Raw genomic sequence first — 57431 nt, forward strand, 5'->3', positions numbered from 1 at the left:
CGACAAGCGCGCCCGGTCGGGCAGCCCCGCCTTGCTGGCCGCGGTCCGCGAGGTCATCTGGACGGTGTCCGGCCGCCGTTCGCCCTGACGTGGCTCGGCGCCGTCGTCGTGTGGCGCACGACCAGCCGCGGCGCGCTGACCGTCCGGACGGGCTCGGCACGCCCTTCGATGCGCTCGACCAGCAGCCGCGCCGCCGACACTCCCATCGCATGCCCGGACTGGTCGACGCTGGTCAGGCGCACGGGCGTCAGCCCGGCGATCGCGGTGTTGTCGTAGCCGACGAGCGAGAGGTCTTCCGGGATGCGGATCCCCAGCTCGAAGGCCGCCTGGAACACGCCGAGCGCGGCGACGTCGGCGCCGGCGAAGATCGCGGTCGGCCGGTCGGACCGGGTCAGCAGGTCCCGGCCGGCCTGGTAGCCGCCTTCCAGTGAGAAGCCCGTGACCGCGATCATCGGATCTTCCCCCAGCCCGTGCCCGCTCATCGCCTGCCGGAACCCGCGCGCCCGGACCTTGTCCGGAGTCGCCCGCCACTTGGTCCCCCGGGTACCGCGGGTGGTGGTGTGGGCGATGCTGCGGTGCCCCTGCCCGACGAGGTGGTCGACCACCAGCGCGGCTCCGGCAAGGTCGTCGTCGACGACCGAGTCGTACTCGGGGGCCGGGTCGTGGTGGCCGACCACGACGGTAGGTACGCTGGCGGCGGTGCGGACGACGTCGTCTTTGGACATCCCGGGTGCGATCATGATCAGGCCGTCCATCTGCCGGTCGACCAGCGCGTCAGCAAGTTTGGCCTGCCCGTCGGCGCCGAACCCGCCGGCGCCGATCAACACCTGGTAGTCGGTGCCCGCGAGCTCGGCGTCGACGCCGTCGAGGATGTCGGCGAAGAACGGGTTGCGGATGCTGTCGAGCACGATCCCGATCGTGTACGTCCGGCCGCGCATCCCCCGCGCCGCCGCGTGCGGCCGGTAGTTGAGCTCCTCCATGGCCGCCCGCACCTTGGTGCGCATCGCGTCGCTGACTCCGGTGGCGTTGCGGAGCACCTTCGACACCGCCGCGACCGACACCTGGGCCGACCTCGCGACGTCGGCGATCGTCACCCGCCTGTCCTTGGGCTGCACGCGCTCCACCTTCCCGTTCCGGCGTCGTCACTCTAACCGGGCGGCGAACGAGAACGCCGCAACGGCTTGACAAATCGTGTCCCGGAGCGCCTACACTCTCGCCACCGCGTAGAACGTTCTACGCGGCCGCTCCCCACTCGGAGGCTCGCCATGAGCGATGGCGCTCGGGCACCACGAGGTGGTGTTCCGGCATGGCCGTGACCAGCAGACCACCCGTGACGCCCCACCGAACCGCCCGCGACCGCGCGACGCGAAGCAAGTCCCGCGGCCGCTCGGTGCCGTGGTACTTCCTCCTGCCCGCGGCGGTGTTCTACCTGTTCGTCGTCGCCTGGCCGAGCCTGCAGGGCGCGCGCTACGCGTTCACCGACTGGGACGGGCTCTCGCAGCGACAGGACTTCGTCGGGCTGGACCAGTTCGGGCGGCTGCTCGACGACCCGGCGGCCACCGGCGCGATCACGCACACGCTGCTGCTCGCCGTCGGCATCACCGTCATCCAGAACCTGGTAGGGCTGCTGCTGGCCCTCGGCGTGCACACGCACATCAAGAGCCGCAACATTCTCCGTGTCCTGCTGTTCGCCCCCGCGATCATCACCCCGGTCGCCACCGGTTACCTCTGGCAGTACCTGCTCGCCCCGGACGGCGCGGTCAACCGGCTGCTGGACGGCGTCGGCCTGGATTCCTGGCGGCAGAACTGGCTCGGCGAACCGGACCTGGCACTGTGGACGGTCGTCGGCGTGGTCGTCTGGCAGTTCTCCGGCTACTCCATGGTGATCTTCCTGGCCGGGCTGCAAGGCGTGCCACAGGACGTGATCGAAGCGTCCAAGATAGACGGTGCGGGCGCCTTCCGCCGGTTCTGGTACATCGTCCGCCCCGCGCTCGCCCCGGCCATCACGATCAACCTGATGCTGTCGATCATCGGCGGCCTGAAGCTCTTCGACCAGGTCTGGGTCATGACCCAGGGCGGCCCCGGCAACGCCACCGACACGATGTCGACCCTGATCTACAAGAACGCCTTCCAGTTCAACGACTTCGGCTACGGCATCGCGATGGCCCTGGTGCTGACGGTGTTCGTCGCCCTCCTGTCCGGCGCCCAGTACCGCTTGCTGGGGCGGCAGAAGGGAGCGTCGTGAACCGCTACCGCGGCCGCACCCTGGCCCTAGAGCTGGTGATGATCCTGGCCGGGCTGCTGTTCTTCTTCCCGGTCTACGTGCTGGTCAACCTCTCGCTGAAGAGCCCAGGCGACTCATCCTCGCCGCTGGAACCGGCCCGGGACATCACCTTCGCGAACTACTCCGACGCCTGGATCCAGGGCGGCCTCGGCGGCGCGCTCGCCAACAGCGCCCTCATCACCATCGGTAGTGTCACGCTCATCGTGGTGATCTCCGCGCTCGCGGCCTATCCCCTGGCGCGCGTGACGCAGCGCTGGTCCAAACTCGCCTTCGCCGGGTTCATGCTCGGCCTCCTGGTGCCGATGCAGCTGGCCATGATCCCGCTCTACACGACCATGCGCGACCTCGGCCTGCTCGGCAGCCTGTGGGCGCTCGTGATCTATTACGCCGGTTTGCAGGTCCCGTTCTCGGTGTTCCTCTACGTCGGGTTCCTCCGCACTGTTCCGCAGGAATACGAAGAGGCCGCCGCGATCGACGGGTGCTCGACGTTCGCCACGTTCCGCCGCGTCGTGTTCCCGCTGCTGCGGCCGGTCACCGGCACCGTGGTGATCCTGAACGTCCTCAACGTGTGGAACGACTTCCTCACGCCCCTGCTGTACCTGTCCGGCAGCGACCGGCAAACCGTTCCGGTGTCGCTGTTCGGTTTCGTCGGGCAGTACGTCTCGCAGTGGAATCTCGTCTTCGCCGGGCTCGTGATCAGCATCGCGCCGATCCTGCTCGCCTACTTCCTCATGCAACGCACGATCATTAAGGGCTTCGCCAGCGGCCTCAAGGGATAACCCACCAAGGAGAGAACGATGAAGTTCGCCAGAACGGCCGCGTGCCTGCTCGCGGCCACCGCAGTGACGGCCGGGTGCTCCAGCGGGCCGGGGTCCGCCGACGGCGGCGACAACGCGCTGACCATCGCCGCGACCACGAACGAGAAGCCGGCCATGGACGCGGTCGTCGAGGAGTACAAGAAGGCCAATCCCGGGCTCGACGTCCACGTCACCTACGCCGCGCTCGACCAGTACCAGACGACCGTGCGCACCCAGTTGTCCTCCGGGACGGCCCCGGACGTGCTGTTCGTCTGGCCCGGCAACGGAAACCCGGTGACCGTCACCGTCGCCGCCGGTGCCGGGTACCTCGAGGATCTCTCCGCCCACTCGTGGGCCAACCAGATCCCGGAGGGGCTCAAGTCGGTCTCCCAGCTGAAGGGCAAGACCTACATCGCTCCGGTCGCGTTCTCCGGTATCGGCGCCGTCTACAACACCACCGCGCTGACCCAAGCCGGACTCACCGCACCGAAGACGTGGAGTGACGTCCTCGCCTTCTGCGCGGCGGCCAAGCAGAAAGGCAAGACCGCGTACGCTCTGGGAGCGCAGACCAACTGGGTCACCCAGCTGATCGACTACGCACTGACCCCCACACTGGTCTACGGGCCGCAACCGCAGTTCTCCCAGCAGATGACCGACGGTAAAGCGACCTTCGCCGGCTCCGGCTGGCAGACCGCGCTGGACAAGTACCTGCAGATGCAGAAGCAGGGCTGCTTCAACAGCGGTGAGCTCGGCACCAGCTACGAGGCCAGCCTGTCGATGGTGGCCAAGGGCGACGCGCTCGGCGTGGTCCAGGTCAACTCCGCCGTCGCGGCGATGAAGAAGGAAGCCGCCCAGGGCACGACCTTCGACCTCCAGCCGCTGCCGGCCACCGACGACGCGACGCAGACGCGCATGGCCGGCGCCGCCGGGTCGTCCTACGGGATGAACGCCAAGGCCCCGCACAAGCAGGCCGCGCTGAAGTTCATCGACTGGCTGATGTCGCCGACGGCGATGAACCGCTACGCCGAGACCAACTCCGCGCTGCCGTCGATCCCCAACGACCAGTTCAGCGTCGACCCGGCGTTGAAGACGCTGCAGCAGTACCAGAAGGACGGCAAGACGTTCCCGTTCATGGACCAGCAGTGGCCCAACGCCCGCGTCCAGCAGGTCCACTTCGCCGCGGTGCAGGACCTGCTCGGCGGCCGCACCACGCCGGCCGAAGCGGTGCAGAAGATGGACGAGGCCTACCGCCAGGGCGCTTGACCCCACCCGGGCCGGAGAACCCTCCTCCGGCCCGGCTTCGGCGTGCAGAAAGGAAAACCCTCCGTGGACCACAGTGGCCCGGCCCCGCTCCAGGTGAGCACTCCCCGCGCGGAACACCACGACGAGCCACTCGGCATCGGCGAACCCGAGCCACGCCTGTCCTGGCAGGTGACCGGCGCCGTGCCCGGCTGGCGGCAGGCCGCCTACGAGATCGAATGCGCCGACCCCGCCGGCCCGGCACTGCGGTCGGGTCGCATCACCTCCGGCGAGAACGTCCTCGTCGACTGGCCGTTCCCCCCGCTGGATTCCCGCTCTCGACGCACGATCCGCGTGCGGCTGTGGGACACCGAAGGCGCCGCGACCGGCTGGAGCCCGGCCCTGACGCTGGAGACCGGCCTGCTGACGGCGGCGGACTGGTCGGCCCGGTTCGTCACACCGGAAGACCACACGCAGAACGCGCCCCTGCTGCGCACCGAGTTCGTCCTGCGTCCCGATATCGCGCACGCACGGCTGTACGTCACCGCGCTGGGGCTTTACGAGATCGAGCTCAACGGGGAACGCGTCGGCGACCACACCTTCGCCCCCGGGTGGACGAGCTACCACCACCGCCTGCGCTACCAGACCTTCGACGTCACCACCGCGCTGCGGACCGGCGAGAACGCGCTCGGCGCCTGGCTCGCCGAGGGCTGGTACCGCGGCCGGCTCGGCTTCCACGGCGGCACGAGCGCCATCTACGGCGACCGGCTCGCGTTGCTGGCGCAGCTGGAAGTCACCTACACCGACGGCACCACCGACTCCGTCGGCACCGGCCCCGGGTGGCGGTCGGCGACCGGGCCGATCCGATCGTCGGGCCTCTACGACGGCGAACACCACGACGCCCGCGACGAGCGACCGGGCTGGTCACGACCGGGCTTCGACGATTCGACCTGGACGCCGGTCCGGCTGCTGGAGCACGATTTGGCGACGCTGGTCGCGCCGGACGGGCCGCCCGTGCGCTGCACCCAGGAGCTCGCGGCGTCGGTCACGTCCAGGTTCGCTTCGGGACGCCGGCTCATCGACTTCGGGCAGAACCTGGTCGGGCGGCTGCGCATCCGCGTCCGCGGCCGGGCCGGCCAGGTCGTGCGGCTGCGGCACGCGGAAGTCCTGCAGGACGGCGAGCTGTGCACCCGGCCCCTGCGCGGCGCCGCCGCCACGGACTCCTACACCCTCCGCGGCGGTACCGACGAGGAAGTGTGGGAGCCGCGGTTCACCTTCCACGGCTTCCGCTACGCCGAGATCAGCGGGGACGCCGAAGTCACCGACGTCGTCGCCAGGGTGCACCACACCGACATGCGCCGCACCGGCACGTTCACCTGCTCCAACGCCCTGCTCCAGCGGCTGCACGACAACGTCGTGTGGAGCATGCGCGGCAACTTCCTCGACGTGCCCACCGACTGCCCGCAGCGGGACGAGCGGCTCGGCTGGACCGGCGACATCCAGGTCTTCACCCCGACCGCCGCCTTCCTCTACGACTGCGCGGGCATGCTCGGCTCGTGGCTGCGCGACGTGGCCGCCGAGCAGAAACCCGACGGAACCGTCCCGTTCTTCGTGCCGGAGATCCCCGCGCCACATTGGACGCCGGCCTTCCCGGCCGCAGTCTGGGGCGACGTCGCCGTGCTCACGCCGTGGGACCTCTACCAGCGGTTCGGCGACGCCGGCGTACTCCGCAGCCAGTACGCCAGCGCGAAGGCGTGGATCGACCGCGTCACCGCCGACGCCGGGCCGGACCGGTTGTGGGACAACGGAAAGCAGCTCGGCGACTGGCTCGACCCGACCGCCCCGCCGCACGACCCGTCCGACGCCAAGGCCGACCCGCACCTGATCGCCACCGCTTACTACGCGCGCTCCACGCGAGTGCTCGCCGAGACGGCGCGCGTGCTGGGGCACGTCGAGGAACACCGGCACTACGCGACGCTCGCCGACGAAATCGCCGCGGCGTTCGCGCGACGCTGGGTCCAGCCGTCCGGGCTCCTGGACGACGACGCCCAAGCCTCCTATGCGCTAACGATCCACTTCGGACTGTTTCCCGGCCCGGCGCAGCGGGCCGCGGCCGGCGACCGGCTCGCCGAGCTGGTCGCCGACGCGGGTCACCGCATCGCGACCGGTTTCGCGGGCACGCCCGTCATCTGCGACGCGCTGACCGAGACCGGGCACCTGGACACCGCCTACGAGCTGCTGCTGCAGACGGAATGCCCGTCGTGGCTCTACCCGGTCACCCAGGGCGCGACGACCATCTGGGAACGCTGGGACAGCCTGCTGCCCGACGGCACCGTCAACCCCGGGGAGATGACCTCGTTCAACCACTACGCCCTCGGCGCGGTCGCGGACTGGCTGCACCGCACGGTCGCCGGCCTGGCCCCGGCCGAGCCCGGCTACCGCCGCCTGCTGCTGCGTCCCCGCCCCGGCGGCGACCTGACCCACGCCGCCGCCGAGCACGACACGCCCCACGGGCCGGCCGCGCTCAGCTGGCGGATCGACGAAGAACAGCTGGAGGTGGAAGCGGTCGTGCCGATTGGGGTCACCGCTACAGTCCAGCTGCCTGGCCGGGATCCGTTCGAGGTCGCCTCCGGCCGACACCACTGGTCGATACCCTGGTCGTAGCGGAGTACCCCGCTCCAGGACGGCGCCGCACCCGCCCTGGACGGAGGCAGCCACCGGTCACCGCGCCGAGGGCGAAGACGTCACCCACCCAGTCGGCAATGTCGGTGCTGACGTGGCTCAGGTGGTCCAGCCCGATATCCTCGCTGGCCCCGTCCTCGACGCTGAAGATCCGCAGGGCCGTTGCGAGCTGCGGACCGCCTGCTCATAGGAGCGGTGCCCGTAGTCCCCGGGGCTGCCGGTCGCTTTCGTTGTGGCAGATGGCCCCAGACCCACAGCACGCGCTCTCAGTAGCGCGGCACCGGCCGCTCGCCCTCGCGCTCCACAGGCCGTCGAACGCGGCGGCGCGCGGCGTGGTAGCCGCCGGGCGACCGGGAGACCGGCGCTCGGATTACAGCGCTGCTACGCAAAGGCGCTGGGCGCCGCGTGACTGCCCGACCCGGATAGGCCACAAGCCGGCGGTGCTCGCCGGCGCCGTGCTGCCCTTGGCGCAGACCCTATTGATGTTCCCGATCGCGGCGGCGAGCGCGGTCACTTGTCCGGTGTGGCGGAACGATCGTGTTCGGCATCGACGCGTGAGGTGGCGCCGGTGGCGACGATCGTCCGGGTGGCTTCGACCGAAGCGTACGTCCACAGGATACGCATCGGCTCGGTGGCCGATGCGTTGCGGAACCGGTGCGGAACGCCGGCGTCCACGTACGTCGTGTCCCAAGTGGACAAGTGGTGCTCTTCGCCGTCGATCTCCACCACCGCGTTGCCCTGCAGGATGACGACGCTCTCGGGGCAGTTGTGCGTGTGCAGCGGGATGCCGGCGCCCGGCTCGAACCGGGTCATGCCGTTGAGGAAGACCTCGGCGCCGCGGTGCTTGGTCACCAGGGGGATGGTGCTGGCGCCGCCGCCGCGGGAGAACGCGGTGAGCTCGGCGGGGCGCAGCACGGAGGCCAGGAAGTGGTCGGTCAAGGTCAGGCTCCGATCCAGAGGGTCTTGGTGTTGCAGAACTCGCGGATGCCTTCGGCACCGAGCTCCCGGCCGTAGCCGGACTTCTTGATGCCACCGAACGGCACGCGCGGATCGGACGCGACCACGCCGTTGACGAACACCGCACCGGCCTCGACCTCACGAGCCAGCTTTCGAGCGCGGTCCACATCGGACGTCCAGATCGCCGCGCCGAGGCCGAATTCGGTGCGGTTGGCGAGGTCCACCGCCTCGTCGGCGTCGGGCACGCGGATGATCGCGGCCAGCGGACCGAACGTCTCCTCGTCGAAGGCGGCCATGCCGGGACGCACGTGGTCGAGGATCGTCGGCGGGTAGAAGAACCCCGGCCCGTCGACCGGTTCGCCACCGGCCAGCACCGTCGCCCCGGCCGCCACGCTGCGCTCGACCTGGTCATGCAGTGCGGCACGCAGGTTGGCACGTGCCATCGGGCCGATGGCGGTCGCCGGGTCGGCGGGGTCGCCGATCTTCAGCTCGGCGGCGTGGCGCAGGAACGCCGCGACGAACTCGTCGGCGACCGCGTCCTCGACGATGAACCGCTTGGCGTTCACGCAGCTCTGGCCGACGTTGACGAAGCGTGCCTTGACCGCGGCGCGGGCGGCGGCCTCGATGTCGGCGTCGGCGAGGACCAGGAACGGGTCGGAGCCGCCGAGCTCCAGCACCTGCTTCTTCAGCGCGGCGCCGGCCTGGGCGGCGACGATCGCGCCGACCTCGGTCGAGCCGGTGAGGGTGACCGCGGCGATCCGGTCGTCCGCGATCAGCGGCGCGATCTGCTCGACGTCCACCAGCAAGGTCCGGAACAAGTCCGCCGGGAACCCCGCATCACGCACGACCTCCTCCACCGCCAGGGCGCACTGCGGGACGTTGTTGGCGTGCTTGAGCAGCGCCCCGTTGCCGGCGGCGAAGGCGGGCGCGGCGAAGCGGAAGAACTGCCAGAACGGATAGTTCCACGGCATGACGGCCAGGATCACGCCGAGCGGGTCGTAGACGACGCCGGCCTCGGCCGTCACGCTGCGCTCGGCGAGGTACCCGGCTGCGTGGTCGGTGTAGTGCTCGGACGTGACGGCGCACTTCTCGATCTCGGCTTCGGCCTCGACGAGCGGCTTGCCCATCTCGCTGACGATGAGCCGGGCGTAGCGGTCCTTGCGGTCCCGCAGCACCGCGGCGATGTCCCGCAGCATCGCCGCGCGCTCGGCGAGCGGGCGCTGGCGCCATTGCCGCTGGGCGCTGACGGCGGCGTCGACGGCGGTTTCGACCTCGTCGCCGGTGAGCGGCGCGAAGCGGGTCAGTTCGGCGCCGGTGGCGGGGTTGACGGAGACGATCACGCGGCGTTCTCCCTGATCTTGGTGAGGTGGCTGATGACGGCGTCGGCGAAGGCGTCGGTGCCGAGAGCGCCGCCGATGTCGCGAGTGCGGGTGGCCGGGTCGTCCAGGGCGGCGTCGACGGCTTCGGTGATCAGCGCGCCGGCTTTGACCAGCACCGGGTTGCCGTCGCGCTGCCCGCGCCAGTCGAGCAGCATCGCCGCGGACAGGATCAGCGACGTCGGGTTGGCGACACCCTGGCCGGCGATGTCGGGGGCGGATCCGTGCTGGGCCTGGGCGACGCAGATGCCGTCGCCGGCGTTGATGGAGCCACCGAGGCCGAGGCTGCCGGACAGTTCGGACGCTTCGTCGGAGAGGATGTCGCCGAACATGTTGGTGGTGACGATGACGTCGAACCGCTCGGGGTCGCGGATCAGCAGCGCGGCGGTGGCGTCGACGATCAGCTCTTCCAGCTCCACGTCGGGGAATTCCGCGGCGACCTTGCGGACCTCGCGCAGGAACAGCCCGTCCGACAGCTTGACGACGTTGGCCTTGTGCACCGCGGTGACCTTCCGGCGGCGGCCTCGGGCCAGGTCGAACGCCGTGCGTGAGACTCGCTCGCAGGCCTTGGCGCTGACCTTGCGGATCGACAGCGCGAGATCCGGGTCCGGCATGAACTCGCCGGTGCCGGCGTACATGTTGCGATCGGCGTAGAAGCCCTCGGTGTTCTCGCGCACGAGGACGAGGTCCATCGGCTTGCGCAGGATGCTCAGGTCGGGCCGCGACCGGCAGGGCCGGATGTTGGCGTAGAGGCTGAACACCGTGCGCAGCTCGGCGGAGGGGTTGATGCCCCCTTCGGACCGCGGCGGATAGTCGTAGTGGCTGACCGGGCCCAGCAGGACGCCGTCGACCTCGGGAATGCGGTCGAGCACGTCGGCCGGCAGCGTCGTCCCCGACGTCGCCAGGCTGGCGTGCCCGATGTCGCGCGTCTCGAATTCCATGCCGACGGCGAGCGCGGCCTCAGCGGCGTGCAGCACCTTGAGGGTCGCGTCGGTGATCTCGGGGCCGATGCCGTCACCTGGCAGAACGAGGATCTTCACTGAACTTCCTTCCGACTCGGACTCCCTGAAGCGTACGGACACCGTTGGTCTTTTACAAGAGCATAATGCCAACTTTCTGGTACAACAGCCTTGAGAAAAACCATCTCTCGACTTATGGTTCTCCGCAGCCACCCACCCGGCTTCGCACTCCCGGCCCTTCCAGAGCAGCAAGGGAACTCCATGTCGCACCAGACTCCCGCGGCGCTGACCGCCGACCCGATCTCCGAGCCCCCCGCGCCGAGCGAGGCGCCTCGCCCCCGCCTGTGGTCGCGGCTGATGGACCGCGACGTCGGGATCGTCCCGATCCCGGTCTACGTCGTCCTCGTCGCCCTGCTGATCACGTTCGTCTTCACGCACAACGTCACCGGCGAGCTGGCGACGGTGATCGGCCTGATGGTCGCGTTCGCCTTCACCCTCGCCGAGATCGGCAAGCGGGTGCCGGTACTGCGCAGCATCGGCGGCGCGGCCATCCTCGTCACTTTCGTCCCCTCGTACCTGGCCTTCCGCGGCTGGATCCCGGCCCCGGCAGCGAAGGCCCTCGGCGACTTCTTCACGACGTCGAAGGTGCTGAACCTGTTCATCGCCTTCGTGATCGTGGGCAGCATCCTCAGCATGGATCGCCGAATCCTGGTCCGCGGTTTCGCCAAGATCTTCGTGCCGCTGCTGGCCGGCAGCGTCGTCGCGTTCACCGTCGGCACCGGCGTGGGGACCGCGCTCGGCCTGGGCTGGAAGGAGACGATCTTCTTCGTCGTCGTCCCGATCATGGCCGGTGGCGTCGGCGAAGGTGCCATCCCGCTCACCATCGGCTACGCCGCGATCCTCGGCACCGCGCAAGGCCCGTTGCTGGCCAAGGTGCTGCCGGCCGTGCTCGTCGGCAACCTCGTCGCCATCCTGCTGTCCGGACTCCTCAACCTGCTGGGCAAGCGCCGTCCGCACCTCACCGGGAACGGCCGGCTCGAACCGGGCGGGGGAACCGACCTCCTCGACGGCCTGGACCGCAAGAAGCCGGACCTCACGCCCCAGTCGATCGCCGCCGCCGGGGTCACCGCGGTCGTGCTCTACCTCTGCGGTGTGCTGGCCCTCGACCTGCTCGGCTTCCCCGCCCCCGTCGTGATGCTCGCCCTGGCCGTGCTGCTCAAGCTCGCCCACGGCGTCACCCCGCGGCTGCAGGACGGCGCCACCTTCGTCTACAGCTTCTGCCTCACCGCGCTCGCCTTCCCGGTGCTGTTCACCTTCGGCCTCGTCCAGGTCCCGTGGAAGACGCTGATCGCCGGCTTCACGCCGTCGCACCTCCTGACGATCGTCGCGACGGTGCTCGCCATGGTCGCCACCGGGTTCGTGGTCTCCCGCTGGGTCCGGATCCACCCCGTGGAGGGCGCGATCGTCGCCGCCACCCACAGCGGCATGGGCGGCGCCGGCGACATCGCGATCCTGTCCGCGAGCAATCGCATGCGGCTGATGCCCTTCGCCCAGATCGCCACCCGCATCGGCGGGGGCATCACCATCACGCTGGCCCTGCTGGCCGCGCACACCTTCGGCCTCTGACGACAAGGAGCACCACCATGGTCTGGGAAATCGCGCGGATCGACGTCCGGCCGGGCGACGAAGCCGCGTTCGAGAAAGCCGTCGGCGAGGCCGTCCCGCTGTTCGAAAGCGCCGGGGGATGCCACGGCGTCCGGTTGCGCCGCGGTGTCGAACAGCCCCAGCGGTACTGGCTCGTCGTCGAGTGGGAGACCGTCGAGGACCACACCGTCCGGTTCCGCGGCTCCCCCGGGTTCGCCCGCTGGCGCGAGCTGGTTGGCGGCTACTTCGCCGCTGCACCCCAGGTGGAGCACGTCAACGCCGTGGAGCTGCCGTGACCACGGCCGTCCCCCTCCGGTCGGTAAGCTGCGCTTGCCCGCAGGTCGCCGACGGAGGGAGGGACATGGCACCGACCCCGCTCACCCGGCAGGTCGCCGCGCGCATCCTCGACTACATCCGCGACGAGCGGGCCGACGCGGGTACGCGGCTGGTCGAGCGCACCCTCGCCGAGCACCTGCGCGTGTCCCGCTCCCCCGTGCGCAACGCGCTGCGGCTGCTCGAGGACACCGGCGTGGTCGCCCCGGCCGAGCGCGGCGGCTACACGGTCGTGCGCACCGGCGAGCAACTCGATGACGTCGCCCTCGAAGAGACGAGCGACGACGAGACCCTCTACCTGCTGATCGCCGCCGACCGCCTCGACGGCAAGCTGCCCGACCGCGTCACCGAAAGCGCACTCGCCCGCCAGTACAACCTGTCGCCCGCGGACCTCAACCGCACGCTGCGGCGTATCTCGGCCGAGGGCTGGATCGAGCGACTTCCCGGCTACGGCTGGGAGTTCCAGCCCGCCCTGACCTCCGAACGCGCCTACGCGGACAGTTACCGCTACCGGCTGATCATCGAACCCGCCGCGATCCTCGAACCGACGTTCGTCCTCGACCGCCGCGCCATCGAGGAAGTCCGTGCCCAGCAGCAGAAGCTGGCCGACGGCGCCATCTACGAGGTGGGCAACGCGGAGCTGTTCGCGCTCAACCGCGCCTTCCACGAGGCGATCATGGAGTGCAGCGCCAACACCTTCCTCATCGAGGGTCTCCGGCGCATCGACAACCTCCGGCGGCTCATCGAGTACCGCCGCTCCCTCGAACGCGACCGCGCGCTCATCCGCTGCCGCGAGCACGTCGAAATCGCCGACCTGCTCCTCGCCGGCCGCCGCGGCGACGCCGCCGAGCGAATGCGCGAACACCTCAGCACCGTGGGCGAAGAGAAGGTGGCAGACAGCGCGCTGCGCTGACCCCTTCCCCGCCACGACCTCCAGGAGTACGACCATGCCTTCTTCGTTCAGCCGCCGGACTTTCGTGTGCGCGACCGGCGCCGCGGCCGTGCTCGGTGCAGCGCCGGTCACCGCGTCCGCCGCGGTGCCCCGGCGCGAGCCGCCCTTCGGCGCGACGGACTGCCACATCCACATCCTCGACCCGGACCGCTTCCCCTACCCGAACCCGGGTGACCAGCCGCCTCCCGCGTCCACTGTGGACGACTATCGTCGCCTTCGTTCGAGGCTCGGCCTGACCAGGACCGTCGTGGTCACTCCGTCCAACTACGGCACGGACAACCGCTGCACCCTCGACGCCCTCGATCAGCTGGGCCACCAGGCGCGTGGCGTAGCCGTGATCGACGAGTCCTTCACCGACGCGCAACTGCGCGCCATGCACGCACAGGGCGTTCGCGGCATCCGCTTCAACCTCACCCGTCCCGGCGGGGTCGGCGCCGACCTCATCCCGAAACTGGCCGCGCGGATCGCGCCGCTTGGCTGGCACGTGCAGATCCACATGACCCCCGACGGGATCGTCGCGAACCTCGAGCGGCTGCGCGACCTGCCGACCGACCTGGTCATCGACCACATGGGCCGCATCCGTGACCGCACCGACCCCGCGTTCGCCACGATCCTCCGCCTCATCGACGCGGGCCACACCTGGGTCAAGCTCTCCGGGGTCTACCTCGAATCCACCGGCGGACCACCCGCCTACGCCGACCGCGCCGCGGTGGCACGCGCCTTCGTGCGGGCCTCTCCCGAGCGGCTGGTGTGGGGCACCGACTGGCCCCACACCACGGCTTTGCGCGGCGAAGTTCCCATGCCCGATGATGTCGCGATGCTCGACATGCTCCACGACTGGGCCGGCGACAACCGGACGTGGCACCGGATCCTGGTGCGCAACCCGGCTCGCCTCTACCACTGGAGCAACTGAACCTTGGAGCGTCCGAGGATCGGGGCAACAGCTCAACGGCGGTGGCCGCGACTTCGCCGGCCACGCCGTCGGGCACGACGCTGACCACCCTCCTCAACGCGTTCGTCGGCGATTGCCTCGCCGGCCTCGGGCGCCGGGCGGCGGCGGCGGCGGCGGCGGCGGCGGCGGCGGCCCGAAGCTACCGCGAAGCGCGGTCGTTGACCGGCCCGGACCGGGAGGGCCGGCGCACCTTCGGGGAACCGGCCGGCAGATGCGGCGCGGTCCAGGAAGCCGCACGCGTCGACCTCCGCGCCGGTGAGGCCGAGCGATGCGATGACGTGGAGCGCCTCGGAGGGGAGGCCGTCGTGCAGGATTGCGGTGTAGCTCCCGAGCTTTACCCCAGCTCCTTTGTGATGCGTTCGAGCATGAACGTCGACGACTCCACGGCGCGTTCCTCCCAGGCGAAGACGCACACCGTCGCGACCCCGTCGAACTCGATGTCCCGCAGCGTGCCGAAGAAGGCGTCCCAGTCGACCTCGCCCTGGCCGATGTCGAGGTGCTGGTGGATGCGGGCCGGCGTGCCGGGTGGGTTCATGATGTAGCGCAGGCCCGAGGAACCCTTGTGGTTGAACGTGTCGGCCAGGTGCAGGTGGGTCAGTTTCGACCCGGCGTACCGCAGCATCTCACCGACGTCGGCGCCGGGGTCGTCGCCGGAGAGGTGGAACGTGTGCGGCGCGCAGTACAGGTAGTTGACCCACGGCTTGTTGATCGCCCGCACCAGGTCGACACCCGCGTCGTTGACCTCGCAGAAGTCGTCCGGGTGCGGTTCGAGGGTCAGCGCGATGCCCTCGCGCTCGAACACCGGCAGCAGCTCCTCCAACGACCGCCAGAACGCGGCCTCGCTTTCCGCCGCCCGCTCCGGGCGGCCGTTGAACTCCGAGTTCATCAGCTCGCAGCCCAGTTCGGCGGTGACCTCGATCATCCGCTTCCAGTACCGCACCGCGGCCTGGCGCTCGGTCTCGTCCGGGCTGGACCACTTGTACAGCGGCAGCACGCTCGACAGCGAAACGCCGGTTTCGCGCAGCACCGCCTTGAGTTCGGCGACCTTCTCGTCGTCGGCCCGCGGGTGCAGGAAGAACGGCATGAAGTCGTCGCGGGGCGACAGCTCGATGTACTCGTAGCCGATGTCCGCCACCGTCCGGACCATCTCCGTCATCGGCAGCTTCCGCAGCATGTACGGGTCGAGGGCGATCTTCACCGCGCACCTCCGGCGTAGAAGGCGGGCCGGTCCTTCATGTCGACGCCGACGGTCCGGCCCGATCGCAGCGCTTCGACGGTGGCGTCGGTGATGACCGTCGCGGCGTAGCCGTCCCAGGCCGACGGCCCGGTCGGCTCCCCCGCCGCGACCGCGTCGATCCACTCCTGGAACTCGACGTCGAACGCGGTGACGAACCGCTCGCGCCAGTCCTGCGGCACGGCGGTGCGGGTCGTGCCCGCGGAGCGGACCGTCGCGCGGGCGGGCTCGGGCAGGCGGGCCAGCCCGGTCTCCCCCACCGTCTCGCACTGGATGTCGTAGCCCCACTGGCAGTTGACGAACACCTCGAGGTCGATCCGGATCCCGGACGCGGTCTCGAACAGCATGATCTGCGGGTCCTGCAGCTCGGCGTGGGCGTGCCGGGTCCGGCGCGGCGCCAGCACCTGGACGGCGACGATCTCGTCGTCGAGCAGCCACCGCAGGACGTCGATCTCGTGCACGGCCGTGTCCTGCGCGGCCATCGCCGAGTGGTAGGACTCCGGCACCGACGGGTTGCGGTGCGCGCAGTGCACCATCAGCGGCGCACCGATCCCCCCGGCGTCCAAAATGGACTTGAGCTCCCGGTAGCCGCTGTCGTAGCGCCGCATGAAGCCGACCTGGACCAGCCGCCGCCCGGCGGCCTGCTCGGCCTCGACGATCCGCAGGCAGTCGGCCGCTTCGGTGGCCAGGGGCTTCTCGCAGAACACCGGCTTGCCCGCGGCGATCGCGGCCAGCACGTGCTCGGCGTGGGTCGGTCCCCAGGACGTCACCAGCACCGCGTCGACGTCCGGCTGCCCGATCAGGTCCGCGCCGGTCGCGACGGCCCGGGCACCGACCCTTGCCGCCACTTCGGCGGCCCGGTCGGCGTCGATGTCGGTGACGGCGACGACCTCGGCACCGGTGATCACCTCGGTCAGGCGCCGGATGTGGTCCTGGCCGATCATGCCGGCGCCGATCACTCCCACCCGTACGGTCACGGCGGGTTCTCCTTTCTCAGTCGGCCGTCTTGACGGCCAGGACGGGCACGTTCGCGGCGAGCAGCAGCCGCTGGGCGAGGCTGCCCAGCAGCGCCTTGCCCACCGGCGAACGGCGTTTCATGCCGATGACCAGCAGCTCGACCTCGCCGGCGTGCTCGTCGAGCAACGCCAGGACGTGGTCGGCTACGTCGACGTTCGGCGGGCGTTCGAGCACCTTCGCGTCGGCGGGCTCTTCAAGCGGGCTCAGCCGCAGGTTCGCCACCAGCAGCGGGGTGCCGCGCAACTCGGCCTCCTCGACCGCTCGGGCCAGCGCGAGGTCGCCTTCCCCGGAATCGGTGACGGCCACGAGGATCGCCATGGTCAGGCCCCCTTTCCGGCCAGTGCGGGCTCCCGGGTGAACCGGGTGTGCAGCTCGGTCTCCAGCCGTTCCAGCGAACGGCCCCGCGTCTCGGGGACGGCCTTCGCGACGAAGGTGATCGCGCCGATGCCGAGGACGACGAAGATGAAGAACGTGTTCGAGATGTGCAGGGCGTCGACCAGCACCGGGAAGCTCAGGCCGATCGCGAAGTTGGTCAGCCACAGCACCAGCCCGGCGATGCCCATGCCGAGGCCGCGCAGCTTGAGCGGGAAGATCTCCGACAGCATCAGCCAGGTGACCGGCGAGATCGCGCCCTGCTGGAAGGCCAGGAACGTGACCGTCAGCGCGAGCACCACGAACGCCCGGCCCTGCCCGGCGGGCAGCAGCAGGGAGAACACGCCGATCAGCAGCAGCGCCGTGGTCGTGCCGATCTGCCCGACGATCAGCATCGGCCGCCGGTTCACCTTGCCCAGCAGGTAGATGCCGACGAAGGTGGCCACGACCGAGATGACGCCGTTGGCGATGTTCGCCGTGAGCGCTCCATCGGCCGAGAAGCCGGCGTCCTTCAGGATCTGCGTGCCGTAGTACATGATCGAGTTGACGCCGGTGATCTGCTGGATGATCGCGATGCCGACGCCGACGAGGACCAGCCGCCGGATCCACGGCGTGCCCAGGTCGCGCAGGCCGCCGGTCTGGGACTTCTTGTCCTCCAGCGCCAGCTGCTCGACCTCCGCCAGCTCGGCCTGAGCCCGCTGCGCCGAGCGAACCTGCTTCAACACGGCGAGCGCGTCGGCGAAGCGGTCCTTCGACGCCAGCCAGCGCGGGCTTTCCGGCATGGCCAGCATGCCGAACCACAGCACGACCGCCGGGAGCGTCGCGATGACGAGCATCCAGCGCCAGACGCCGCCGGACTCGCCGAAGGCGTTGCCGATGATCGCGTTGAACGTGAACGCCAGCAGCTGGCCGGTGACGATCATCAGCTCGTTCTGCGTGACCAGCCGGCCGCGCCGCTCGGTCGGCGAGACCTCGGCGAGGTAGGTCGGCACGGTGACCGACGCGCCGCCGACCGCGAGCCCGAGGACGAACCGGCCGAGCACCATCACCGCGGTGGTCGGGGCGAGGGTGCAGGTCAGCGTGCCGAGCAGGAAGATGACGGCCAGCATGAGGATGTTCTTGCGCCGGCCGCGCCGGTCGGACAGCCGCCCGCCGGCCACCGCGCCGAGCGCGGCGCCGAGCAGCAGCGAGCTGGTGACCAGGCCCTCGGTGAACGGGGTGAGCCCGAGGTCGGTGGCCATGTAGGGCAGGGCGCCGTTGATGACGCCGGTGTCGTAGCCGAAGAGCAGGCCGCCGAACGTGGCGATGATGGTGACGAGCCGGAGCCGGCGCCCGTGCGGGCCCTTGGTGTCGAGTGGAACCGTCGGCGGCGTCGTTGCGTGGACGTGTGCCATGGTGTTTCTCCCGGTGCACGAGTGGTACTTCGGGTTCAGCGGGAAGTGGGCCGCTTGCTGCCGGAGAGGCCGCGGCCGGCCAGGTACTCGCGGGTGCGCACGGCGATCGGCAGTGGCACCTCGGCGGCACAGGGGTAGAGGTCCTGCTCGACGATGACGAACAGTTCCGCGTCCAGTGTGGACAGTGCGTCGACGATCGCCCCGGGGTCGGGCACGCCGGCGGGCGGCTCGACGCAGACGCCGCGCTTGACGGCCTCGCCGAAGGAGAGCTTTTCGGCGGCGACCTGGGCGAGGACGTCGGCGTCCATCTGCTTGATGTGGACGTACCCGACGCGCTCGCCGAACCGGCGGATGAGGTCGAGGTTGTCGCCCCCGCCGTAGGCGACGTGCCCGGTGTCGAGGCAGAGGTTGGCGTAGCGGGAGTCGGTCTCGTTGAGGAACCGCTCGATCTCGGGCTGGGTCTGGATGTGGCTGTCGGCGTGCGGGTGCAGGCACAGCCGCACGTCGTACTCCTCCAGCAGGATCCGGCCCAGCTCGTTCGCGCGGCCGCCGAGGGAGCCCCACTGCTCGGCGGACAGCTGCGGGCTTTCCGTGTAGTCGCCGGTCTTCTCGTCGCGGAACATCGGCGGGATGTACACGAGGTGGTGCGCGCCGGCCGCGGCGGTCAGCTCGGCGACCCGGCGGGTCTCGGCGAGCATGGTGTCCCAGGCCTCCGGGCGGTGCAGCGCGCCGAAGGTGGTGCCGCCGGAGACCTGCAGGCCGCGGACGGTGAGCGCGTCGGCCAGCTCGCGCGGGTCGGTCGGCAGGTAGCCGTAGGGGCCGAGCTCCAGCCAGGTGTAGCCGGCGGTGACCAGCTCGTCGAGGAAGCGGGTGTAAGGCACCTGCTGCTCGTCCTCGGGGAACCAGATCCCCCACGAGTCGGGGGCGGAGCCGAGGCAGAGGTTGCCGGCGACGGTGCGCGCGGACGTCGTTGTCACGGAAGGGGTCCCTTCTAGGACGAGGTCGGGAAGTGGAAAGCGGCGTCGACGGACTGGGTGACGTGCGGCCAGCGGGTCGTCACGACCTTCGGGCGGGTGTAGAACCGGACGCCTTCGGGACCGTGGATCGGGCTGTCGCCGATCAGGGAGTCCTTCCAGCCGCCGAAGGAGTAGTAGGACATCGGGACCGGGATCGGCACGTTGACGCCGACCATCCCGACGCGGACCTCGCGCTGGAACCGGCGGGCGGCCTCGCCGCTGGAGGTGAACAGCGCGGTGCCGTTGCCGTACGGGTTGGCGTTGATCAGCGCGATCGCTTCGTCGAGCGTCGCGGCGCGTACGACCGCGAGAAGGGGGCCGAAGACTTCTTCGCGGTAGACGTCCATCGAGGGGCGGACGTGGTCGACCAGGGACGGGCCGGTGAAGAAGCCGTCCCCGTCGAAGCGTCGCTCGCGGCCGTCGACGACCACGGTGGCGCCCTGCTCGGCGGCGGTGGCGACGGCGTTCTCGACGCGCTCCTTGGCCGCCGCGGTGATGACCGGGCCCATTTCACTGGCCGGGTCGTCGCCGGGACCGACCTTGACCTCACGGGCCTTGCGGGCGAGCGTCGCGACGAGCGCGTCGGCGGCCTCGCCCACGGCGACGGCGACCGAGATCGCCATGCAGCGCTGGCCGGCCGAGCCGAACGCGGCCGCGGTGAGGTGGTTGGCGGCGAACTCCAGGTCCGCGTCCGGCAGCACCACGGCGTGGTTCTTCGCGCCGCCGAGGGCCTGGACGCGCTTGCCGGTCGCGGTGGCGCGCTCGTGGACGTACTTCGCGATCGGGGTCGAGCCGACGAAGGACACCGCGGCGATGTCCGGGTGCTCCAGGATCGCGTCGACGGCGGTCTTGTCGCCGTGCACGACGTTGAAGACGCCGTCGGGCAGGCCGGCTTCGGCGTACAGCTCGGCGACCAGGTTCGAGGCGGAAGGGACGCGCTCGCTCGGCTTGAGGACGAAGGTGTTGCCGGTGGCGATGGCCATCGGGTGCATCCAGAACGGGACCATCACCGGGAAGTTGAACGGCGTGATCCCGGCGCACACGCCGAGGGGCTGGCGGAAGCTGAGCACGTCGACGTCGCGGGAGACCTGATCGGAGAAGCCGCCCTTGAGCGCGTCGGCGATCCCGCACGCGTACTCGACGACCTCGCGGCCGCGGACGATCTCGCCGCGGGCGTCGTCGAGGACCTTGCCGTGCTCGGCGGAGATGATCTTCGCCAAGTCGGTCTCGTGCCGGACGAGCAGCTCGCGGAAGGCGAACAGGACCCGGGAACGCTGGGAGAGCGACGAGTTGCCCCAGGTTTCGAAGGCCTTGCCCGCGGCGGCGACGGCGGTGTCCACTTCGGGCTTTCCGGCCAGCAGGACTGCCGCCCGCTGCTGTCCGGTCGCCGGGTCGTACACCGGAGCGGCGCGGCCGGCCCCGGCGGGAGCGCCGCCGATCCGGTGGTCGATGGTCTGCACGCTGGTTCTCCTAGAGGTAGTGGCGTTGGCCGCGCTTGGCGGCGGCGTAGTCTTCGCGGGCCTTGCGGGTACTGTCCAGTTCGGACACTTCGCTCACCGGGACGTCCCACCAGCCGGATCCCGGCGGGTTCGGTCCGCAGAGGTCGGTTTCGACGTGCACGACGGTCGTCTCATTCGCCGCCTTCGCATGGGCCATGGCGGCGCGGAATTCGTCCACGGTGGTCGCTCGGAGCACGTGGGCGCCGAGGCTCGCGGCGTTGGCGGCCAGGTCGACCGGGAGCACGCCGCCGTCGAGCTGACCGGTGTCGCCCCGGTAGCGGTACTGCGTGCCGAACCGTTGCGAGCCAAGCGATTCCGAGAGCGAGCCGATCGAGGCGAACCCGTGGTTCTGCACGAGCACGACGATCACCTTGAGGCCCTCGGACACCATGGTGACCAGTTCCTGGGCCATCATCAGGTAGGAGCCGTCCCCGACGAGGACGACGACTTCCCGCTCCGGTGCCGCGAGCTTCACGCCGAGCCCGGCGGCGACCTCGTAGCCCATGCACGAGTACGCGTATTCGACGTTATACGCCTTGGGGTCGCGGGCGCGCCAGAGCATCTGGAGGTCGCCGGGGAGCGAGCCGGCCGCGTTGATCACGACATCTTGGTCGTCGAGGACGTCCTGCAGTGCGCCGAGGATCTCGGTCTGCGCGGGCAGGGGCCCGTGTGCGGCGGCGAAGCAGGCGTCGGTGGTGCGGCGCCAGTCGTCGGCCAGCAGCCGGGTGCGGGCGCGGTAGGCGTCGTCGACCTGCCAGCCGTCGAGGGCCTGGTGCAGGGCTTCGATGCCGAGGCGGGCGTCGGCCTGCAGCGGGATCGCCGCGTGCTTGACCGCGTCCAGGCGCGTGACGTTGAGGTTGACGAACACCGGGTCGCCGAAGGCGGTGTGGCTCGCGGTGGTGAAGTCGCTGTAGCGGGTGCCGATGCCCAGGACGACGTCGGCTTCGGTGGCGAGGGTGTTGGCGGCCGCGGTGCCGGTCGAGCCGATCCCGCCGACCGCGCACGGATGGTCCCACGGCACCGCGCCCTTGCCGGCGTGGGTGTCGGCGACCGGGATGCCGGTGGCCGCGGCGAACGCGCGCAGCTGCTCGGTGGCCTGGGCGTAGACAACGCCTCCCCCGGCGACGATGAGCGGCTTCCGGGCACTCCGCAGCGCCTCGACGGCCCGCCGCACTGCGTCGGGCTCGGGGACGGGGCGGCCGACGTGCCAGACGCGGCGGCGGAAGAACTGTTCCGGCCAGTCGAACGCCTCTGCTTGGACGTCCTGCGGAAGGCACAGCGTCACCGCGCCGGTTTCGGCCGGATCGGTGAGCACGCGCATCGCGGCCAGCGCCGCCGGGATGAGCTGCTCGGGCCGGGTGATCCGGTCGAAGTACTTCGACACCGGGCGGAAGGCGTCGTTGACCGTGACGTCGCCGCCGCGGGTGTCCTCCAGCTGCTGGAGCACCGGGTCGGGCGAGCGGGTGGCGAACATGTCGCTGGGCAGCAGGAGGACCGGCAGGCGGTTGGTGGTGGCCAGCGCGGCGCCGGTGATCATGTTGGTCGAGCCGGGACCGGTGGACGCGGTGCAGGCGAACGTCGCCAGCCGGTCGCGGGTCTTGGCGTACGCCGCGGCCGCGTGGACCATGCCCTGTTCGTTGCGCGCCAGGTAGTACGGCAGGTCGGCCTCGCCGGTCTCGGCGGCCTGCAGCAGCGCCTGGCCGAGCCCGGCGACGTTGCCGTGGCCGAAGATGCCGAAGCAGCCGGGGATGAGCCGCTGCTCGACGCCGTCGCGTTCGCTGTACTGGGCGGCCAGGAACCGGACGAGCGCCTGGGCGGTGGTCAGCCTCATCGGGTGCTCCCCCAGGTCTCGCGGACCCAGGCGTGCGCCGGGTCGTCGGTGATCAGCCACGCGCGGTCGGGACCGGGGCCGGCCATGACGTTGAGGTAGTAGAGGTCGTAGCCCGGCGCGGCCATCGACGGGCCGTGCCAGCCGTGCGGCACGAGCACGACGTCGCCGGAGCGGACTTCGGCGAGGACGTCGATCGGCCGCTCGTCGGTGCCGTAGACGCGTTGGTAGCCCAGGCCGTCGCGGGCGATCTCGAAGTAGTAGATCTCTTCCAGCTCGCGTTCGTGCTCGCCGTGTTCGTCGTGCTTGTGCGGCGGGTAGGACGACCAGTGCCCGCCCGGGGTCAGGACCTCGCACACGAGCAGCCGGTCGGCGTCGAACGTGCCGGGCAGGCAGTAGTTGTGCACCTCGCGGGCGCACGTCCCGGCGCCGCGGGCCTCGCTGGGCACGTCCGCCGCCGGACCGTAGCGAGCGGGCAGCCGCTGCTCGCACCGCGCCGACGGCAGGGCGAAGCGGCCACCGGCGTCGGTGGTGACGGTGAACTCCGTGTCGCGCGGCAGGTAGGCGAAGTCGGTGACGCCGTCGAAGACGTCCTTCCTGCCGGCGAGTTCGAAGACCTCGCCGACGTTCGTGACGCGGCAGGAGCCGGACAGCGGGAGGACGAGGTGCTCGGCGTCACCGGTCGCGATCTTCGCGGAACCGCCCGCGGGCAGGTCGAGGACCTTCAGGCCGGAGTAGCCCCAGCCGGCGGATTCGGGCGTGACGACCGTCGGGAAAGGACCGTCGCTCGTGGACAGTGCGGGCAGGTGGTGCTTGCTCACAGCAGGCTCACCGCCCGGTCGACCGCGCCGGCGACGTCACCGGAAGCCGGGTAGAGCAGCGAGCGGCCGACGACCAGTCCCTGCACGGTCGGCTGCGCAAGCGCTTTCCGCCAGGCGGTGAAGGCGGCTTCGGCGTCGGCCACCTCGCCTCCGAGCAGCAGCACCGGCAACGTCGAGGAGGCCAGCACGCGCGGCATGTCGTCCACCACGGGCAGCTTGAGCCAGGTGTAGGCGCTGCTGCGGCCGAGGCCCGAGGCGATGGTGATCGACTTGATCACCGCGTCCGGGGTGAGGTCGTTGCGGATGCGGCCGTCCGCCCACCGGGAGAGGAACGGCTCGACCATCGCGATCAGTGCGCGGTCGTTCAGCGCGTCGATCGCGTGAGCCGAGTTTTCAAGTGCTTCGGCGGTGGCTGGGTCCTCCAGCGCGATGCGCGTGAGCATCTTGCCGCCGTCGAACCCCATCGCCGCGATGGCGGCGGCGTCGTAGCCGGTGAAGCGATCGTCGATCTCGAACGCGGAACCGGCGAGCCCGCCGCGGTTCATCGACCCGAAGACACTCTTGCCGTCGAGGACACCGAGCAGCAGCAGGTCTTCGAGGATGTCCGCGGTGCCGAGCACCCCGGTCACGCCAGGTCGCTCCAGCGCGGTGCACAACCGGTCGAGCAGCTCACCGCGATCGGCCATCGCGGCGGGGTCGGCGCCGACGGCGTTGGCGCCTCGGGCAGGGTGGTCGGCGGCGATGATCATCGCGCGGCCGTTGTCGCCCAGCACGGACTTCGCCCTGACGCGCTGGGCCGCGGCCTCGGCGATCGCGGTGGGGTGCTGGACGCGGGTGGTGACGATCCGTTCTACGCGCTCAGACACGAGCGGCCTCCTCGAGCTTCGCGAGCACCTGGGCCTCGTCCGGCATGGCGTCGGCGCAGGACAGCTCCCCCGCGACGTGCGCACCGGCGGCGTTGGCGAAGGTGATGGTGCGGCGGGTGTCCCAGCCGGACAGCAGGCCGTGGCACAGCGCGCCACCGAACGCGTCGCCGGCGCCGAGGCCGTTGACCACCTCGACGGGCACGGGTGGCACCTCGACGGCGCCGTCGTCGTCGACGGCCAGGACACCGCGCGGGCCCTGCTTGACCACGGCGAGCGAAATACCTCGGGCGCGCAGCGCTTCCGCCGCTTCGTACGGGTCGCGGGCGCCGACCGCGGTTTCGCACTCGTCGAGGTTCCCGGCGGTGACGGTGACCAGCTCGAGAGCCTGCTGCACCCAGCGGCGGGCCGTCTCGCGCGACTCCCAGAACATCGGCCGGTAGTCCAGGTCGAGCACCGTGATGCCGCGGCGGCCGCGGGCTTCGAGCGCGGCGAGCGTGGCCGAGCGGCTCGGCTCCTGGCAGAGCCCGGTGACCGTCACCCAGAAGACGTCCGCGGCGCGGATCGCGTCGTAGTCCAGCTCCTGCGGCACGAGGTCCAGGTCCGGGGCCTTCGGCGCGCGGTAGAAGTAGAGCGGGAAGTGGTCCGGCGGGAAGATCTCGCAGAACGTCACCGGGGTCGGCAGGTCCGCCGACTCGCCGAGGAAGCGGTCCGACACGCCGTAGCCGGTCAGTGCCGTGCGGACGAACCGGCCGAACGGGTCGGCTCCCACCTTCGTCACCACGGCCGACCGCCGCCCGTACCGGGCCGCGGCCACGGCCACGTTGGTCGCGCTGCCGCCGAGGAACTTGCCGAACGAGGTGACGTCCTCCAGCCCGACGCCGATCTGCCGGGGGTAGACGTCCACCCCCACCCGGCCCATGGTCAGCACCTCGAACTCCGGATCCACTTCCCGCACCTCCGCTGCTCCACGGCTACTGTCGCGCTCTACTAGCGCGCTCTAGTGGCAGCGACTATCCTGGGTCGGGTCCGGAGATGTCAAGGGCCTGGAACAATCGGCCCCGACCGGAGCAGAGGCAGGAGCGGGCGTGCACGACGGCGAACTCACGAGTAGGTCGAAGCCGACGATGGCGGACGTGGCCGCGAAGGTCGGCGTGTCCCGCGCCCTGGTGTCCCTGGTGTTCCGCGGCCAACCCGGAGCGAGCCAGGAGACGCGCGACCGCGTGTTCGCCGCTGCCGAGGAACTGGGTTACCGCCCGGACAACGCTGCCCGGCTGCTGGCGCGCGGACGGAGCCGGACGCTGGGCGTGATGGTGACGGTGCACCAGTCGTTCCAGGCCGACCTTGTCGAGGGCATCTACCCGGAGGCCGAGCGGCTCGGCTACGACGTACTGCTGTCGGCGACCGCCCCGAGCCGTGACGAGGCCAAGGCCGTCGAAGCTCTGCTGAGCCACCGTTGCGAAGCGCTGATCCTGCTCGGCCCGAACGCCGAGCGCTCAGCCCTCGACGCCTTGGGCCGGCGCGCCGTGGTGGCCGTGGTGGGCCGCCGCGTGTCCGGCATCCAGGTCGACAGCGTCCACACCGCGGACACCAAGGGCATCCGCCAGGCGGTCGACCACCTCGTCGACCTGGGCCACCGCCGCATCGTGCACGTCGACGGCGGCAAGGAACCGGGTTCGGCGGACCGGCGCCGGGCCTACCGAGCGGCCATGCGACGGCACGACCTGCCCGAGCGAGTACTGCCCGGCGCCCACGACGAAGAGGCAGGCATGACTGCGGCCCGCCAGATGCTGGCCGAGAACTCCCTGCCGACCGCCGTCGTCGCCGGCAACGACCGGTGCGCGATCGGGCTACTGCACACCTTCGGCCGGGCCGGGCTGGAGTTCCCCCGCGACATCTCGATCGTCGGGTTCGACGACAACCACCTGTCGCACCTGTCGCACATCGACCTCACGACGGTCCACCAGGACGCCGCCGGCTTGGCTCAAGCGGCAGTCCACGCCGCCACCGACCGCCTCGAGGACGAGACCCGGGCGCCGACGGAGATCGTCCTCGACCCCAAGCTGGTCGTCCGGGGCACCACGGGACCACCTAGATCCTGAGATGCTGCTGAGCATCGGGCTGCCACAGCGCGCTTGCTGCCGTCCGCGCTTCATCCGGCGCTGGGGCCGGAACTGCCGGGTCGCTGCGAGGTGTGGCCGGATTCGGTGGGGTCGTCGCGCACCGGGAGCTCGATCTCCAGGTGGGCTCCCCGGCCGGCCGGTGGGTCGGAGAAACGCGCGGTACCACCGTGTGCGCTGACGGTGTTGGCAACCATGGCGAGCCCGAGGCCCGAGCCGGGCAGGGCGCGTGCGGCGGGTGCCCGCCAGAACCGTTCGAACGCTTGTCCCCGCTCGTGCGGTGGCAGTCCCGGGCCCTGATCGCTCACCGTGAGCCAGCCGGGACCCGACCGCACCTGGACGCTCGCCCCGGGCGGCGAGAACTTGATCGCGTTGTCCAGCACGTTGAGCACCGCTCGTTCCAGTGCGGTGGGGTCGCCGGTGGTGGCCCAGGGAGTCGTGTCGGTGGTGATGGTGTGCTCCGCCGCGCGGTGGGCCGCACGCCGCACGGCCCGCTCGATGACGGCCGCCACGGAGACGGTTTCGCGCGCGAGCTGGTGGGACTCCCTGGCCAGTTCGACGAGCTCCCCGACGAGGGTGCTGAATTCGCGGGCTTGCGCCTGGAGCCGGTCGAGGACGGCGGCACGCCGGCCGGGTGGAATGGCCCGGCGGGTTTGCTCGCTGCGGACCAGCAGGTCGATGTTGGCGCGCAGGCTGGTGAGCGGAGTGCGGAGCTCGTGGGCCGCGTCGGTGACGAGTTGCCGCTGCCGCAGCCGGGCCTCGTGCAGTGCGGTGGTCATGGCCGAGAAGGCCCTGCCGAGGCGGCTGACCTCGTCGCGGCCCGTGACGGCCACCGGTGTCAGCAGGTCCTCCGTGCGGGCGATGTGCTCGGCGGTTTCGGTCAGCCGCCGCATCGGGTTGAGGGTGCGCCGGGCCAGCAGCAGCCCGGCGGCCCCCGCGGTGAGCACCCCGGATAGGCCCGCCACGACCAGCACCGCACCCAAGCTGGCCAGTGTGTCGTCGACGGCAGCCAAGCCACGGCTGATGACCAGCACGTCGCCGTTGCCGACCGGGCGCAGCACCAGTCGCACGGGCACCCCGGACGCTGTCCGACCGTCCCGCAGGGTCACGTCCGTGACGGCGTGGTCGGCCGACGTGGTGACCACCTCGTCCACCCCGTCCGGCGCGCAACCGCTGCCGTCGGCGTGCAGCAGCTGGATTCCCTCCAGGAATCGTTGCAGCTGCCGGCGACCTTGCTCAGGAGGCGTGCAGACGACGGACGGGTCGAGCCAGGCGGGTTGACCCGCCGGGGACTCCACGACCTTGACTGTCGGAATCCCCTTGGCGAGCAGGTTCTGGTCCAGCTGGGTTCGCAGGGTGTACCGGGTCGTGAGCCACGAGATGAGGCAGATGCCGGCGATCGCGACGGCCACGACCCCGGCGGTGACCAACGCGACCCGGGTGCGCAGCAGCCACCGCGCGCTCATGTGCCCGACCGGAGCACGAAACCGATGCCGCGGACCGTGTGCAGCAGCCGGCCGGCCCCCGCGGCCTCGGTCTTGCGCCGCAGGTAGCCGATGTAGACGTCGAGTGCGTTGGTGCCCAGCACGTGTCCCCAGACGCGCTGCTGCAGGTGGGTCCTGGTCAGCACGCGCTCCGGCGCGGCGAGGAACTGGCGGAGCAGATCGAACTCCGTAGGGGTCAAGCTGATCGGATCACCCGCCCGGGCGACCTCGCGGCTGGCGAGGTTCAGCTCCAGATCCGCGTACCGCACCGTGTCCGACCGCCGCTCGCGGTTCGTTTTGAGCAGGGCACGCAACCGGGCGAGCAGCTCTTCGAGGGCAAAGGGTTTGACCAGGTAATCGTCCGCGCCGGCGTCGAGCCCGGTGACCCGGTCGCCGAGGCCGTCGCGCGCGGTGAGCATGAGAACCGGAACGCGTTCCCCGTACGCGCGCAGGCGCCTGCACACCTCCAGACCGTCCACGACCGGCATCATCACGTCCACAATGGCCAGGTCCGGGCGGGTCCCGTCAGCCAAAAGCCGGCGCAGCGCCTGTTCACCATCGCCGGCCGTGGCCACGGTGTAGCCCTCGAACTCCAGGCAGTGGCGCAGGCTGGTTCGCACATCCGGATCGTCGTCCACCACGAGCAGTCGCATCGAGCACACGGTAATCCGGAGAAACCGGAACACCGGCTGCTCTCACGATCTTCTCAGGCTTCACCCAGGCTTTCCTCATCGATTTTCCGGCACGGTGCCTGCATGAGAGACAACGACATGGACCGCCGTACGCTCCTGCGCCGAACCGGCCTCGCCGCCGCAGCCGGCGCGGCTGTACCGCTGCTGGGCGTCCCGGGAGGCAGCGCACTGGCCGCGTCCTCCGATCCCGACGCGTTGTTCAAGACCGGCCGGTTCGCCGAGGCCGACCGGGATTACGCGGCCCTGCTGCGCACGGACCCGGACGACGCGCACGCGGTGGCGCGGCGCGGTTACATCGCATTGCTGTCCAACGAATTCACGACCGCAGAACGGTTTCTCACCCGGGCCGTCGAACTGACACCCGACGACACGTTCTCGCGGCGTCAGCTGGTGGACTGCTACGTGCGGCAGGACCAGCTCGCCCGCGCGGTGCCGCTGCTGGGCGACTCCCCCGACGCCGCGGTGTACGCCGCGATCACCGGCAGGCCGTTCGAGACGCACGGGGCACAGGCCACGAGTGTTCCCTTCATCGACGTCGACCCCCTGCCGCACATCGACGCGTCCCTGAACGGGGCGGCGCCCTCGCGGTTCTACCTGGACACCGGTGGCACCCTGAACCTGTCGACGGACACGGCGCAGCAGCTGGGGCTGCGGGCGCTCGCGACCAGCCAGGCGTTCCTCGGCGGCCAACTGGTCACCACCTACCTGGGCGTGCTGAACTCCCTGCGGCTCGGCGACATCGAGCTGCGCAACCTGCCGGTCCACTGGCACGACAGCGACCGCAACGTCATGGGCACGTCGATCTTCTACCACTTCGTGACCACGATGGACTACGCGAACAAGTCGCTGGTGCTGCGGAGGAAGACCAGGGAACAGGTGCGGCAGGTGCGGAGCGCGGCAGCCCGCCACGGCGCTCGCCCCCAGCCCCTGTGGCTGGCCGACGGTCACTTCCCGTTCACGCTGGGCACCCTCAACGGGTACGGCCCCGCGGTGGTGGAGCTCGACACCGGTGTGCCCAGCCTCGGCGTCACCACCACGGCCGAGATGGCCACCCGAGCGGGCGTCGCGATCGACTACAGCAAGCCGATCCCGTTCATCGGCACCACCGGCTACGCCATCACCCCACCCACCGTCAGCATCGACGGCGTCGTCGGCCGGCAGGTCCCCGGCGTGGCGGCGCCGGTGACGCTCTACGACCGCGTCCAATTCGACACCCTCGCCAACTTCAGCCACCAGTACCTCAGGACCTCCACCCTCACGTTCGACTACGCCGACATGAACCTCTACCTCTGGTAAGCACCACGACGCAGACGGCACCGATTTCAGGCAGGGGGTGTGCCATGACATCCGCGGTTTCGCGCGCCAGCGCAGAATTTCCGCCGATGCGGTCGGACGGCGAACTTCGCCCGTGATGGTCGGCACGGCCAAGGACGGAAAGCAGGTCCCGGCGAGCACATCGATCCGCCGCAGGTAGCGGAGACCCGGAGCGAAACCCGGCGCGAACGGCGTTTTCCTCTAGTGGATGTGCGAGCCGCCGTTGACGTCGTACGTCGCTCCGGTGTTGTAGCCGGACTCCTCGCGGCACAGGTACGTGATCAGGTCGGCGACGTCGGACGTGCGGCCGTTGCGCCCCACCGGGATTCACGGTCGAGAATCGGCGGATGCTATTGAGCGCCCAACACACAGCTCACCCCTCGACGGAGAAGGAGAACGCTGTGCCTCCCGGCAATGTCCGCGCCACCACCGTCAAGTACGGCGTGGACACACCGATCACGCCGCCGACCGCGGTGTAGGCCGGCTCGAAGCGCCCGACATCCATTCAACTCGCTCTGCCAGTGCCGGCCCGACCAGGGTCGGCCGGGACCAGCCCGGTCCTGCGCCCTTCCCGGTCAGGAGCCGGGCCTGCAGGTCGCCGACTTCGGCCAGCCGGTGAAGCTGCACCACAACGAGAAATTCGGCCACGCCCACCACCGAGAGCCAGATACGGGTCCGTCGCCGGGCACCGACAGCATTTCCGGAAGCGAACGACGATCGGCCTAGCCGCCACCCCCGTGTTCGGGGAGATCATGTCGGGAACACGCCTGAGCGAGAGCAGCCTGGAGGGCGCCGTGGTGCTTGACGTTCACTCGTCTCCGCAATCGACCAGCCCAGCTTGGTGAACGCGGCGATGTCGTCATGCAACCGGGGCAACGGCGGCTCCATGTCGATGAGCTCGAAGATCGTCACCCCGGCGTACCCGATGGAGCGCAACGCTTCGGCGTAGCGCTCGAAGTCGACCTCACCACGGCCCGGAGACGTGTGGGCCCACCGGTCTCGCCACGTGTCGCTCATGTGCGCGATCCGGATCCGGTGCCCGGCGGTGCGAACACCCTCCCACGGATCCTCCCGGTTGATGGTGTTGGCGACGTCGTAGGCGATCCCGAGGTGTGGAGAACCGACGTGGTCCACGAGGTCCGACAGTCGGGTGGCGTCACCGAGATAACCGTGGGGGCTCGTCTCGAGCGCGATCGTGACGTCCAGCTTCGCGGCTCGCTCCAGCAGGACGTCCAGTGCCTGCTCGAGCCACCAGCGGCAGGCCTCCTCCGGGGCCGGCGACAGCGCGTGCCGCCGGCCGGCCATGGCGATCACGAGCGGCGCTTCCAGGTCGTGGGCGAGTTCCAGCTCCGCGAGGAGCGCGTCGACACTGGCTCGGCGGAAGTCGTTGCCGGGACTGATCAGGTTGATGTCGAGGAAGCCGGGGTTGGTCGACGTGACGGTCAGGCCTCGAGCCGCCAGGGCACGGCGCAGCTCGTGTCGCTCGTACTTGCCGAACGCGCCCGCCTGCAGGTGCGGTGCGGCCGTCGTGATCTCGATCTGCCGGAAGCCGAGCTCGGCGAGGGCGTCGATCGCTTCGCGCAGGGGCGCCTGGTGGAGCCAGCTGTAGGTGGTGCCGCCGAGGGCGAGCGGGGTCTGCGTCATGGGGTACTCCCTGCGGTTTCGAGAGCGGCCAGGGTGCGTGCGAGCCCGTCGGCCAGGGACACGCGCGGGGCATAACCGAGCGCACGAGCCCGCGTGATGTCGAGCGCGCCCTTGCGCGCGGCCGTGACGCCCGGCGCCATTTCCAGCGGGCCGCCACCGAGGTCCACGTGCCAGTCCGGGCACAGCTTCGTGATCTCCGCCGCGAGTTCTCGCAGACCGGTGGCCTCACCCGTGGCCAGGTTGTAGGCGCGGTGAGCGAGGTCGTCGGCGTGCAGCAGCAGGAGCACGCCGTCCACGACGTCGTCCACGTAGGTGAAGTCGATGCGCTGGTCACCACCCTGGCCGAGGATGCTCGGCCGGCCATCGGCCGCGTCCTCGAGCCACGGGTGTGGGAGCCGCCGCCGGGGGAAGCCCGGCCCGTAGACCCAGCACAGGCGCGCCGCGACATAGGGCAGCCCGGCGTAGTACTCGCCGAGCCGCTCGACGGCGTACTTCGTGATGCCGTACGGAGAGATCGGCCGCGCCGGGTCGTCCTCGGTGATGGGATCCGCGGTGAAGTGCCCGTACGTCTCCTCCGAGGACAGGTCGACGAGCCGCCGCACTCCCCCGACGGCGAGCACGGCCTCGAACAGCGCCACCGAGCCGTCGATGTTGACCCGCACGGCGTCGGCGAGCCCGGCGACGCTCGCGGTGACGCCGACGATCGCCGCGCCGTGGACCACTTCGGACACCGCGTGCTCACGCAGCACGCGTTCCAGCAACGCGCGATCGGTGATGTCGCCCCTGACCTCGGGTACCCCGGCGCCGGTGGTGATCCGGTCGAAGCTCACGACCCGCTCGCCCGCCGCGACCAGCCGGCGCACCAGCTCGCGGCCGAGGAACCCGGCGCCGCCGGTCACCAGCACCGTCACTGCGTCCGTCCTTTCAGGACTTCGCGGGAGGACTGCGGCTGCGGCGTCCGGCCGGTGTAGTCCTGGGACAGATCGCGTTGTGAGGTTTCGGCCATCGCCGTGATCGCCACCAGGCTGACCAGCCCCGCCACGATGATGTACAACGACACCGTCCACGACGCACCGCCGGCGCCGATCACGAGCGCCGACGCGATCAACGGCGCCGGGCCGCCACCCACGATGTTCGACACGTTGAGCCCGAGCGCCGCGCCCGTCGTCCGGTAGCGGGTCGGGAACAGCTCCGAGTTGATCGCCGCGCCGAGTCCCCACGTCGAGCTGTGCCCGATGGCCAGGGCCAGCACGACACCGACGCCGGTCAGGAACACCGAGCCGCTGGAGATCAGGGCGAACAGCGGGAACGCGAGCAAGAGCCAGAACACGACGCCGGCGATGTAGACCTTCTTGCGTCCCAGGCGATCGGACAACCTGCCGAAGAGCGGGATCGTGAAGATCTCGATCCCGGCCGCGATCGACACGCAGGCCAGGATGTCGCCGGCGCGGTAGTGATGGGTGTTCACGGCGTAGCTGACCAGGAAGGTCGCGGCGATGTAGAACCCGATGTCGGGCACGAACCGGATCCCGATCGCGATCAGCACCTGCCGCCAGGAGTACTTGAACACCTCGACGATCGGCGCGCGGACCGCCATCTCACCGGCCGCGGTGGCCCGCCGGAACTCCGGCGACTCCATGATGCGCAGCCGGATCCACAGGCCGATCGCGACGAGGAAGGCGCTGCCCCAGAACGGGATCCGCCAGCCCCAGGTCTGCACGAACTCATCCGATCCCAGGCCGACGAGGACGAACGCGCCGGACGACATCAGCAGCCCGATCGGCGAGCCGGTCTGCACGAAGGACGCCAGGAACCCGCGGTTGCCGCGCGAGGCGTACTCCGAGGCGAGCACCGTGGCACCACCCCACTCGCCACCGAGCGCGATGCCCTGGACCAGTCTCAGGGACACCAGCAGGATCGGCGCGGCGATCCCGGCGCTGGAATAGGTCGGGAGAAAGCCGATGGCGAACGTCGCCACGCCCATCAGCAGCAGCGAGAAGACCAGGGCTTTCTTGCGGCCGACGCGGTCGCCGACGTGGCCGAGGACGATCGCGCCGATCGGCCGGACGACGAACCCGACGGCGAACGTCGCGAACGCGGCGAGCGTGCCCAGCACGGGTGAGAAGTTCGGGAAGAACAGCTTGTTGAGCACCAGCGCGGCCGCGGTGCCGTAGACGAAGAAGTCGTAGTACTCCACCGCGGTGCCGACGACCCCGGAGGAGACGGCGATGCGAACGGATTTCCGGTCCGGCGCGAGACCCGCCGGGGTGCCGTCGAGAGTCATGATCACCTTCCACTGCGTTGGGGAGCAGGTGTGCGGGTGTGGTCAGGCCACCGAGCCGGCGCGCCGGCCGAAGACCATGCCGGCGGCGAGACCTGAGCCACCCGCGTAGTTGCCGCTGAACAGCCCGCCGAGTGCTTCGCCCGCGGCGAACAGGCCCGTGACGACGCTGCCGTCTTCGCGGAGCACGCGGCCGTCGTCGTCACCTTTGAGGCCGCCGAAGGTGAAGGTGACGCCGCAGGTAACCGGGTAGGCGTAGAACGGCGCCCGGTCGATGGCCGCGGACCAGTTGCTCTTCGGCGGGGTGACGGCGGCGCGCTTGCCGTCCTTGACGGTCGGGTCGAACGGCCCGTCCTCGATCGATTCGTTGAATTCCTTGACGGTCGCGACCAGCTTCGCCGGGTCGACGTCGATGCCCCGCGCGAGCTCGTCGAGGCTGTCGGCGCGCACGACGCTGACGCCGGGCATGTCGTACTCCTCGGCACGCAGCAGCGGGCGGGTCGTCGCGTCGAAGATCTGGAAGGCGATCGACCCGGGCTGGCGCAGGATGTCGCGCCCGTACTTGGCGTAGGTGTAGTTCCGGAAGTCCGCGCCCTCGTCGACGAACCGGCCGCCGTCGGCGTTCACCACGATTCCCAGCGGATAACCGCCCCGCGTGAGCCGGTTGGTCAGCTCGCGGTTGCTTTCGTTGTGTGCGGCGAAGGCGTCCCACGCCACGCTGTGACACGTGCTCCAGTCGCCGCCCCGCGCGGCGCCGAGATCGAGCGCGGCGAGGAGGAGTTCGCCGGTGTTGTACGGGGTTCCGCGGACCTTCGCGTTCGCCCAGCCCGTGCCGAGGTACTCCTCGCGCATGGTGGCGTTGGCTTCGAAGCCGCCCGCCGTCACGATCACCGACTCCGCGCGCAGTTCGCCGCTCGTCCCGTCCTCGGTCTCGTAGCGGACTCCCGAAACCGGGCCGTCGCCGAGGAAGCCCGTCACGCGGTGTCCGTACCGGATGTCGACGCCTTCGGCTTCGGCGATGCGGGTGTGGTCGGTTATGAGGCCGATGCCGCCGTCCACGTTGCCGACGTGCAGGCCGCCCCAGAACAGGAAGCCACCGTCCTCGCGCTCGTAGGCCTGGCGCTCGTACATGAGCCGGTACCGGACGCCCTTGCCGGCCAGCCAGCGGATCGTGGCGCTGCTGTCGCGGGCCAATAGCTCGGTCATCCGCGGGTCGTTGCGGTCGCCGGTGACCTTGGCCAGGTCGGCCCGGTACTCCGCCGCCGAATACGGAGGCACGGTGGTCCGGGCGTGCCGCTCGTCGGGCTCGACGAAGTCCAGCAGGTCGTCAAGTCCTTCGTGGACGATCCGGGTGGCTCCCGCGGTGTAGTAGCTGTTGCCGCCGGCCAGCTCCTGGGGCGCCCGTTCCAGCAAGACCACCCGGCGGCCGCGGTCGGCGGCGGCGTGGGCCGCGGAAAATCCGGCGTTGCCGCCGCCCACCACGACGACGTCGGTGTCGTGGGGCAGTTCTCCAGTCAACGTCTTCACCTTTCGGGGCTCGGTTGCAGCAGGACTTTGGTCGCCTGCCGGGTCTCGACGAGCTCGACCGCGTGCTCGTGGTCGGCCAGTGCCAGGGTGTGGGTCACGATGGACTCCAGCTCCGGTGCGGCCGCGAGCCGTGTGGGCACCGTGTCCCAAGTGGACAGGTCGTAGGCGCGGGAGCCGAGGATCGTCTGCTCGTTCCAGGCGAGCTGGGCGGAGTCGAACCGGGCCGGCTCCGCGGGCAGGCCCACACAGATCAGCCGCCCGCCGCGGCCGAGCAGGCGGGTGCCGGTGGTGACCGCCGCTGCCGTGCCCGCGGTCTCGAAGACCACGTCGAACCGGCCGTACAGCGCTTCCGTGCCGGCCCGAGTGGTGACGACCTCGGCGGCGCCGAGGACCTTCGCCCGCTCGGCCAGCGCGCCGTCCTCGGTCCGGCCGACCACGGTGACCGCCCGGCCGGCCAGGGCACCGACGGTCAGCAGGCCGACGGCCCCCGGCCCGAGGACGCAGAGGTCGTCGCCGTCCGCGAGCCGGGCGACGTCGACCGCGTGCGCCGCGACGGCGAAGGGCTCGGCGAGCACCGCCAGCCGGTCCGGCACGTCCGGCGGCAGGGCCACGAGGTTGCGGGCCGGCACCACGAACCGTTCGGCGAACACGCCGTCGGCGTCGAGCCCGAGCACCTGACGCCGCTCGCACAGCATCGACCGGCCGCGGGCGCACCAGGCACAACCTCCGCAGGTCAGGTGGGCGCTGCCGACGACGCGGGTGCCCACCGCCAGGTCCACGCCCGGTCCGGGCTCGCGCACCCGGCCGACGTATTCGTGCCCGAGCACGAGCGGGAAGCGCGGGGCGTACCCGCTGCCGGGCCCGTACGCGCCGCGGATCATGCCGAGGTCGGTGTGGCACAGGCCCGCGCCGACCAGTTCGAGCTGCACCTCACCGGGGCCCGGCGCCGGGTCCGGGCGGTCGGTCCAGCTGAGGTTGCCGTCGCCGGCCGCGGTTTTCGTCAGCGCTTTCATCCTCGATCCCCTCAGGCGTCCGGCCAGCCGAACGACGGTTCGGGGTGGGACAGCGGCGGCAGGTCCCAGGTCGCCGCCGAGGGCAGGCCCACCGCGTCGTCGACGTGCACGTCGACCACCACGGGGCGGCGCAGGTCGAGTGCGGTCTTGAGCGCGGACCCGAGGTCGGCCGGATCGGTGACGGTCAAGCCTTCGCCACCCATGGACCGCGACAGTGCGGCGAAGTCCGCCGAGTAGGGCTGCCCGCTTCCCGCGTGCTCGAAGGTCGTCGCCAGCTGCCGATCCGCGCCGAAGTACAGCTTCTGCTGGTCGCGAATGGAGACGAAACCGCCGTTGTTCCACACGAGCCAGACGGCCGGGATGGCGTACTGGACGGCGGTCGCCACGGCGGCGGGGAACATCAGGAACCCGCCGTCGCCGACGACCGCGACGGACGGCCGGTCGGGTGCGGCGAGGTGGGCGCCGAGAACCCCGCCGACCCCGAAGCCCATCGAGGCGAAACCCCAGCTCTGCAACAAGGTCCGCGGAGAGTCGGTGCGCCAGTTCTGCACGATCCAGTTGTGGTGCACGCCGACGTCGCTGAGCAGGATGCCGTCCGAAGGCAGGACATCGCGCAGCTCCGCGAGCACACGCTCCGGCCGGATCGGCGTCGTGTCCGAATAGTCGTGCGGTTTGGTGTGCTCGTCCCACTTCGCTTTCGCCGCAGCCAGTTCGTCGAGCCAGGCTCGCCGTTGGCCGGCCCGTTCGGAGGCGAATTCAGGCAGTCGTTCGCGCAGTTGCCGCAGGACTTCCCGGGGTGAAGCGTGGATTCCCACGGTGGGCGGGAAGTTGCGACCGAGCTCGGCTTCGTCGATGTGGACGTGCACCAGCCGGGTCTGCGGGAACGAGTAGGTGTAGCCCGGCAGCCACGAGCTGGTCGCGCGGTCGTCGAACCGGGTGCCGAACGCCAGCACCAGATCGGCGTTGCGGGTGGCGTGGTTGGCTTGGAAGGTGCCGTTGCGGCCAGTCGCGCCGAGGGACAGCGGGTCGCTCGCGGGGAACCCGGACTTGCCCAGCGGGGAGGTGGCGACGGGGAACCCGTGCTCCCTGGCGAAACCGAGCAGTTCGGCTTCCGCTTCACTGCCTTCGACGCCGGAGCCCGCGACGATCACGACGCGCGCGCAGTCGCGGATGAGCTCACAGGCCGCGTCCAGCTCGGCCCGGCCCGCCGCCGGCGCGGACGGCCGTCCGGTCCCCCACTCCCCCGGGTCGGCAACCGGCTCGTCGGTGCGGTCGACGAACACGTCCAGGGGCACGTCCAAGTGCACCGGACCGGGGCGTCCGCCACGCAGCTGCGCGAACGCCTGCCGCAGCATCAGCGGCAGCTGTTCGGCGCGGGTCGCCTGGTAGCTGCGTTTGACGTACGGGCGCACCACGCTGGGGAAGTCGGCCTGGAAGTGCCGGCCGGACTCCTGGAAGGGGCCGCGGTTGAACTGGCTGGTCGCGACGTTGCCGGTGATCGCCAGGAAGGCCGAGTCGTCCATCAGCGCCGAGCCGAGCGCGATCGGCAGGTTCGCCGACCCCGGCCCGCAGGAGGTGAAGGTGGCCAGCGGCTGGTGGGCCACCCGGTAGTAGGCGTCCGCGATGAACCCCGCGAGCGACTCGTGGTGCACGGAGATCGTCTTGATCTCGTCCTGGCGCTCCACGAGCGCGTCGAGCAGTCCGAGATCACCGTGCCCGCACAAGCCGACCGCGTACGGGACCTGCTCCCGCACGAGGTGCTCGGTGATGATCTGCGCGCCCGTGAGGCTCATGGATGTCCTCCACCTTCGAGATCAGCATTGCGGAGAACGCAATGCTTTGCATGATGCGAGATGGTAGGTAGGCTTCGAGGCGCGCGTCAAGGGGCAGGCGGGACGTGCCCAGCGGAACCGAAGGAGACCGGAGTGAGCACAGCGACACGGCCGAGCGGCCTGTTCGTCGACGGCGACTGGCGGGCGGCGGCCGGCCGGATCCCCGTTCTGGACAAGTACTCCGGGGACGTGGTCGCCGAGGTCGCCGAGGCCACGGCGGACGACATCAAGGACGCGATCGGCAGCGCGCACGCCGCCTCCGGACACCCGCTCGACGCGGGCGAACGCGCCCGCGTCCTGACCGGCGTCGCGGACCTGATGGAGGCCGGGGCCGACCGGTTCGTCGACGACTACGTCGCCGAGACGGGGTTCACCACCGCCGACGCGCGCAACGAACTGCGGCGCGCGGTCTCGATCTACCGGCTCAGCGCGCAGGAGGCGGTGCGGATCGCCGGCGAGCAGGTGCCGCTGGACGCGACGCCGGGCAGCGGCAACCGGCTGGCCTTCACCGTACGCGTGCCGGTCGGTGTCGTCGTCGCGATCGCCCCGTTCAACGCGCCGCTCTCCACGGTCGCGCACAAGGTCGGCCCGGCGATCGCGGCGGGCAACGCCGTCGTGCTGAAGCCCGCCGAGAAGACCCCCTTGAGTGCCCTCAACGTCGTCGGCGCGTTCGCCGAGGCCGGCCTTCCGCCGGGATTCCTGCAGCTGGTCTGCGCTCCCGGGTCGACCGCCGGGCCCGCGCTGCTGGACGACGACCGGGTGCGGTTCTACACCTTCACCGGCTCGACCGCGGTCGGCCGCCTGGTCTCGGCGGGCGCCGGTCTCGCGCGGACCCACCTCGAACTGGGCTCCAACAGCGTCTCCATCGTCGCCGACGACGCCCGCCTCGACGACGTCGTGCGGCTCGTGGCGACCGCCGGTTTCCGCAAGGCCGGGCAAGTCTGCACGAGTGTGCAGCGGATTCTGGTGGTCCGGAGCCGGTTCGACGAATTGACCACGGCCCTCGCCGAGCGGGTGGGCAGTCTCACCGCGGGTGACCCGCGCGCGGACGGCACCGATCTGGGTCCGCTCATCGCCGAACCCGAGGCCGAGCGCGCTTTCTCGTGGATCGAACGAGCGTCGGCGCGCGTGCGAGTGGGCGGCGAACGGCACGGCAGCGTGCTCACCCCGGCCCTGCTGGGCGATCCGGCGCCCGACAGCGAGGTGCTGACCAAGGAGATCTTCGCGCCGGTGGTCTCGGTGGTCCCGGTCCACGACTTCGACGAGGCCATCACCCGGGTGAACGCCGGCCCGTACGGGTTGCAGACCGGTGTGTTCACCCAGGACCTCGACCGGGCGTTCCACGCCGTGCGCTCGCTGCGGGTCGGTGGTGTCATGGTCAACGACACCTCGAGCTACCACGCCGACGCGATGCCCTACGGCGGCGTCAAGGACAGCGGACACGGCGTCGAAGGCCCGCCGTACGCCGTGCGGGACATGACCGACCCGCGCATCGTCGTGCTCAACCTGCGCCGTCCGGAGCGAGAGGATTTCCATGCGTGACAAGGACTTCGACGTCGTCATCGCCGGCAGCGGCGCCGCCGGGCTCACCGCGGCGCTCGCCGCGGCCACCCATGGCCGACGCACCCTCGTGATCGAGTCGGCGAGCGAACTCGGGGGAACGACGGCGCTGTCGGGCGGCCGGGTGTGGATCCCCGTCAACGGCAGGCCCGAAAACGCCGGCGACTCCGCGGACGCCGCGAACCAGTACCTCGACCAGATCTTCGACACGCGGTACCAGCCGATGATCCGGACGTTCGTGCGCGAAGCCGCCGCGATGGCGGAGTTCGTCGAGAAGCAGTCGCCCCACCGGTTCGTCGTCTGCCCGAACTACCCGGACTACCACCAGGACCGGGCCGGGGCGACACGCGGCGGACGCTGCTTCGACGTCGCCCCGATCGATCTCGGCGAACTGGTCCCCCAGGCCAGGTCGGTCCGGCAGCCGCCGGGCTACACACCGATCACGCACGCGGAGTGGGAGAAGTGGCGGTACCCGGCCAACATCGACACCGAGGCGCTCACGGCGAGGATGGCCGCCGGGATCCGCACCGGAGGTGTCGGCCTGACCGCCGCACTGCTCGACGGAGCCGTGCGAGCCGGTGCGACCGTGCGGACGAACACCGAGCTGACCGCGGTGCTCACCGGTGACGCCGGTGTGACGGGCGTGCGGGTGCGCACGGCCGAAGGGGAACAGACGATCCGGACGACTTCCGTGGTGCTGGCCACCGGGGCGTTCGACGCCTCCGATGAACTCCGGAAGCGCCTGCTCCCGGCCGGGCTCGGCGTGTCGGCCTCGGCCCCCGGGAACACCGGGATCGCCCTCACCGTCGCCGAGAACCTGGGGTTGGCGGTCGACAACCTGACCGAGGGCTGGTGGATGCCGATGGCCCAGCTCGACGACGACACCGTCGACGGAACGCCGTACCCGCGCGGCCTGGTCCGCGAACGCGGTGTTCCGCGCCAGATCGTCGTGAACCGGCACGGTCACCGGTTCCTGGACGAAGCGTTGCCCTACAACGAGTTCGGCAAGGCCATGCACCGGACCGGCCCCGACGGAACACCGGCGGGCAACGGCGCACACCTGATCTTCGACCAGGGGTTCCGCGACCGCTACCCGCTGCCCGGTCTGCCCGCCACCGGTGATGTGCCGAGTCACGTCGTGACCGCCCCGGACCTCGCCACGCTTGCCGGGCGCATCGGCGTCGAGCAGCACTGCCTCGCCGAGACGGTCGAGCGCTGGAACGGCTTCTGCGCCGACGGTGTCGACCACGACTTCGGCCGCGGCGAGAACGCCTACGACCGCTACTACGGCGATCCCTGGCAGAAGGGCAATCCGTGCCTCGGCCCGATCGACCGGCCGCCGTACTACGCGATGCGCGTGCAGTCGGGTGTGATCGGCTCGAAGGGCGGCCCGGTGACCGACACCGCCGGTCGCGTGCTCACCCGGGACGGTGCGGTCCTGCCGGGTTTGTACGCCGTGGGCAACGCCGCAGCCTTCTGGACCGGCGACGGTTACCCGGGGCCGGGCGCGACTCTGGCCGTCGGGATGACCTTCGGTTACCTCGCGGGCCTCGATATCACCGAGCACTGATCAGGACCCGTTGTGCTGCTTCTCCACCCAGTTCGGGGCCGGCGGCTCCTCTGCGGGCGGGGCGGGCCAGTCCGGGGGCACCGTCAGCACCCCACGGGCCACGCTCGCCCGCCAGGCGTACCACCGGACCAGCCCGGCCACGGCGGTCATCCGGTCCCGGGTGAGCCGCTGGGTGGGGCCGGAGATGCTGATACTGGCGTCTACGACTCCCTCCGGCGAGAACACCGGCGCCGCCACGCAGCGCAGGCCCGGCTCGAGCTCCTCGTCGTCGACGCAGAAGCCGCCGCGCCGGATCCGTCGGGACTCCTGCTTGAGCTTGCCGACGGTGGCGATCGTGTGCGGGGTGCGCACCGGGAGGTCCGGGTCCGGGTAGAGCTCGTCGAGCGCGGCGTCGGGCAGCCCGGCCAGCAGCGCCTTGCCCATCGAGCTGCAGTGCGCCGGGGAGAGCTTGCCGACCCACGAGTGCATGCGCACGGTATGCCAGCCGTCGACGATCTGCACGGTCTTGGCGGTGGTCCCGTCGAGCACCGCGAGGTGCCCGGTCTCCCCGGTGACGTCCACCAGCTCCTTCAGGAACGGGGTGACGACGGCGGAGAGGTCCTGGCGCGACGCGACGAGCGAGCCGAGCGCGGCGAGCCGCGGCCCGAGTGCGTAGTTGCCCGCGGAAGCCGCCACCAGGTACCCCGACGACGCCAGGGTCGCCGCCAGCCGCGACGCGCTGGACTTGTGGATGTCGAGCTCGAGCGCGATATCGGTGATGCCGACGACCCGCCGGTCCGCGCTGAACATGTCCAGGATGTCCAGTCCGCGGCGGAGCGCGATGATCGTGTTCTGTCCGGGCGGCCGGTCACCTCCGGTGGCGGGTGGGGTCGGTTCGGTCATGACCTGATCCTAATGACCGGACCGCTGTCCGCTCACACGCCCGACGCGTCGTCGAGGCGCGCGGTGTCGGCTTCCTCCAACGTCACGCGGTTCGCGGCCATGATTCCGGCCAGCTGGCCGGTGTCACGCGCGGACGCGATGACGCCGCTCACCGCGGGGCGCGCGGCCAGCCAGGCCAGCGCGATCGCCGCCGGAGCGGTGGCGTGACCGGCCGCCACCTCGTCGAGGGCGGAGAGCACCGCGCGGCCCCGCTCGTCGAGGTACCCCGCGGCGACGCCGGCGCGCGGGCTGTCCACCTCGTCGGCGCCGTCGCGGTATTTGCCGGTGAGGAAACCCCGCGCGAGCGAGTAGTAGGTCATCACGGTGAGCCCGCGCTCCCGCGCGAGGGGGATGACGTCGGTCTCGATCCCGCGTTCCATCAGGCTGTATTCCTTCTGGATCACCACCGGCGCGTGCAGGCCCTCCTTCTCCGCCACGTCGAGCCACGCGGAGATCCGGTCCACGCTGAAGTTCGACACGCCGAGCGCGTCGGTGAGGCCGTCTTCACGCAGCCGCGAGAACGCTCGGGCAACCTCCTCGATCGGACGCTCCGGATCGTCGAAGTGGGCGTAGAACAGCTCGAACCGCGAACGGCCGAGCCGCTCCAGGGAATCGCGGACCGCGGCGCGGATGTTCTCTTCGGACAGCCCGGGGCGACGCTTGGCCTGCCCCACCTTGCCGGCGACGGCAAGGGACGCCCGACCGGGCCAGGCCCCGATGATCGTCTCCGACTCGCCGCCGGAGTTCCCCGGCGCCCACTGCGAGTAGGAGTCCGCGGTATCCACGAGCGTCCCGCCGGCGTCGGCGAACGCGTCCAGGACGGCGAAAGAGGCGTTGCGGTCCGCCGTCCAGCCGAAGACGTTGCCACCGAGCACGATCGGGGCCCGGCCGGTCTGCTGCGAGAAGTCCATGAATTGCATGATGCCCAACGCATTGCCTATCATGCAACCCATGGATCTCTTCTCCGCCCTGCGGCTCCCGGGCGGCGCCGTGCTGCGCAACCGCATCGCCAAGGCTTCGATGGAGGAGAACCTCGCGGCCGCCGGTCAGCTGCCCGATCACCGGCTGCGCAAGCTGTACCGCATCTGGAGCCACGGCGGCGCCGGCTTGCTCATCACCGGGAACGTGATGGTCGACGCGCGGGCGATGACCGGGCCGGCGGGCGTGGTCCTCGACGGACGGTCACCACTCCGGCCGTTCGCGGCCTGGGCGGAGGCCGCCCGGTCCGGCGGCGCGGCCGCGTGGATGCAGCTCAACCACCCTGGCCGGCAAGTGCAGGCCGACCTGGGCGGAATCGCCTGGTCTCCCTCGGGAATCCCGGTCGCCGCGAACGGCTTCGCCCGCCCGACGGCCATGAGCGAGCGCGACATCCGCTCGCTGATCGCGATGTTCGCCACGAGCGCGACGAGGGCGGTCGACGCCGGCTTCTCCGGCGTCCAGATCCACGCCGCCCACGGCTACCTGCTCTCCCAGTTCCTCTCGCCCGCGGCGAACCACCGGTCCGACGCCTGGGGCGGCCCGCTCGCCCACCGCGCCCGGTTGCTGATCGAAGTCGTCGAGGCGGTCCGGGCGGCCATGCCCACCGGCGCGGCACTCGGCGTCAAGCTCAACACGGCGGACTTCCAGCGCGGGGGCTTCGCGGCGGAGGACGCCCTGCACGTCGTCGAACTGCTGGGTGAGCGGCCGGTCGACCTCCTCGAGCTCTCCGGCGGCAGCGCCGAGCGGCCGGTCATGCACGGTGCGGGGATCGACGAGCGGACCCGCGCCCGGGAGGCGTACTTCCTCGAACTCGCCCGTGACATCATCGGCGCCGCCCGCATGCCGGTCATGCTCACCGGCGGCATCCGGACGCCCGAAGGCGCCCGCGAAGTGCTCCGGGCCGGCGTCGACGTCGTCGGCATCGCCACGGCCCTGGCGCAACGGCCGAGCCTGCCGACGGACTGGCATCACGGGCAGCCGGGCCCCGCGGAGATCCTCCTCCCCCGCCCGACGAGCAAGGAGACCACCGCCGCGGCCAAGCAAGCCGCCGTCCGCGGGATGCTGCGGCGGACCGCGACGCACGGGACCACCCCCGACACCCTCGACCCGGTCGCCGCCTTACGGCTGGACCGCGCGCGGCGGACGCGGTTGCTGCCGCGGTACCGGTCCTGGCTCGCCGGACTCGCCCACCCGTGACGAGCGCTGCACCACCGTCCGGTTCGGACGTCCGAAGTGTCGAGGCGCCGTCCGGCCAGGCGACTTCCTCGCCGACCAGCGCCCGTGTCGCGCGGCGCAGCTGGAGGGCGGAGCGGTAGAGCGCCGCGCGGTGGCCGGCACTAAACTGTTCGCAGCGCCTCGGTCGGGGCCATGCGGGCCGCGCGGAGGGCGGGGAGCAGGCCGGCCACCGCGCCGATCGCCACCGCCGCCGTCAAGCCGCCCGCCCAGGCCAACGGCGGAACCACCGTCGCCCAGTCCTTGACCTGTGCGTACGCCACCGTGGCCAGGACACCCAGGCCCACCCCGGCGACGCCGCCCAGCGTCGCCAGCAGAACCGCCTCCGACAGGAACTGCAGCCGGATGGCGCCCTTCGTCGCACCGAGCGCCCGGCGCAGGCCGATCTCCGATCGACGTTCCAGTACCGAGATGACCATCGTGTTGGCCACGCCGATGCCGCCGACCAGCAGGGCGACGGCCCCCAGGCCCAGGAACAACCCGTTCAGCGCGGACTGCGCGGCCGCGCGGGCCTGGAGCGTGGCCGACGGCTGGCTGACGCTCACCTCGTTCGGCGCCCGCGGGTTCGCCGTCGCGGCGAGGACGTCCCGGACGGCGGTGACCTGGTCGGTCCGGGCCCGCACGTACACCGTCGTCGGGTGGCCGTCGAAGCCCAGATACCGCTGCGCCGCGGGGTAGCCGACCAGCACCGACGAGTCGATCTCCGGGGTCAGTGGCGTGGCGCGGAGGATTCCCGCGACGTAGAACCACTGGTCGCCCACCCAGAGGCGCGCTCCGGGCTGGACGCCGGGCATGCCCAGGCGGGCGGCGGCGGCCGCGCCCAGCACCACCACCGGCTGTTCCGCGGTGGCGGCGTTGAGGTACCGGCCCGCCGTGACGCTCGTGCGCAGGGCCGCGAGCAGGTCGAGGCTCGCGGCCCGGACCGACAAGGCGTTGGTCTGGTTGGCGGGGATGCGGGGGGTGCGGTAGGCGTGGGCCTCGGTGGTGCCGGTGCTTTCCACCGCCTCCACCGGGCCGATCCGGCCGATCATCGCCGGTGCGTCCAGCGGGAGCGACGCGTCCTCGCCGCCGATCGTCGACCCGGGCGTCACCGTCAGCAGGTTGGTGCCCAGCGCGTCGATCTCGGCGAGCAGACCGGCCTGCGACGACGCCGACAGGCCGAGCACCGCGACCATGGCCGCGACGCCGATCGCGATGCCCAGCGCCGAAAGCGCCGCCCGCATCCGCCGGGTGCGCAAGCCCACGCTCGCGACCCGGGCGAGGTCGGCCGGGCGCAGGCGGGTGCTGGTGGTCATGACGGCCGCCTTTCGGTCTGTGCGGTGACATCGGCGATGACCCGGCCGTCGAGGACCTCGATGCGGCGGGGCAGCCGGGCGGCGAGATCCCGGTCGTGGGTGATCATCACGATCGTGGTGCCGTCGGCGTTGAGCTCCTCGAGCAGCGCGAAGATCGCCGCCCCGGTGACGCTGTCGAGGTTTCCGGTGGGTTCGTCGGCGAGGACGATCGCCGGGTTGCCGACGAGCGCCCGCGCGATCGCGACCCGCTGGCGTTCGCCGCCGGACAGCTCGGTCGGCCGGTGCCCGATGCGGTGGCCGAGCCCGACCCGCTCCAGCGCGGCCGCGGCGGCCTCGCGCCGCTGCCGATGCCGGAACCCGGCGTACAGCAGGCCGTCGGCGACGTTGTCCAGCGCGGTCGCGTGCGCGGCGAGGAAGAACTGCTGGAAGACGAACCCGATGCGGCCGGCCCGCAGTCCGGCCAGCGCCCGGTCCGGCATCGCGGCGACGTCCTCGCCGACGATCCGGACCGTGCCCGCGCTCGGCCGGTCCAGCGTGCCCATCACCTGCAGCAGCGTCGACTTGCCAGAACCGGACGGGCCCACGATCGCGACCAGGTCCCCTTGACCGACCGCGAAACTGGCCCGGTCCAACGCGACCACCGACGTCGCCCCGGGGTAGACCTTGCTGACGTTCTCGAGCTCCAGCACCGTCATGACGCCGGCACCACGACGTCCTGGCCGGCCGCCAGCCCGCGACCGGAGACCTCGACCTCGCCTTCGTCGTCGTCGAACAACCCGGTCGTCACCGGCACCACGCGGTGCTGGCCGTCCTTCTCCACGACCTCGACCGCGTAACCGCCGCCGGCCACCGCGAGCAGCGCGTTGACCGGCACGGCCAGCACGTCGGCCACCGTCTCGGACACGATCGACACCTGCACCGGCGCCTTGTCGAGCCGGCCGGTCGCCGCCGGCTCGGACGGCGTCACCAGCACCTCGACGGTCGCGTCGCCGCTGCCCTCGTCCCCCTGCTCCGTCGCGACCTTCCCGACCGACGTCACGGCGCCCGGAGTCGTCTTCCCGTCGGGCAGCGAAATCGTCACCCGGTCGCCGACCTCGATCGACGACTGCCGCCGGGCGTTCACCGCGAGGGTGACCACCCGCTGCGTCGAGGAGACTTCGAGCAGCGTGCCACCGTTCGGGGCCGCGCTGCCGGTGACCGCGTTGACCTTCGTGACCCTGGCCTCGCCGACCGGCACGAACACCGCCTGGTCGAGCGCCAGTTGCCCGGTCTCGGTCAGCCCAACGGCCTTCTGCAGCTTCGTCAGCGCCCGGTAGGTCCGTCCGCTGAAGAAGTCCGACGCGGAATCGAGCCCGCTCGCGTACCCCAGGGCCACCAGAGCGGCGTTGAGCTGCTGGACGTCCGGTCCCGACATGCCCCACGACAACGCCCGGTACAGCGGAACGCCGCCCTGCAGGAGGACGACCGGCTTGCCGTCCACTTTGTACAGCGTCCCGCCCTGCGCGACGACGTCCCCCACCGCGGGCAAGGCGGTGACCCGGCCGCCGGCGTTGTTGACGACCTGGCAGCCGCCGGCGAAGCCCAGCGTCCCGTTCTCGACCGACCGGGCCGACAACGTCGTCGTGGTCACCTTCGCCAGTCCGGTCGCCGCGGCGCTCTGCGACGAGGAGGCGACCGGTCCGGCGGCGAAGGGGTCGGTCACGACGATGACCCCGCCGGCGAGCAGGACGACCGCCACGGCGACGACCGCCCCCGTCCGGCCCGGCCGGCGCCGCTTTTCGCGCGACGCCGGCCGGGCCCCTCCGGTGGTCTCCGGTGCCACGGTCATGATCCGGTCCCGCGGTTGGGCTTGGGCATGTTCGCCGGCCGGTATTGGGCACAGGTCTGCTCGGCCTTCTGGAACTCCGCCGACTCGGGGTCGACGCCGCCGCCCTTCACCATCGGCGGGAAGGTGCCGTCCGCCCCGGGGTCGGGGAACTTCGGCACGCCGTTCTCCCGCATGCACTTGGCGTAGGCGAGCTTGTCCTCGGCCGCCCAAGGGTCTTCGCCCTTGCCGGGCTTCCCGGCGTTCGGCAAGTGCTGCTTGCACTTCTCGTTGGCGGCCTTGAACCCGTCCGATTGCGGGTCGACGCCGCCGTTCTGGTCGAGGATGGTCCCGCCGCCTTCGGCGGGGTCCGGGAAGTTCGGCACGCCGTTCTCCCGCATGCACTTGGCGTACGCGAGCGCGTTCCCGTCCCCCGAGCCGGCCGCCGTGGCGGCCGGGGAGCCGCCCGCGTTCGCGGCGCCCTGGCCGCCGGCGTCGGCGCCGCCGCACCCGGCGGTGAGCACGACGAGGGTCGCCAGCACGGTCATCATCAGTGTTCGCATGTCGTTCTCCAGGTCCTCGAGGATCAGCCCAGCAGGGCGACGGCCTTGGCCAGGCCCGGGTCGCGGCCGGCGGACAGGTCCGCGGCGGTCACCGGGGCGATGTGGTCGGGCGCGACGCCGATGGTGTTGATGAGCTCCTTGTTCGCGCCGAAGCCGTGCAGCCCGGTCAGGACGAGAGTGGAGCCGTCGTCGAGCTGGTAGGCGACCTGCGGACCCGAGGCGATGCCCGCGGTACGGGTGCCGACCAGGGTGCCGATGCCGAGGTCCTTGACCCCGCCGGCGAAGGCGTCGCACGCCGAGGCGCAGCGCCGGTCGGTGAGCACCACCAGCGGGAGGCCCACCTGCTCGACCCCCTTGTCCGTGCGGCTCGGGGTGCAGTGGTCCTTCACGTCGCACATGTACGCGAACACCTGGTCCGACGCCCACGCCCCGAGCAGCTTGCCCACGTCCTCCAGCCGGCCGCCGGAGTTGCCGCGCAGGTCGAGGACGACTCCGCGCAGGGTGGCGTTCGCCCGCAGCGCCTTGATGGCCGCGAGGACCTCGTCGGCGGCGCCGGGCGCGAACGCGTGCATCGTCACCTTCGCGATGTCGGTGCCGACCAGTGCCGACTCGACCACCTTGCGGTCGCTCTGCTGGACTTCCGCGGCCGTCATCGTCGTGGTGACGGTGGCGTCGGTGACCGGGCGGTGCAGGGTGATTTCCAGCCGCGTGCCCACCGGGGTGTCGCCGGTCAGCCAGTTGACGACCCCCTGCGACAGCACGCCGTTCACGTACGGCGGCACGCCGTTGACCGAGCGGATCTCGTCACCGAGCTTGAGGCCCGCCTGTTCGGCGGGGCTGCCCGGCACGACCGTGGTCACGTAGAGCGGGTCGGTGGCGGCCGCGTCGAGTTTCCCGGGGCCGTTGACCGCGGAGATACCGAGTCCGGTCGTGTTGACGTGGTAGCTGTTGCGCCATTCCGCATGGTTGTCGTTCAGGCTCTGGAGCATGGCCGTCACGGCGGTGGCCGCCACCGCCTCGCGCGCCGCGTCGTCCGGCAGCTTGGCGGCGAAGCCCTGGTAGACCCGGCGAAAGGCGGTCCAGTCGGCGTCCCTCTTCCCGGTCAGCCCGGGCAGTGTGGCGTCGGCCTGGTCGATCCCGCGGCGCTGCATTTCCTGGGTCATCGCGGCGAACGCCGCCGAGAGCAGCGACCGCGGGTCCAGCACCGGGCCGCTGTAGTGGTGGTCGAGGATGCAGTAGTAGACCTGCCCGACCGTCGTGACGGACGTCGGTGCCGCGGGGACCGGCTGCGGGTCTTCCCCCGGCGCCGGCGGCGTCAGCTCCGCGCACGCCGGCGGCCGGTCGGCGCCCCGGCCGCCGCTCTCCGCGGCGTCCACGGTGGTCACGCCGAATCCGATCATCGTGGCCGACACGGCCAGTGTGGCCAGCCCGCCGGCCAGCGGTGCCCACTTCCGCCTGGTGTTCGTCATCCCGGTTCCTTCCGTGTGGCTGGTTGACGGGGTGAGTTCTACGGAGGGCGGGGTTTCACCCTGGTTTCAACACCGGGAAACCACGGTGAAACCGGGCGGCCGGGCAGACTGTCCGAAGTGGCCGAAAGGGGAACCGGGGTGCGGGTGCTCGTGGTGGAGGACGACGAAGAGATGGCGCTCACCGTGGCCGAGGGTCTGCGGCGCGCCCGGATGACGGTGGACGTCGCCGTCGACGGCCCCGGCGGCCTGGAACGCGCGCTGTTCAACGACTACGACGTGGTGGTCCTCGACCGGGACCTGCCGGGCCGGCACGGTGACGAGGTGTGTGCCGAGCTGGTCGCCGCCGGGTGCCGCAGCCGCGTGCTCATGCTGACCGCCGCCGACACGACGGACGACCTCGTCGGCGGGCTCAACCTCGGCGCCGACGACTACCTCGCCAAGCCGTTCGACTTCCCGGTGCTCGTGGCGAGGGTCGGGGCGCTGGCCCGGCGGGCCCACCCGGCGGCGCCGCCGGTGCTGCGCCACGGCGACGTCGTCCTCGACTCGGCCCGCCGCACCGCCCACCGGGCCGGCCGGCCGCTGGCGTTGCGGGACAAGGAGTTCGGTGTCCTGGAGCTGCTGCTCGCGGCGTCCGGCCGGGTCGTCCCGTCCGAGGAACTGCTGGAACGGGTCTGGGACGAGGCCGCCGATCCGTTCACCTCGGCCGTGAAGATCACGATGAGCCGGTTGCGCGCCAAGCTCGGCGACCCGCCGGTCATCGAGACCGTGGGCAAGCGCGGCTACCGGATCTGAAGTGCCGATCCTCGCGCGGCTCGCCCGCGCCCACCTGCCCGGCCGCACGGTCCGCCTGCGGCTGACCTTGCTGTACGGCGGCTTGTTCCTGCTGTCGGGGTTCCTGCTGCTGGCCATCACCTACGTGCTGTTCCAGCACGCGATCACCGGTCAGTTCAAGTCCTTCGTCCCCGCGGGAGGCGGCCAGCCGCCACCGGGCGCCGCGCCGCTGTCCCGGGGAGAACTCGCGATCCTCTCCCGGCAGGCCGAAGAGCTGATGCGGAGCCAGCAGGCGTCGGTGCTCAAGCAGCTGCTCGCCCAGTCCGGGATAGCGCTCGCCATCACCTCGGTCGTCTCGATGGTGCTCGGCTGGCTCGTCGCGGGCCGTGTCCTGCGGCGCCTGCGCACGATCACGATCACCGCCCGCCGCATCTCGGCGACCGACCTGCACCAGCGCCTCGCCCTCGACGGCCCCACCGACGAGCTCAAGGAACTGGGCGACACGATCGACGGTCTCCTCGCCCGGCTCGAGGCGGCGTTCGAGGCACAACGGCGATTCATCGCCAACGCTTCCCACGAGCTGCGCACGCCCCTGGCCCGGCAGCGGGCGCTGGGCCAGCTCGCGCTGTCCGACCCGGACGCGACGGCCGCGTCCCTGAGGCGGGCGCACGAGCGGGTGCTCGCCGCCGGCGTCCAGCAGGAACGGCTGATCGAAGCTCTCCTGACCCTGGCGCGGGGTCAGGCGGGCATCAAGGTCGGCCGGCCCGTCGACCTGGCCGAGATCGCCGGCAGTGTCGCGGCGGCCAAGAGACCGGACGCGGACGTGCCGATCCGGACGAGGCTCCACCCCGCGGTGGTGCCCGGCCACCCTCCGCTGCTCGAACGGCTCCTCGTCAACCTCGTGGACAACGCGCTCCGCTACAACACCGAGGACGGGTGGGCCGAGATCACCACCGGCCGGCGGGACGACGCGGTCGTCCTGACCGTCACCAACACCGGCCCTCCGGTGCCCCCGGCGGCCGTCGAGCGGCTCTTCCAGCCCTTCGAACGCCTCGATCCCCGGCGTGCGGGCCGGCCCGACGGGCTCGGCTTGGGCTTGTCCATCGTCGCGGCGATCGCGACGGCGCACCAGGCGACGATCACCGCCGTCGCGCGCCCCGCGGGAGGGTTGGCCATCGAGGTGACGTTCCGGTTGTCGGACACCTGCGGCACCAGCAGCGTCGATTGAGTCATTGCCCGTTACGTGCTGATTTTTCCGCGCCGCCGCCGGGGAGGGGTTCCCGCACGGTCATGCGCGGGAACCCCCGTTGCGGGACAACGGCTTCAGCTCAGTGCGGCGTCCGCCTCGACCTCGGCCGGCACCGTCACGCTCTCCGCGCCCGGCAGGAACTTCGTCAGGAGCCCGTAGACGGCGCCGCCGACCACCATCGCGGAGAGCCAGCTGAGGTCGACGCCGTCGGCGATCTCGCTCCACGGGCCCGTGTAGAGGCTCGTGTTCGCCTGCAGGAGGCCGACCACGGCCGCCAGGGCGAACGCGGCGGTGGCGCGGAGGTTCCAGCCGTGGAAGAACCAGTAGCGGCCGCCGGTGCGGCCTTCGTTGAACACCTGCAGCGCCGCGGTGTCGTACTCGCCCCGCACGAGGAAGTGTCCGGTCAGGACGATCCCCACCCAAGCCGCGGCCACGACGCCCAGCACGGTCAAGAACGCCGAGACCGTGTGCTCGATGTCCCAGACCAGCGCGCCCACGAGGATGAACACCAGGCTGACGGCGCTCACCACGAGGGTCGCCGGCACCCGGCGCAGCGGCCGGATCACCGAGGACAGGTCCAGCCCGTTGCCGTAGACGCAGATCGCGGACTGGCCGAGGCACCCGAAGAAGCCGACCAGCACGATCGGGACCAGGAACCAGGTCGGGCTCGCCTTGACGAGTCCTTCGACGTAGTCGGCTTCCGGCGAATTGATCGCGTACGAGGTGTAGGCCCCGAAGGTCAGCGGCACGACCAAGCCGATGAACAAGCCGAGCGCCGTGGCCAGGCCGACGCTGCGGCCGCCGAAGCGGCGGGAGATCAGGCGCGTGCCGTCGTTCAGGTAGGGCGCGTAGCCGATCGTCGTCGCGGTGGCGATCGAGACGGCGAGCGACCAGGTGGGCCAGAAGCTCCCGAGGAGGTACTCCGGCGCCACGGCCGTGGTGTGGAAGTCGCCGGCGAACACGAGGAAGCCCAGGACGATCACGGCGCCGGCCGTGGGGATGAGCCACTTGTTGAGCCGGACGACCAGGCGGTAGCCCGAAACCGCCGTCCAGGTCGCCACCGCGGCCATCACGACGTAGCTGATCGCCAGCGTGACCTTGCTGTCCGGCAGGCCCCACAGCGCGTGGAGCCCGTAGACGATGACCTGGCCGCCCGACCAGACGGCCAGTGCGTAGAACCCGATCGCGATGAAGAGCGCGAGCAGGGTCCCGATGACGCGGCCGATGACACCGAAGAAGGCTCCGCTGCTGACCGGGCCGTTGGTGCCGGTGCGGGGGCCGATCGCGGCGATCGGCCCGAGGAGCGCGGCGCCGACGAGGACGCCGAGGACGATGGAGCTGAACGCGCCCCACCAGTCCAGCCCGAAGGTGACCGGGAGCCAGCCGATGACGATCACTCCGAAGAGGAGGTTCGCCCCGACCATCGTGGTCGCGATGTTGCGGGGTCGCAGCAGTCTGGCCGCGTCGGGCACGTATTCGACACCTTGGGGATCGTCGCCGCGGGCCGCGGCCTCGGTTGAGCGCTGATCGACTGACACCGGTTCCTCCAAGGTGGACGAATTCTACGACCGTGGAGCGCTGGTGCTCCCACGGCGCCGAAAGTGCGTGATCCGAGTCACACGAGGCAGATGCTAGGTCCGCCTCCCGCCGGCGGGCCCGGTTATTCGTCGCCCGTATGGGCGGGAAGTGGCGCTGTATAGATCGGAAGCGTTTCCTGCAAAGCGTTCACGGCCTCAATGAAAGGTTCGACGGGAGCTGTCAGCAGTCCCGCTCCCGCGTGACCGCCTTCGCGCCGGGCGGCTCCCATGTGGATCCTCGGCGTGATTCCGGTCGAGCTGACGAGAGCGGCGTCGATGCCGAACGGAACGCCGCGGAAGCCGAGGTAGGGGATCTTCCACAGTGGATGCTCGGAGTGCGTGATGCGGTACATGGTTTCGGTGGTTTCCACCATGCCCTGCGGCGTGCCGCCGCTGTAGTCCTGCAGGGCGAACGCCGCCGCGGCCGCGAGGCCACCGAGGCCGACCGTCTCGGTGATCAGGCTTTCGCCGCCCATGTAGGCGATGTCGTCGCTCGTGAGGCCGTCGAACAATTTCGCCCGCAGTTCGGGTATCGCGGAGCGGAACCACTGGTCGCCGGTGCCGGCGAGCCGGACGGAGAACTCCTTCTCGCTCACGGCCATCGCGGTGACGATGCTGCTGTGCGCTGTGCCGGCCGCGGCTTCGGTGACGCACTTCCCGGTGGCCATCGCCACGTGCAGGAAGAACAAGTCGTTGCGGGCGCAGAAATCCAAGACGGCGCGGGTGTCCTCGCCGGCCCCGTTGGCGTCGAGGATCGCGCCGGCCAGCTGCTGGAAGAAGACCGCCGTCGCCGCGGTGTTGCGGCTGTGCAGGTCGTCGCCCATGCCGAGCGCCCGCCGGATGACGGGGTGGACCTTGAACCCGCCCGCGGCTCGCACCGCCGCGGACAGCTGCGGCGCGAGCACGTCCCGCAGCCAGACAAGCTGCCGGCGCACCCTCGGGTTCCAGACCCCGTAGGTGAGCCGTTCCCGGTCGCTGCCTTCGTAGAGCAGGCAGTGCCCGCGGTTGCCCGTGGCCGCGTCCTCGACGACCCAGACAGGCATTGACGCGGACGTCACCCCGGTCACCGAGCCGACGCAGCCGTGGTCGTGGCACGGGCGGACGAGGATTTCGCCTCGGTGCAGGAGATCGTCCGCTTCCTCCGGAGTGGTGGCGAGATCCTCGTAGAGGGCCGCGCCGAGGATCGCCCGGCGTTGCCCGCCCGAGTACTCGGGCCAGGCGAGGGGTGCCCCGGAGGTGAGGATCGTGTTCGGGGTCATCCCCGGGAGGACCTCCAGCGCCGGTGCCACGTCGACGATCACCGGGTCCGCGTTCAGCATCGCCGCCACCGCGGCGTCGTTGGCCCGCGTGCGTCGCTCGAGAAGTCCTTCGTGCATCAGGCGTTCTCCTCGACCAGGGTGCCGTTGTCCACGACCTTGTGCCCGTCGATCGCGACGGTGCAGCCCCGCATCGGGATGTCGAGGTGGTTGTGGGTGTGGCGGTCCATGAACGGGTGCGGCCCGGTCGAGAACAGGAAGTTGCCCGCGAGCCCGCGCGCGTCCATGCCCATCAGAGACTCCCGGTCGTAGAGCGCCATGGCGAACCAGTCGGCGTTGCGCATCAGCCCCCAGCCCATGTGGGACAGGAAGCGCGCCTCCTTGTCGTTCGCGTCCTCGAAGAACAGCTCCAGCATCCGGGCGTCGGCGCCCCGCCCGGCGATCTTGTCGATGCGGCCGTTCTCGATGGTGAGCGTCACCTCATCACGAACGTAAGTCTTGAACGGCAACAGAATGTCCCCGGGCGCGAGCACGATCTGCCCTGACGACGTCTTGGGCCACGCCAGCACCATCGTGCTGGGCCAGTGATCCCACCGTCCCGGGTCGTCGGCGATGCCGCACTGGAAGCCCGGGTGGGCGTCAGTGAGGTCGGCGACCAGATCGGTCCCGTGCGGCGAGACCACGTGGAGTTCGCGGCCGGCGCGCAGGAGCGCGGCACCGGCCTGCACGCGTGCCTTGTCCTCGGCGGCGGGGACGTTGCGCGCGAGGACCTCGGGCGGGTCGGCGACGAACAGCATACGGGTCCCCGCCCGCAGGATCTTGCCCAAAGACTCCGTGTGGATGAAACCCTCATTGGTCAGGTCGAGGACCATGTCGGCCCCCTGCAGCAGGGACAACGCCAACGGGCTCCCATCCAACGCCGTCAACCCCGCACCCGACCCCGTCCTCGACGAAGGCAACGGGACCGGCGAGCCACCGGGCAGCACCGCCTGGAGGACGCGGGCCTTGAGCGCGAGTCCGGCGGCGAAAGCGGCCTCGACGTACTCGCTACGGCTGGACGGTTCGGCGAGGATCACGAGCTGTTCGCCCTCGGTCACCTTGCAGAGTTCGAGTTCCCTGCGGAACAGTTCCACGAGATCGGCTGAGGAGAAGTTCGGCATCACTGGCCTCCGGTTCGGTTAGGCGGTTACGCGAGGCAGGTCGCGCAGGTAAGGGATGGCGGAGCGGGCTTCGGTGACCGCGGCGGGGTCGACGAGCGCCGAAACGAGGCCCTCGCCCTCGGCCAGTACCGCCCGCAGTTCGCCGTGCGGGTCGATGACGGCCGAGTGCCCGCAGAAGTCGAGGCCCGCGGATGGACCGACGGTGTTGGCCGCGACCACGTGGCACCCGTTCTCCAGCGCCCGCGACCGGATCATCAGCTGCCAGGCGTGCAGCCGGGCGGCCCCGAACGCGGCGGGCACCGCGAGGATCCCCGCGCCGGCCACGGCGAGCCGCCGGGCCGCTTCGGGGAACCCGGCCTCGTAGCAGATCAGCACACCGACCCGGCCCACCGGCGTGTCGGCTATCGCCTGTTCGGCCGGAGAACCCGGCGTGAAGATGCCGGGCTCACCGCCCCACAGGGCGCGTTTGGCGGCGGCCGCGACGACGCCGTTCGGCGTGATCACGACCCCGACGTTGCGCAGCCCGTGCTCGCCGCGCACGGCCGTCGAGGTGACGATGGTCGTGCCGAGCTCGCGGGCGAGCGCCGACAGCCGGTCGCCCGCGGTCTCGGGCGTGCTGCTCACGTCCGCCAGGCCGGGCGAAAGCGTGTAGCCGGTCTCGCACAGTTCGGGCAGCACGACCAGCTTCGCACCCTGCCCGGCGGCGGCCCGGAGGTGGGTTTCGATCCGTGCGGCGTTGCCCGCCGGGTCGAGGGGCGTGCCGGTCATCTGCACGGCGACCGCGGTGAACGGGGTCATGTCCGGCTCGCGTCCCACCGCGGCACCGGCGGGGAGGGCAGGGCCACGGGGTCGGTGGAGTACGTCGCGCCCGCGGTCCGCGCGACGGGCTGCAACGCGGCGGAGTCCACGTGGAAGGCGTCGTCGACGATGCCGTCGCTCGCGTGCAGGCGGAGCACCCGGGCGAAGACCGCGGTGTCCGCTCCGATCCGCTCGACCGTGTCGAGGCGGCATTCGAGGGCCACCCGGGCTTGGCCCACCCGGGGCGGCGAGACGTCCTGGGAGGCGACGGCCTCCAGACCCGCGTAGTCGAACTCGTCGACGTCCCCGGGCACCTCCGCCGAGGACCGCACCATCGCTTCGAGGGTGGGCAGGGAGACGAGGTTGACGACGAGTTCGCCCGTCGCGAGGACGTTGGCGAGGGTGTCCTTGACGGCGTGCCCCGGCCGGGACGTGGCACCGATGGACAGGAAGACGGTCACCGGATCGCGGGAAGCGATCGTGAAGAACGAGAACGGCGCCAGGTTGCGCACGCCGTCGGCGGAGATCGTCGAAACCCAGGCGATCGGGCGCGGCTGCACCACTCCGGTGATCAGCTTGTACGCCTCATGGGCTCGCAGTGAGCCGAAGTCGTAGTCGGTCACCGCCCACCGCCCGGTCTCGCCGGGGCCGGGAGGTGCCGGTGCACCAGGTCGAAGGCGGCCGTCGAGTTCCGGTCGAAGAGCACGCCGTGACCGTCACCGTCCAGGCCGTGCTGCCCGAGCCGCAGGTGCTCGACCTCCGCGCCCCGGCCGCGCAGGAAAGCCGCGGTCTCGGAGTCCGCCTGCAGATGACCGGACGCCGCGGCCGTCACCAGCAGCACGGGCACCGTCGCGAGTCCTCGTGGCTGTCCGGCCGCGCCGAGCGGGAGTGCGGTGACGCCTTCGGTCAGCGCCCGGGTGCGGGGCGGCCCGAGGGGCTCGACGGCCACGACGATATCGACCAGGTCGGGCCGGCGGTCGGCCGCCAGCCACCCGGCCGGTGCGCCGGCGGAATGGGTGACGACGATCGCCGGTCCGACCAGCTCGAGCAGCCGTGTCAGGGCCGCCGCGTCCCGGCGCTGGGCCGCCGCGGCGTCGGCGA

Annotated in this window: 53 protein-coding genes (2 of these 53 running past the window's edge); 16 read left to right on the top strand and 37 right to left on the bottom strand. The window is 71.1% G+C overall.

The window, feature by feature from the left end:
- Positions 1–88, top strand: partial view of an IclR family transcriptional regulator domain-containing protein gene (locus tag BLV96_RS26495; protein ID WP_086678790.1) — the 3' portion only. 278 nt of this gene lie to the left of the window's left edge; 88 of the gene's 366 nt are visible here — the last part of the coding sequence; its start codon lies beyond the left edge, outside the window; the stop codon is at positions 86–88.
- Here BLV96_RS26495 and BLV96_RS26500 read toward each other — a convergent pair.
- Positions 54–1115, bottom strand: coding sequence for a LacI family DNA-binding transcriptional regulator (locus BLV96_RS26500; RefSeq protein ID WP_244180487.1), 1062 nt, complete (start codon positions 1113–1115; stop codon positions 54–56). The genes BLV96_RS26495 and BLV96_RS26500 overlap by 35 nt on opposite strands.
- 215 nt (positions 1116–1330) lie before the next feature.
- On the opposite strand from BLV96_RS26500, the gene BLV96_RS26505 reads away from it, so the two are divergent.
- From BLV96_RS26505 to BLV96_RS26520, 4 genes are all read left to right on the top strand, one after another.
- The gene (locus tag BLV96_RS26505) at positions 1331–2245 is read left to right on the top strand and encodes a carbohydrate ABC transporter permease (protein ID WP_244180490.1); all 915 of its coding nucleotides are present in this window, start codon (positions 1331–1333) and stop codon (positions 2243–2245) included.
- Positions 2242–3063: a carbohydrate ABC transporter permease gene (locus BLV96_RS26510; protein WP_086678792.1), complete on the top strand. Its 822-nt coding sequence runs from the start codon at positions 2242–2244 to the stop codon at positions 3061–3063. The genes BLV96_RS26505 and BLV96_RS26510 overlap by 4 nt, the downstream gene beginning before the upstream one ends.
- An 18-nt stretch (positions 3064–3081) precedes the next feature.
- Positions 3082–4344, top strand: coding sequence for an ABC transporter substrate-binding protein (locus tag BLV96_RS26515; protein ID WP_086678793.1), 1263 nt, complete (start codon positions 3082–3084; stop codon positions 4342–4344).
- A 63-nt stretch (positions 4345–4407) separates the two neighbouring features.
- A complete protein-coding gene (locus BLV96_RS26520; protein WP_086678794.1) occupies positions 4408–6984 on the top strand; it encodes an alpha-L-rhamnosidase in 2577 nt (858 codons plus the stop codon).
- A 528-nt stretch (positions 6985–7512) separates the two neighbouring features.
- On the opposite strand, the gene BLV96_RS26530 is transcribed toward BLV96_RS26520, so the two are convergent.
- The 3 genes from BLV96_RS26530 to BLV96_RS26540 are packed head-to-tail and all read right to left on the bottom strand — an operon-like array spanning position 7513 to position 10375.
- Complete coding sequence (locus BLV96_RS26530; RefSeq protein WP_167379743.1) at positions 7513–7941, bottom strand: cupin domain-containing protein; 429 nt, start codon at positions 7939–7941, stop codon at positions 7513–7515.
- A gap of 2 nt (positions 7942–7943) precedes the next feature.
- Positions 7944–9299: an NAD-dependent succinate-semialdehyde dehydrogenase gene (locus BLV96_RS26535; RefSeq protein ID WP_086678796.1), complete on the bottom strand. Its 1356-nt coding sequence runs from the start codon at positions 9297–9299 to the stop codon at positions 7944–7946.
- Positions 9296–10375: an isocitrate/isopropylmalate dehydrogenase family protein gene (locus BLV96_RS26540; protein WP_086678797.1), complete on the bottom strand. Its 1080-nt coding sequence runs from the start codon at positions 10373–10375 to the stop codon at positions 9296–9298. The genes BLV96_RS26535 and BLV96_RS26540 overlap by 4 nt, the downstream gene beginning before the upstream one ends.
- Before the next feature lie 180 nt (positions 10376–10555).
- On the opposite strand from BLV96_RS26540, the gene BLV96_RS26545 reads away from it, so the two are divergent.
- The 4 genes from BLV96_RS26545 (at position 10556) to BLV96_RS26560 (ending at position 14136) form a co-directional block, all read left to right on the top strand.
- Positions 10556–11920 carry a 2-hydroxycarboxylate transporter family protein gene (locus BLV96_RS26545; protein WP_208608323.1) on the top strand — a complete coding sequence of 455 codons (1365 nt, stop codon included), beginning with the start codon at positions 10556–10558 and terminating at the stop codon, positions 11918–11920.
- A 17-nt stretch (positions 11921–11937) separates the two neighbouring features.
- A complete protein-coding gene (locus BLV96_RS26550; RefSeq protein ID WP_086678798.1) occupies positions 11938–12234 on the top strand; it encodes an antibiotic biosynthesis monooxygenase family protein in 297 nt (98 codons plus the stop codon).
- Positions 12235–12299: 65 nt separating this feature from the next.
- Positions 12300–13184 carry a GntR family transcriptional regulator gene (locus BLV96_RS26555; protein ID WP_086678799.1) on the top strand — a complete coding sequence of 295 codons (885 nt, stop codon included), beginning with the start codon at positions 12300–12302 and terminating at the stop codon, positions 13182–13184.
- A 34-nt stretch (positions 13185–13218) separates the two neighbouring features.
- Complete coding sequence (locus BLV96_RS26560) at positions 13219–14136, top strand: amidohydrolase family protein (protein ID WP_086678800.1); 918 nt, start codon at positions 13219–13221, stop codon at positions 14134–14136.
- 373 nt (positions 14137–14509) lie between these two features.
- Here BLV96_RS26560 and BLV96_RS26570 read toward each other — a convergent pair whose 3' ends face one another.
- Genes BLV96_RS26570 through iolC form a run of 10 tightly spaced genes read right to left on the bottom strand, consistent with a single transcriptional unit; the run spans position 14510 to position 25168 of the window.
- Positions 14510–15373, bottom strand: a complete 864-nt coding sequence (locus BLV96_RS26570) for a sugar phosphate isomerase/epimerase family protein (protein WP_086678802.1) — start codon at positions 15371–15373, stop codon at positions 14510–14512.
- A complete protein-coding gene (locus BLV96_RS26575) occupies positions 15370–16386 on the bottom strand; it encodes a Gfo/Idh/MocA family oxidoreductase (RefSeq protein ID WP_086678803.1) in 1017 nt (338 codons plus the stop codon). The genes BLV96_RS26570 and BLV96_RS26575 overlap by 4 nt, the downstream gene beginning before the upstream one ends.
- Before the next feature lie 16 nt (positions 16387–16402).
- Entirely contained in the window at positions 16403–16744 is a 342-nt protein-coding gene (locus tag BLV96_RS26580; RefSeq protein ID WP_086678804.1) for a universal stress protein, read from the bottom strand.
- A gap of 2 nt (positions 16745–16746) precedes the next feature.
- The gene (locus BLV96_RS26585) at positions 16747–18192 is read right to left on the bottom strand and encodes a sugar porter family MFS transporter (RefSeq protein ID WP_086678805.1); all 1446 of its coding nucleotides are present in this window, start codon (positions 18190–18192) and stop codon (positions 16747–16749) included.
- A gap of 35 nt (positions 18193–18227) precedes the next feature.
- Positions 18228–19169 (bottom strand): TIM barrel protein, encoded by a 942-nt coding sequence (locus BLV96_RS26590; protein ID WP_086678806.1) that lies wholly within the window; start codon positions 19167–19169, stop codon positions 18228–18230.
- Positions 19170–19183: 14 nt separating this feature from the next.
- Positions 19184–20668 (bottom strand): CoA-acylating methylmalonate-semialdehyde dehydrogenase, encoded by a 1485-nt coding sequence (locus tag BLV96_RS26595; RefSeq protein WP_086678807.1) that lies wholly within the window; start codon positions 20666–20668, stop codon positions 19184–19186.
- A 10-nt stretch (positions 20669–20678) separates the two neighbouring features.
- The gene (gene iolD, locus BLV96_RS26600; protein ID WP_086678808.1) at positions 20679–22538 is read right to left on the bottom strand and encodes a 3D-(3,5/4)-trihydroxycyclohexane-1,2-dione acylhydrolase (decyclizing); all 1860 of its coding nucleotides are present in this window, start codon (positions 22536–22538) and stop codon (positions 20679–20681) included.
- Positions 22535–23356 carry a 5-deoxy-glucuronate isomerase gene (gene iolB / locus BLV96_RS26605; protein ID WP_086678809.1) on the bottom strand — a complete coding sequence of 274 codons (822 nt, stop codon included), beginning with the start codon at positions 23354–23356 and terminating at the stop codon, positions 22535–22537. The genes iolD and iolB overlap by 4 nt, the downstream gene beginning before the upstream one ends.
- Positions 23353–24222: a Cgl0159 family (beta/alpha)8-fold protein gene (locus BLV96_RS26610; RefSeq protein ID WP_086678810.1), complete on the bottom strand. Its 870-nt coding sequence runs from the start codon at positions 24220–24222 to the stop codon at positions 23353–23355. Before BLV96_RS26610 ends, iolB begins: the two co-directional genes overlap by 4 nt.
- Positions 24215–25168 carry a 5-dehydro-2-deoxygluconokinase gene (gene iolC, locus BLV96_RS26615; RefSeq protein WP_208608324.1) on the bottom strand — a complete coding sequence of 318 codons (954 nt, stop codon included), beginning with the start codon at positions 25166–25168 and terminating at the stop codon, positions 24215–24217. The genes BLV96_RS26610 and iolC overlap by 8 nt, the downstream gene beginning before the upstream one ends.
- Positions 25169–25307: 139 nt before the next feature.
- On the opposite strand from iolC, the gene BLV96_RS26620 reads away from it, so the two are divergent.
- Complete coding sequence (locus BLV96_RS26620; RefSeq protein ID WP_167379744.1) at positions 25308–26321, top strand: LacI family DNA-binding transcriptional regulator; 1014 nt, start codon at positions 25308–25310, stop codon at positions 26319–26321.
- 50 nt (positions 26322–26371) lie between these two features.
- Here BLV96_RS26620 and BLV96_RS26625 read toward each other — a convergent pair whose 3' ends face one another.
- A complete protein-coding gene (locus BLV96_RS26625) occupies positions 26372–27805 on the bottom strand; it encodes a sensor histidine kinase (RefSeq protein WP_086678811.1) in 1434 nt (477 codons plus the stop codon).
- The gene (locus tag BLV96_RS26630) at positions 27802–28476 is read right to left on the bottom strand and encodes a response regulator transcription factor (RefSeq protein WP_086678812.1); all 675 of its coding nucleotides are present in this window, start codon (positions 28474–28476) and stop codon (positions 27802–27804) included. Before BLV96_RS26630 ends, BLV96_RS26625 begins: the two co-directional genes overlap by 4 nt.
- A 102-nt stretch (positions 28477–28578) precedes the next feature.
- On the opposite strand from BLV96_RS26630, the gene BLV96_RS26635 reads away from it, so the two are divergent.
- On the top strand, positions 28579–29811 hold the full coding sequence (locus BLV96_RS26635; protein WP_086678813.1) for an aspartyl protease family protein: 1233 nt from the start codon (positions 28579–28581) through the stop codon (positions 29809–29811).
- Between the two features lie 219 nt (positions 29812–30030).
- Here BLV96_RS26635 and BLV96_RS26640 read toward each other — a convergent pair whose 3' ends face one another.
- From BLV96_RS26640 to BLV96_RS26670, 8 genes are all read right to left on the bottom strand, one after another.
- Positions 30031–30150, bottom strand: coding sequence for an SDR family oxidoreductase (locus BLV96_RS26640; RefSeq protein WP_244180492.1), 120 nt, complete (start codon positions 30148–30150; stop codon positions 30031–30033).
- A 52-nt stretch (positions 30151–30202) separates the two neighbouring features.
- The gene (locus BLV96_RS51270; protein ID WP_279627553.1) at positions 30203–30334 is read right to left on the bottom strand and encodes a hypothetical protein; all 132 of its coding nucleotides are present in this window, start codon (positions 30332–30334) and stop codon (positions 30203–30205) included.
- 245 nt (positions 30335–30579) lie between these two features.
- Positions 30580–31473 carry a sugar phosphate isomerase/epimerase family protein gene (locus BLV96_RS26645; RefSeq protein WP_086678814.1) on the bottom strand — a complete coding sequence of 298 codons (894 nt, stop codon included), beginning with the start codon at positions 31471–31473 and terminating at the stop codon, positions 30580–30582.
- Positions 31470–32384, bottom strand: coding sequence for an NAD-dependent epimerase/dehydratase family protein (locus BLV96_RS26650; RefSeq protein ID WP_158104185.1), 915 nt, complete (start codon positions 32382–32384; stop codon positions 31470–31472). Before BLV96_RS26650 ends, BLV96_RS26645 begins: the two co-directional genes overlap by 4 nt.
- Positions 32381–33757, bottom strand: coding sequence for an MFS transporter (locus BLV96_RS26655; protein WP_086678816.1), 1377 nt, complete (start codon positions 33755–33757; stop codon positions 32381–32383). Before BLV96_RS26655 ends, BLV96_RS26650 begins: the two co-directional genes overlap by 4 nt.
- Positions 33758–33799: 42 nt before the next feature.
- On the bottom strand, positions 33800–35272 hold the full coding sequence (gene tcuA / locus BLV96_RS26660) for an FAD-dependent tricarballylate dehydrogenase TcuA (protein WP_244180493.1): 1473 nt from the start codon (positions 35270–35272) through the stop codon (positions 33800–33802).
- A 5-nt stretch (positions 35273–35277) separates the two neighbouring features.
- A complete protein-coding gene (locus tag BLV96_RS26665) occupies positions 35278–36294 on the bottom strand; it encodes a zinc-dependent alcohol dehydrogenase (RefSeq protein WP_086678817.1) in 1017 nt (338 codons plus the stop codon).
- 11 nt (positions 36295–36305) lie between these two features.
- Positions 36306–38087 carry a thiamine pyrophosphate-binding protein gene (locus tag BLV96_RS26670; protein ID WP_086678818.1) on the bottom strand — a complete coding sequence of 594 codons (1782 nt, stop codon included), beginning with the start codon at positions 38085–38087 and terminating at the stop codon, positions 36306–36308.
- A 132-nt stretch (positions 38088–38219) separates the two neighbouring features.
- Here BLV96_RS26670 and BLV96_RS26675 point away from each other — a divergent pair, with 132 nt between their 5' ends.
- Complete coding sequence (locus tag BLV96_RS26675) at positions 38220–39668, top strand: aldehyde dehydrogenase family protein (protein WP_208608326.1); 1449 nt, start codon at positions 38220–38222, stop codon at positions 39666–39668.
- Positions 39661–41256: an FAD-dependent oxidoreductase gene (locus BLV96_RS26680; protein WP_086678820.1), complete on the top strand. Its 1596-nt coding sequence runs from the start codon at positions 39661–39663 to the stop codon at positions 41254–41256. The genes BLV96_RS26675 and BLV96_RS26680 overlap by 8 nt, the downstream gene beginning before the upstream one ends.
- On the opposite strand, the gene BLV96_RS26685 is transcribed toward BLV96_RS26680, so the two are convergent.
- A complete protein-coding gene (locus BLV96_RS26685; RefSeq protein WP_086678821.1) occupies positions 41257–42138 on the bottom strand; it encodes an IclR family transcriptional regulator in 882 nt (293 codons plus the stop codon). It abuts the gene before it with no gap.
- A gap of 32 nt (positions 42139–42170) precedes the next feature.
- Positions 42171–43088 carry an aldo/keto reductase gene (locus tag BLV96_RS26690; protein ID WP_086678822.1) on the bottom strand — a complete coding sequence of 306 codons (918 nt, stop codon included), beginning with the start codon at positions 43086–43088 and terminating at the stop codon, positions 42171–42173.
- A 40-nt stretch (positions 43089–43128) separates the two neighbouring features.
- Between BLV96_RS26690 and BLV96_RS26695 the strand changes: the two genes are divergently transcribed.
- Positions 43129–44352 carry an oxidoreductase gene (locus tag BLV96_RS26695; protein ID WP_086678823.1) on the top strand — a complete coding sequence of 408 codons (1224 nt, stop codon included), beginning with the start codon at positions 43129–43131 and terminating at the stop codon, positions 44350–44352.
- Positions 44353–44492: 140 nt separating this feature from the next.
- On the opposite strand, the gene BLV96_RS26700 is transcribed toward BLV96_RS26695, so the two are convergent.
- Genes BLV96_RS26700 through BLV96_RS26720 form a run of 5 tightly spaced genes read right to left on the bottom strand, consistent with a single transcriptional unit; the run spans position 44493 to position 49519 of the window.
- Positions 44493–45683: an ABC transporter permease gene (locus BLV96_RS26700; protein ID WP_086678824.1), complete on the bottom strand. Its 1191-nt coding sequence runs from the start codon at positions 45681–45683 to the stop codon at positions 44493–44495.
- Complete coding sequence (locus BLV96_RS26705; RefSeq protein ID WP_086678825.1) at positions 45680–46378, bottom strand: ABC transporter ATP-binding protein; 699 nt, start codon at positions 46376–46378, stop codon at positions 45680–45682. The genes BLV96_RS26700 and BLV96_RS26705 overlap by 4 nt, the downstream gene beginning before the upstream one ends.
- Entirely contained in the window at positions 46375–47511 is a 1137-nt protein-coding gene (locus BLV96_RS26710; protein ID WP_086678826.1) for a peptidoglycan-binding protein, read from the bottom strand. Before BLV96_RS26710 ends, BLV96_RS26705 begins: the two co-directional genes overlap by 4 nt.
- Positions 47508–48050: a hypothetical protein gene (locus BLV96_RS26715; protein ID WP_143051026.1), complete on the bottom strand. Its 543-nt coding sequence runs from the start codon at positions 48048–48050 to the stop codon at positions 47508–47510. The genes BLV96_RS26710 and BLV96_RS26715 overlap by 4 nt, the downstream gene beginning before the upstream one ends.
- A 23-nt stretch (positions 48051–48073) precedes the next feature.
- A complete protein-coding gene (locus tag BLV96_RS26720; RefSeq protein WP_086678828.1) occupies positions 48074–49519 on the bottom strand; it encodes a S41 family peptidase in 1446 nt (481 codons plus the stop codon).
- Between the two features lie 138 nt (positions 49520–49657).
- Here BLV96_RS26720 and BLV96_RS26725 point away from each other — a divergent pair, with 138 nt between their 5' ends.
- Complete coding sequence (locus BLV96_RS26725; protein WP_086678829.1) at positions 49658–50311, top strand: response regulator transcription factor; 654 nt, start codon at positions 49658–49660, stop codon at positions 50309–50311.
- Between the two features lies 1 nt (position 50312).
- Positions 50313–51518: a sensor histidine kinase gene (locus BLV96_RS26730; protein WP_208608327.1), complete on the top strand. Its 1206-nt coding sequence runs from the start codon at positions 50313–50315 to the stop codon at positions 51516–51518.
- 95 nt (positions 51519–51613) lie between these two features.
- On the opposite strand, the gene BLV96_RS26735 is transcribed toward BLV96_RS26730, so the two are convergent.
- The 6 genes from BLV96_RS26735 to BLV96_RS26760 all read right to left on the bottom strand — a co-directional run.
- The gene (locus tag BLV96_RS26735) at positions 51614–53077 is read right to left on the bottom strand and encodes a purine-cytosine permease family protein (RefSeq protein WP_158104087.1); all 1464 of its coding nucleotides are present in this window, start codon (positions 53075–53077) and stop codon (positions 51614–51616) included.
- A gap of 122 nt (positions 53078–53199) precedes the next feature.
- A complete protein-coding gene (locus tag BLV96_RS26740) occupies positions 53200–54492 on the bottom strand; it encodes a YlbE family protein (RefSeq protein WP_086673762.1) in 1293 nt (430 codons plus the stop codon).
- The gene (locus BLV96_RS26745; protein ID WP_086673764.1) at positions 54492–55532 is read right to left on the bottom strand and encodes a 2,5-dihydroxypyridine 5,6-dioxygenase NicX family protein; all 1041 of its coding nucleotides are present in this window, start codon (positions 55530–55532) and stop codon (positions 54492–54494) included. The genes BLV96_RS26740 and BLV96_RS26745 overlap by 1 nt, the downstream gene beginning before the upstream one ends.
- A gap of 18 nt (positions 55533–55550) precedes the next feature.
- On the bottom strand, positions 55551–56330 hold the full coding sequence (locus BLV96_RS26750) for a carbon-nitrogen hydrolase family protein (RefSeq protein ID WP_158104088.1): 780 nt from the start codon (positions 56328–56330) through the stop codon (positions 55551–55553).
- Entirely contained in the window at positions 56327–56953 is a 627-nt protein-coding gene (locus BLV96_RS26755) for a flavin reductase family protein (RefSeq protein ID WP_086673768.1), read from the bottom strand. The genes BLV96_RS26750 and BLV96_RS26755 overlap by 4 nt, the downstream gene beginning before the upstream one ends.
- On the bottom strand, positions 56950–57431 hold the 3' portion of the coding sequence (locus BLV96_RS26760; protein ID WP_086673770.1) for an alpha/beta fold hydrolase. It continues 448 nt past the right edge of the window; only the last 482 of its 930 coding nucleotides appear in the window; its start codon lies beyond the right edge, outside the window; its stop codon occupies positions 56950–56952. The genes BLV96_RS26755 and BLV96_RS26760 overlap by 4 nt, the downstream gene beginning before the upstream one ends.

This window comes from Amycolatopsis pretoriensis (assembly GCF_900107925.1).
Classification (GTDB): Bacteria; Actinomycetota; Actinomycetes; order Mycobacteriales; family Pseudonocardiaceae; genus Amycolatopsis; species Amycolatopsis pretoriensis.

Excerpts from the sequence above, each read along its gene's own strand:
- BLV96_RS26680 (WP_086678820.1), top strand. The coding sequence starts at position 39,661 with ATGCGTGACAAGGACTTCGACGTCGTCATCGCCGGCAGCGGCGCCGCC.
- BLV96_RS26635 (WP_086678813.1), top strand. The coding sequence starts at position 28,579 with ATGAGAGACAACGACATGGACCGCCGTACGCTCCTGCGCCGAACCGGC.
- BLV96_RS26695 (WP_086678823.1), top strand. The coding sequence starts at position 43,129 with ATGGATCTCTTCTCCGCCCTGCGGCTCCCGGGCGGCGCCGTGCTGCGC.
- BLV96_RS26645 (WP_086678814.1), bottom strand. The coding sequence starts at position 31,473 with ATGACGCAGACCCCGCTCGCCCTCGGCGGCACCACCTACAGCTGGCTC.
- BLV96_RS26585 (WP_086678805.1), bottom strand. The coding sequence starts at position 18,192 with ATGGCACACGTCCACGCAACGACGCCGCCGACGGTTCCACTCGACACC.
- BLV96_RS26545 (WP_208608323.1), top strand. The coding sequence starts at position 10,556 with ATGTCGCACCAGACTCCCGCGGCGCTGACCGCCGACCCGATCTCCGAG.
- BLV96_RS26745 (WP_086673764.1), bottom strand. The coding sequence starts at position 55,532 with ATGCCGAACTTCTCCTCAGCCGATCTCGTGGAACTGTTCCGCAGGGAA.
- BLV96_RS26685 (WP_086678821.1), bottom strand. The coding sequence starts at position 42,138 with ATGACCGAACCGACCCCACCCGCCACCGGAGGTGACCGGCCGCCCGGA.
- BLV96_RS26720 (WP_086678828.1), bottom strand. The coding sequence starts at position 49,519 with ATGACGAACACCAGGCGGAAGTGGGCACCGCTGGCCGGCGGGCTGGCC.
- BLV96_RS26715 (WP_143051026.1), bottom strand. The coding sequence starts at position 48,050 with ATGCGAACACTGATGATGACCGTGCTGGCGACCCTCGTCGTGCTCACC.
- BLV96_RS26690 (WP_086678822.1), bottom strand. The coding sequence starts at position 43,088 with ATGGACTTCTCGCAGCAGACCGGCCGGGCCCCGATCGTGCTCGGTGGC.
- BLV96_RS26700 (WP_086678824.1), bottom strand. The coding sequence starts at position 45,683 with ATGACCACCAGCACCCGCCTGCGCCCGGCCGACCTCGCCCGGGTCGCG.
- BLV96_RS26550 (WP_086678798.1), top strand. The coding sequence starts at position 11,938 with ATGGTCTGGGAAATCGCGCGGATCGACGTCCGGCCGGGCGACGAAGCC.
- BLV96_RS26670 (WP_086678818.1), bottom strand. The coding sequence starts at position 38,087 with ATGAGCCTCACGGGCGCGCAGATCATCACCGAGCACCTCGTGCGGGAG.
- BLV96_RS26750 (WP_158104088.1), bottom strand. The coding sequence starts at position 56,330 with ATGACCCCGTTCACCGCGGTCGCCGTGCAGATGACCGGCACGCCCCTC.
- BLV96_RS26580 (WP_086678804.1), bottom strand. The coding sequence starts at position 16,744 with ATGGCGATCCTCGTGGCCGTCACCGATTCCGGGGAAGGCGACCTCGCG.
- BLV96_RS26655 (WP_086678816.1), bottom strand. The coding sequence starts at position 33,757 with ATGACTCTCGACGGCACCCCGGCGGGTCTCGCGCCGGACCGGAAATCC.
- BLV96_RS26710 (WP_086678826.1), bottom strand. The coding sequence starts at position 47,511 with ATGACCGTGGCACCGGAGACCACCGGAGGGGCCCGGCCGGCGTCGCGC.
- BLV96_RS51270 (WP_279627553.1), bottom strand. The coding sequence starts at position 30,334 with ATGGATGTCGGGCGCTTCGAGCCGGCCTACACCGCGGTCGGCGGCGTG.
- BLV96_RS26630 (WP_086678812.1), bottom strand. The coding sequence starts at position 28,476 with ATGCGACTGCTCGTGGTGGACGACGATCCGGATGTGCGAACCAGCCTG.
- BLV96_RS26625 (WP_086678811.1), bottom strand. The coding sequence starts at position 27,805 with ATGAGCGCGCGGTGGCTGCTGCGCACCCGGGTCGCGTTGGTCACCGCC.
- iolD (WP_086678808.1), bottom strand. The coding sequence starts at position 22,538 with ATGAGGCTGACCACCGCCCAGGCGCTCGTCCGGTTCCTGGCCGCCCAG.
- BLV96_RS26555 (WP_086678799.1), top strand. The coding sequence starts at position 12,300 with ATGGCACCGACCCCGCTCACCCGGCAGGTCGCCGCGCGCATCCTCGAC.
- BLV96_RS26560 (WP_086678800.1), top strand. The coding sequence starts at position 13,219 with ATGCCTTCTTCGTTCAGCCGCCGGACTTTCGTGTGCGCGACCGGCGCC.
- BLV96_RS26665 (WP_086678817.1), bottom strand. The coding sequence starts at position 36,294 with ATGAAAGCGCTGACGAAAACCGCGGCCGGCGACGGCAACCTCAGCTGG.
- BLV96_RS26515 (WP_086678793.1), top strand. The coding sequence starts at position 3,082 with ATGAAGTTCGCCAGAACGGCCGCGTGCCTGCTCGCGGCCACCGCAGTG.
- BLV96_RS26740 (WP_086673762.1), bottom strand. The coding sequence starts at position 54,492 with ATGCACGAAGGACTTCTCGAGCGACGCACGCGGGCCAACGACGCCGCG.
- BLV96_RS26705 (WP_086678825.1), bottom strand. The coding sequence starts at position 46,378 with ATGACGGTGCTGGAGCTCGAGAACGTCAGCAAGGTCTACCCCGGGGCG.